We start from the raw sequence: 57,671 nt of genomic DNA, 5'->3' as shown, positions 1-57,671 counted from the left end.
CTTTACCCTTTAGTAATGCCATTGCTAAGGGCGCGTATTGCATGTGATGTATCTGAGTGATACGGCTAGCTAATATTTCAGCGTACCATATCTAACACTACGCCTTGTCCGCATTCTGACTACATTTAGGAGGGCTGTAATGACTTTCCCAGATAGAAAATTCACTGATGTCGCTGATTACGCGACAGACTACTTCAGCAACTATTCTGCCGCTGCTGCGACAGTTGATGGCGACAAGCTGCGTCAGGCTGCAGATATTCTGACGAAAGTCTATTCTGCAGGTGGAATGGTCTACTCTTGTGGTAATGGTGGCTCAGCAGCCATTGCCAATCATTTGGTCTGCGACCATTGCAAACTGGTACAGACTGACACTGATCTGAAGCCCAGGATCTACTCCCTCAGTGCCACGGTGGAGATGATTACTGCCATCGGCAATGATATCTCTTACGATGATGTCTTTGTGTACCAACTGAAGAGTCTGGCCAAGGCTGGCGATGCATTGATCACTATAAGCTCATCTGGAGATTCTGAGAACATCGTTCGTGCAGTTCAGTGGGGTAAGGATAACGGTATTCCTGTGATCTCGATGACCGGCTTCTCGGGAGGACGCTCCGCCAGCATTACAGACGTGAATCTGCATGTCGATGCAGAGAACTACGGTGTTATCGAGGATGTTCACCAATCATTGATGCACATCCTGGCGCAGTATGTGCGCCAGGCCCACATGGATGAGGAAGTAATCCAACAGCGAAAATTCTAGGTTGGATTCCACTATACAAACGCTTTTCCGATATCGCCTCCTGTAAACATCGCCGCTTTACAGGAGGCCGATTTGATAGAGGCATTCGTACTCCATCGTAATCGTTACGCATAATAATGATCCCCTGCCTCTCCGAAATAGATAGCATTCAAAAGCATTATTTAGACTTTCTCGATGCGCTTGAAGATGGTGGCTTTGCAGGGGACCTCAATCCGGATTACGGCAACCGTGTCGTACTCTCCACTGACAACAGTATCTATCAGGTGCTGCCGCAAGGGGTAATCTATCCTCAAAACGCCGATGATCTCGTCCTCATTGCACGGCTAGCCGGTCAAGAAAGGTTCAATCAGGTCCGGATCACCGCCCGAGGTGGTGGCACTGGTACCAATGGCCAATCTCTCACCGATGGATTGGTCGTCGATATCTCCAAGCACATGAATGCCATATTGGAGATTAATGCCAATGAGCGATGGGTCCGAGTACAGGCGGGGGTGGTCAAGGATCAGTTAAACAATGCCCTCAAACCCTATGGTCTGTTTTTTGCACCAGAACTCTCTACCAGCAATCGCGCCACCATAGGTGGAATGATCAGTACAGACGCCAGTGGTCAAGGGTCAATACTCTATGGCAAGACCCGTGATCATGTGCTGGAGTTGAAGAGCATTCTGCTGGGTGGCGGGGTATGGCATTCTGCCCCACTGAGTGATGATCAGTTTACGGAAATATGCTGTCGCAATGACCAGATTGGCACCATTCATCGAATGCTGGATCAGATCTACTGCGACAATAGAGAGCAAATTGATAACCGTTTCCCCGTACTGAACCGATGCCTGACAGGCTATGACCTGGCCCACATTCGGGATGAGCAGGGCCGATTCAATCTCAACTCCATACTGTGTGGGGCCGAAGGATCACTGGGGTTTGTTGCGGAGGCAAAACTCAATCTGCTACCAATCCCAAAGTTTTCAGCGCTAATCAATATTAAATACGATAGTTTTGAGTCATCGCTCAGGGATGCTAAGGCGCTGATGGAGTGGGGGCCAACGTCGATCGAGACCATTGATTCCAAGGTTCTCAATCTGGCGATGCAAGATATCGTCTGGGAAAGCGTTCGTGACTACTTCCCACAAAATCAGCAGGAAGTGGCGATTTGCGGCATCAACCTAGTGGAATACACCGGCGATGATGAACAGCAGTTACGCAGGCGAGTTGACAAACTTACCAACTATCTCAAGCAGGTCAGTGGTAAAACTGGAAAGTGCTTTGGGTACAGCACCGTCTACGGTGCTGGAGAGATTGATAAGATTTGGGCGATGCGCAAGAAGGCGGTTGGGTTGCTGGGTAACACACAGGGCGAGAAGCGACCAATTCCATTCGTTGAGGACACCGCCGTACCACCGGAGAGCCTGGCCGACTACATCATGGAGTTTCGACAACTGCTGGATGAGGCCAATCTGCAGTATGGAATGTTCGGCCACGTAGATGTAGGGGTGCTGCATGTTCGCCCCGCGATCGACATGAAGGACGAACAGCAGGCACGACAGATCCGCACCATCACCGATCAGGTCGTCAAACTGACCCAGAAATACCGTGGCCTGCTGTGGGGCGAGCACGGCAAAGGGGTGCGTTCTGAATATACGCCGGAGTTTTTTGGCGAACTCTATCCTGAGTTGCAGAAGATCAAGGCCCTATTTGATCCCCACAACCAGTTGAATCCTGGCAAGATCGCCACCCCGCTTGGTTGGGAGGGATCACTGCTCAAGATCGACAAGGTTCCCACCCGTGGTCAGCATGATCGCCAGATCGCTCCGGCCGTTCGGGATGAATACACAGAAGCGATGTTCTGCAACGGTAACGGAGCTTGCTACAATTATGATCCCAGGGATGTCATGTGTCCCTCCTGGAAGGCGACTCGGCAACGTATCCACTCTCCAAAAGGACGCTCATCTTTGGTTCGTGAGTGGTTAAGGCTGCTGTCTTGCAAAGGTGTGGATGTTGTCGCTGAGAGCCGTTTGGTCAAAAAAAACTCGTTTATTGCGACCCTGCCTGGCCGGATCAGAAACTCCCTCTCCAGACGCAATGGCAGTTACGACTTTTCCCACGAGGTTCATGTAGCGATGATGGGTTGCCTGGCCTGTAAATCCTGCGCCGGTCAGTGCCCAATCAAGGTCAATGTGCCCGATTTTCGTGCCCGCTTTCTTGAGCTGTATTATGGGCGTTATCTGCGCCCGGTAAAGGACTATATTGTCGGTGGTCTGGAGTTCATGATCCCCTGGCTGGCGAGATTCCCTGCGCCCTATAACTGGGCGGTAGGCAACAGAATCATTGCTAAACTCATGCGCCGCTATCTGGGAATGGTCAATAGTCCAGCCATCTCTACCCATACTCTCAAGGGGGGGCTGGAGCAGCGTACTTTACCCCTCGCGTCCATTGATGCGATCGAATCGCTGACACAGAACGAGAGAGATGCAGCAGTCATCATCGTCCAGGATGCCTTCACCAGCTACTTTGAATCCCAGTTGGTCCTGGATCTGGTGGATCTGCTGAGAAAGCTGGATTTTACTGTCTTGGTGGCGCCGTATCGCCCTAACGGTAAACCGCTGCACATCCACGGTTTTCTACAAGCATTCGAAAATACCGCCAGACAGAACGCCCAGATGCTAGCGGAGTTGGCGACCACCGGTGTGCCTCTGGTGGGAATAGACCCCTCGATAACGCTGACGTACCGTGAAGAGTACCGGAAGATCAAGGATGCAGAAGTGGTAAACGTCATGCTCATCCAGGAGTGGCTGGCTCAGCAGCGTGAGATTCTGACGACACATGGAAAAAAACTGCTGCCGCACCACTTCAAACTGCTCGCCCACTGTTCCGAACGGACATCAGCGGTGCAGACGATTCGTGACTGGCAACAGATATTCCAGGCGCTTGGGCAACAGCTCGAAACGCTGGCAACTGGGTGTTGTGGTATGGCTGGCACCTTTGGTCACGAAGCAGACAATCTGGAAACCTCAAAGAAAATATATCAGCTGAGCTGGTCGGAGGTGATCAACGACCCCGACAACCGGGGTATATTGGTTGCGACTGGCTATTCCTGCCGCAGTCAGGTCAAACGGTTGGACAATCAGCGGATACCCCATCCGGTTCAAGTGCTCAACAATCTACTGTGAAACGGACTTTTTCCCTGCCAGTAAAAGCCAGGTATCGACCACCGTATCGGGGTTGAGCGAGATGCTGCTGATGCCCTGTTGCAGCAGCCACTCAGCCAGGTCCGGGTGGTCCGAGGGCCCCTGTCCGCAGATGCCGATATAGCGGCCGCGTTTGTGGCAGGCGTCGATCGCCATGCGGATCAGCGCCTTCACTGCCGGGTTGCGCTCGTCGAAGCTGGCGGCGACCAGCGCCGAGTCCCGGTCGAGGCCGAGGGTCAACTGGGTGAGGTCGTTGGAACCGATGGAGAAGCCGTCGAACAGCTCGAGGAACTGCTCGGCCAGCAGTGCGTTGGAGGGGATCTCGCACATCATGATCAGGCGCAGGCCATTGTCGCCACGGCGCAGGCCGTTGGCCGCCAGCGCATCCACCACCCCTTGGGCCTCTTCGACGGTGCGCACAAACGGGATCATGATCTCCACATTGGTCAGCCCCATCTCGTCGCGCACTCGCCTGAAGGCACGGCACTCCAGCGCAAAGCAGTCACGGAAGGCCTCCGAGGTGTAGCGGGAGGCGCCGCGGAAGCCGAGCATCGGATTCTCTTCCCGCGGCTCGTAGCGTTCGCCGCCGATTAGGTTGGCATACTCGTTGGATTTGAAGTCCGACATGCGCACGATCACCGGCTCTGGTTGGAACGCCGCCGCCAGGGTGGCGATGCCTTCGCTGAGCCGCGCCACATAGTACTCGACCGGATCACCATAGGCGGTGATGCGTGGTGCAATCTGCGCCTTCAGCTCATCCGGCAGTTGCTCATACTCCAGTAGCGCCCGGGGGTGGATGCCGATCATGTTGTTGATGATGAACTCCAGTCGCGCCAGCCCCACCCCCTGGTTGGGGATCATGGCGAAATCGAAGGCTCGGTCCGGGTTGCCAACGTTCATCATCACCTTCAGCGGTACCTCCGGCATCTGCTCTAGCTCGACCCGCTGATAGTTGAATGGCAGCTCGCCCCTGTAGATGAAGCCGGTGTCGCCCTCGGCGCAGGAGACGGTGATCGGCTCGCCGTCCGGGATCGTCTCGGTGGCATTGCCGCAGCCCACTACCGCCGGTACCCCCAGCTCGCGAGCGATGATCGCCGCATGGCAGGTGCGCCCACCGCGGTTGGTGACGATGGCAGCGGCGCGTTTCATGATCGGCTCCCAGTCTGGATCGGTCATATCGGTGACCAGCACCTCGCCGGGAATGATGCGCCCCATCTGCTGCAGATCGGTGATCAGACGTGCGGTGCCGCTGCCGATGCGTGCGCCAATGCTGCGCCCCTCGCACAGCAGCTCGCCGCGCTCGGGCAGGCTGTAGCGTTCCACTACCCCGGCGCTGCGGCTCTGCACAGTCTCGGGCCGTGCCTGCACGATATAGAGCTCGCCATCGTTGCCGTCGAGGGCCCACTCGATATCCATCGGCTGGCCATAGTGGGCCTCGATGGCGACTGCGTGGCGCGCTAGTTGCTCGATCTGCTGGTCGTTGATGGAGAAGCGCTGGCGGCGCGCAAGTTCCACTTCGACGCTCTGCACCAGTGCCTCAGCGTCGTTGGCGTAGCGCATCTCGATCGCCTTTTCGCCCAAGGTGCGGCGCAGGATCGCGGGGCATCCCGCCGCCAGGGTTGGTTTGTGCACATAGAACTCATCCGGGTTGACCGCCCCCTGTACCACCATCTCGCCGAGGCCATAGCTGGAGGTGATAAAGACCACGTCGCGGAAGCCCGATTCGGTATCCAGGGTGAACATCACGCCGCTGGCGGCCAGATCGCTGCGTACCATGCGCTGAATGGCGGCGGAGAGGGCCACCTGGCGGTGTTCAAAGCCCTGATGCACCCGATAGGCGATGGCGCGGTCGTTGAACAGTGAGGCGAACACCGCCTTGATCTGCTGTTTGATGTTATCGCGGCCGCTGACGTTGAGGAAGGTCTCCTGCTGACCGGCAAAGGAGGCGTTGGGCAGGTCCTCGGCGGTGGCCGAGGAGCGCACAGCCCAACTGACCTCGCTGCCATACTCCGCCTCCAGATCGGCCCAGGCGGTATCGATAGCCCGTTCCAGTGCCGGCTGGAAGGGCTGCTGCATCATCCACTGGCGGATCTGCGCGCCGGTCTGGCTGAGCTGGTCGATATCGTCGATGTCGAGCCGCTCCAGTTGTTGCTGGATGCGCCGGTCCAGCCCATCCTGGGCGAGAAAGTCGCGATAGGCCTGGGCGGTGGTGGCGAAGCCGCCGGGAACCTTGATGCCAGCTTTCGAGAGGTGCTGGATCATCTCGCCGAGGGAGGCGTTTTTGCCGCCCACCTCTTCGACCTGGTGGATGCCGAGATCCTTGAGTCTGAGCAGGTAGTCGCTCATCGACCTCTCCTGTGTTGTGGTGGTTTCGGGCAGGTTTGAGCGAGGCCAAGCGCGCACCTTTTGGGACGTGCTAGTGTGGGGATGTGCGGATCTCCATCCCAAGCTGCAGCCTGAGCTTTACCGGGCATCTTGGTCCGTGCCTTTTGCTGGCTGTCGCTTTTGGATGAGGGCAGGGGAGTTGGAGATGGATTTGAGGATCGCCAGAGCTGCCGGATAATCGAAAGCCGCTATCTGCTGCCCGAACTGCTCTACTCCCGATCCGAACGTGTTCTTCAATAGTGCTTCGGATTCTGAGAACAATCTGTTGGCAGTCGTATCGTCAATCGACAATAACGAGCTGAGTCGCTCCAGTATTTTCTGTGCCTCCACAGGATTCGCCTCGGCCGATGGCTCTTGATCCATCTGCTCCGCTATGTGGGCCAGTGCATCGTGGAGATTAGTTTGGTCAATCATGACGGCATTCATGAGCCGGGTAGCCTCTTCACCGCCTCCCTTACCTTTAAGGCTGTGCAAATACTCTTCCAGCGCCCTGGCGGTTTCCTGCAGATGTGTCAGGCTCAAGGTGCCTGCTGCACCTTTGAGGGTATGAGCCAGATGCCGTGCTTCGTCGATCTTCCCGTCCGCGAAGTGTCCGCTCAGCTTGCGCATGTCTTCACCATGGGTAGTGTCAAGCTGGCGTAGCAGGCGCAGATAAGCCGTTGCGTCGCCACGTAGGTTGCGCAGTCCTGTCTGCGCGTCCAGCCCTTCGATAGCCGCAAGCTGCGCGCGCAAGACAGTATCCTCTGCCGTGACGGGAGTGGATGGGGCTGTTTCATAAGGGGGCGGAGTCAAATTATTTAAAGCTTGAATGTTTGCATTCGATTTCCCGGCATAATTTGACTCCGACCCCGTCATTACACGCTTTGGCAGCCATTTGGCGATGGTCGAGAAGAGGCTTTCTGGATCGACCGGTTTGGCGATGAAATCGTTCATGCCGGCCTCCAGGCAGGCCTGGCGATCTTCTTCGAAGACATTGGCGGTCATCGCCAGGATAGGGAGCGCCGCTTTGCTGGCCATGGAGCGGATTACGCGTGTCGCCTCTCGGCCATCCATCTCCGGCATCTGGATGTCCATCAGAACCAGGTCATAAGCGGTGGCGCGAACCATTGTCACTGCTTCCCGGCCATTTTCCGCCGTATCCACGGCCAACCCCGCGCCACTCAGCAACTCCATCGCCACTTCGCGGTTAATGGCATTGTCCTCGACCAGCAAGATGCGCGAACCAGCATGATAGGTGCGTAGTGCCGTCTCGGCGTCCGCCACCACCTCGGTGCAAGGTGCAGTCGGCTGGATGCCGTGGCCACGGCTAAGCCTGGCGGTGAACCAGAAGGTACTGCCCCGGCCCGGTTCACTCTGTGCCCCCACCTCGCCGCCCATCAGCCGTGCCAGGTGCCGGGTGATGGCCAAACCTAGGCCGGTGCCGCCGTATCTACGCGTGGTGGAGGCATCGACCTGTTCAAAGGCTTCGAACAGACCGGACAGCTTGTCAGGCTCGATGCCGATGCCCGTGTCCTGCACCTCGAACCGCACCAGGATCTCATCACCTCGTTCTTCCAGCTTCTTTGCACGCATAAAGATCGTTCCCCGCTCGGTGAATTTGACAGCGTTGCCGGCGTAATTGAGTAAGGCTTGGCGAAGGCGGGTTGGGTCGCCCCGGAGCCAGTGCGGCACTGTGTTTCGATCCACTTCGATGGTCAATCCCTTCTCTATGGCCTGCTCTCTCAACAGCGACTGGATATGATCGAAGATCGCATCCAGGTGGAAATCCGACTGATCCAGGGTCAGCTTTCCGGCCTCGATCTTGGAGATGTCCAGGATGTCATTGATGATGGAGAGCAGATGCCGGGCGGCGGCATCGATCTTGTTGAGCCGTTCCGATTGCTCAGGCGTCGGAACAGCGCGCTGCAGCAGATGGGTGAGCCCAAGGATGGCATTCATCGGGGTGCGGATCTCATGGCTCATGTTGGCAATGAAGGCGCTTTTGGCCTGGTTAGCGGCTTCCGCTCGTTGCCGTGCCTCGGCTAGCTGCGTGGTGCGTTCCACTACCAGTTCCTCGAGGTGATGGCGGTGCTTGTCCAGTTCTTGGCCCAGACGTTTCTTCTCGGTGATGTCTTCCTTGACCGCGACGTAGTGGGTGATCGTGCCGTCGGGCTGGCGCAGCGGTGCGATGTGGGCGAATTCGATGTATTCGCCGCCGCCCTTGCGTCTGTTGTGTAACACGCCCTTCCAGGGTCGGCCGTTGTGCAACGCATCCCACAAGGCTGCGTAGGTCTCGGGCGGGGTCTTGCCCGATTGCAGAATGCGCGGATTTTTGCCCATTACCTCCTCCCGGCTGTAACCGGTCACACGCAAAAAGGCCTCGTTGACGTATTCGATCTCGGCATCAAGATTGGTGATGACGATGTTCTCCGGGCTCTGCTCCACCGCCAGGGCCAGCTTGCACAGCCGTTCCTCTATCTGCTTGCGCTCGGTGATGTCCAACAAGGTGGCGATGACGAACTTCACTTCGCCGTGGTCGCGGTAGCAGGCCATCGTGAGATGTGTGTAAATGCTGTTGCCGGCCTTGTTATAGAGGCGCTTGTCCAGCTCGTAGTCGTCGATCTCGCCAGCCAGCATGCGATTGAACTGGGCCTTGTCGGCAGCCAGGTCGTCCGGGTGTGTCATCTCAGCCCATGTCATCCCCTTCAGTTCGTCCTCGCTGTAGCCCAGCAGATCGTACAGGTAGGGGTTGACCCGCAGCCATCCTTTCTCGGGCGAAGTGATGGCAATACCTAAGTTACCCAGGTCGAACTGGGAGCGGAACAGAAACTCACTCTCGCGCAAGGCTGCTTGAGCCTCCCGCTCGTCCTCGAGCACGCTCAGCAAGGTGCGCCGCGCCTGGTCGGCCTTGATCAGCAGGCGCTCGGTTTCCGCCTGGGCGGCCCGGCTGGTCTCCTCAGCGCGTTTTCGCGCGTCGTTGTCGATGACCAGGCCCTCCAGGGCCAGCAGTTCTCCTCCCTTCCCGTAGATTCCCGTCCCGCTCTCCCAGGCCCATTTTTCCTTCCCCTCCGCGGTAAGTAGGCGGTATTCAAGTTCGAAGCGGCCGTCTGCCGCCAACCCGGCTTGTACCTCATCCCAGACCCGCTGCCGGTCGTCTGGGTGGATCAGTTGGGCGTAACTGACCCGCTTGTTCCCGAGCAGATCGGCCGCCGGGTGGCCGGTCAGGGCCAGGCAGCCCTCACTGACGAAATCCATGCTCCATTCCAGGTCGTTGTGGCAGCGATAGACCATGCCCGGCAGGTTGGCCATCAGCGTTTCCAGGCGGCGATGGGTCTCGTATAGCGCTGCCTCGGCTCGCTTGCGCTCGCTGGTATCCAGCATGGCGCCGATTACCCGGTACGCCTGGCCATTGGCGCCGCGTAGTATCTCCCCCCAATCGATGGTATGGGCCCAGCGACCATCCTTTGTCCGAAAGCGGTACTCGGCGTGGAAACCGCTGTCTCCCCGCTCGATGGCATTGCGGATCGTGGCAAGCACCTGCTCACAGTCGTCCGGGTGGATGCGGTTGGTCCACCACTGTTCAGAGTTTTCATCGATCCGTCCGCTGGGCCAGCCAAACATCTGGGTGAAGGCGCCACTCCACTCGGTGATATCGTCAGCGATATCCCAATCCCAGACCGCCGCCGGTGCCTTATTGACCACCAGGCGGAGGCGCTCCTCGTTGGCCGCCAGTTCCTGGGTACGTGCCTGTACCTGCCGCTCCAAGCCTCCGGCCTGATCGCTCAGTCGCCGCGCCAGGCACCTGTTGGCGTAGGTGGAGCCGGCCAAAACCAGCAGCAACAGGGCAATAGTCAGGCTGACCCACCGGTGCTGGCGTACGGCCTCCAGCAGTCTCACTTCTCCGTAATGTTCGTAGGGCACTGCCTTGAGGTCTCGCAGCACGCGGTGGATGGGCTGGTAGTCCAGCGGGGTGGTCCAGCCGGTGACGCGGGCGGTTTGCGCGGCCGGACTGTCGGCTGGCATAAGCAAAAGTTGCGCCGTAACCTGACGCGCCACCTCATTGTCCACGTGGGGCAGGCGGGCGAAGCTGTGCTCGGGATAGAGCGGTGTGCTGAGCAGATAGGGAAAATCTGGCTCCTGGCGCGGGTTGAGTACGCGCACATCGGCAAGACGCAGCCGGCCTTCGGCGGCCAAGACCTCCAGTGTGTCGGTACGCACCGCACCGGCGTCTACCTCGCCGCTCAGCACCGACTGCACCAGGCGGTCGAAGGGGTAGCCGCTGTAGCGCAGCGCCTCGAAGTCCTCAGGCCGCACACCCTGGCGTTCAAGTTCATGCCGGGGCATCAACCAGCCACCCCAGGCCTGGGGGCTGACGGCCATGAAAGTCTTGCCCTTGAGATCGGCCAGATGGATGATGTCGGATCGGTCGGCGCGGGTGAAGATCACCGCGCCGAAGTGGGCGCCAGCATCGCCACCGGCGGAGTTGACCAGGGTGGCGGTGCGGATCGCGCCGTGGTGCGCTTCCAGCTCTACATAGTTGGCGCCGTTGGTGACCACGAAGTCCAGTCGTTGGTCCATCACCGCTTGGCGCATCTCCTCCAGGCTCAGGGGCAGGATGACGAAACGGTGCTGGGGCAGGCGTTCGGCCAGGTAGTCGGCGGTGGGCTGCCACTCGGCTAGGGCCTTCTCCGGGCCGCGATGGGCCAGTATGCCGATGTGGAACTCGGCCGCCCAGGCGGGCGCTGTTTGCTGCACCAGCACTAGTACCAGCACGGCGGGCAGGAACAGCGTGCGCATCAGCCAAGGCGCGGGCCGGCGCAAACAATGCGGAGGAGGTGCGGACGCGTGCTCAGTCACGGCTCTTCCCTTCTTCCTCCACGCTGGAATAGCGTGGCGGCAGACCCAGTTCGGTAAGCAGGGCGTTGACCTCGTGCTTCAGCTCCAGCGAACGCCCCTCGCGTCCCAGAGTGGCGTCGTGCCAGCGGCGCAACTCGTCGAGCTGGGCGGCGAGTTCGGCCTCGGTCAGTTTGCGCTCGGTGATGTCGATGACAATGCCCTGATAGTGTGTGATGTTTCCATCGGCGTCCTGCTCTGCCGTGGTGCGGTCGTCGATCCAGTGAACATCTCCATCTGGTGTGACGATCCGATATTCCTGTTGAAAGTGGGTCATACCGCTGGCGGAATAGTCCTGCATCTTGTGCGTGACCCGCTCCCGGTCGTCGGGATGCACGATCGAGGCGAAGGGCGTCTCGCCAGAGCGCAATTCCTCAGGCGTGTAGCCAAACTGGGTTACATTATCGGAGACCAGTTCCACCGGCCAGCCGTCGGCTGCCTTCCATCGAAAGAGCACTACCGGACTGTTCTCGATAATCAGACCGGCTTGCCGCAATGCCTCCATCGCCTGCCTACGATTTGTCTCTTCCTCAAATTTATCCAGCGCGAAGGAGATATCCCGGGCTGTCTCTTCGAGCAGATTTATCTCCTCTGCATCAAAGAAATGGGGTTCAACGGCATAAACATTTAAAGCGCCAATAACGGTGTTATCTAATCGTATGGGAAAAGCACCTGATGAGCGGTAGCCTTTTTCAAGGGCTCGCTCGCGCCAGGGTGCAAATTCGGGGTTGGTTTCCAGGTCATTGAAGACAACACTCTTTCCCTCACGGATTGACCTGCCGGTAGGTCCTTTTCCGGTTAAATCGTCGGTGAGAGAAATTTTAATATTTTGCAGATAATCAGAGCCTTCACCACTAAAGGCAACCGGGTCGACCAATTGGTTTTCTTCATCAAGCAATCCTATCCATACCAATCTGAACTTGCCGAATTTGATGGCGATATTACAGATGGTCTGAAATAATTTTTGCTTATTCCGCTCCTTTACAATGGCCTGGTTGACCTGACTCAACGTGGCGTATAGTCGGTTGGCTTTATGTAGCTTTTCTTCCGCTCGTTTACGCTCGGTGATCTCTTTTTCCAGTGCCAGCGTCTTCTTCTCAAGCTTATTGATCAGACGCTCGTCATAGAGCCTTAGCACCTCCTCGCCAGTTCTAAGTGTCGGCGTTCTGAGCTCTATCTTGCCTGCATCCAGATCCCTGACTACGCTCTGAATGATCTTCATGAACTTATCCGGCTCGGTAGGCTTGATGATGAAGCGGGCCGCACCAAGGCTCAACGCGAATTCCTCATCTTTGGTTTCCGTATAGGTGGCGGAATAGAAGACGAAGGGAATGTTCTGCAGGCGCTCGTCTGTCATCCACTCACAACAAAGGCGGAAGCCATCCATAACCGGCATCATGATGTCGGAGATTATGATGTCCGGCGGGCTCTTACGGGCGGCCTTCAGGGCATCTTCTCCGTTGGACGCCGAGACCACGGCGTGGCCATGACCTTCCAGCAGCACCCGCAGCATGTAGAGGTCATCCTCGCGGTCATCAACAATAAGCACGCTTTTCATGGTTCATGTCCATTCGGTGCTGCTGATGCTGGCAGATACCGCTCCAATTCTGATGCGAATGAAGCTGGGTTGATGGGTTTTTCTATATAGCCCTCACAGCCGCTGGCGAGAATTTGCTCCCGGTCTTTGTTCATGGCGTAGGAGGTCACAGCCACGATGGGGATATCGCTGGTTTCGGGCTGCTGTTTGAACCGCCGGGCGACCTCATGGCCATCCATGGCCGGCAACTGGATATCCAGGACAATCAGCGCCGGCTCAATCCGGCTCGCCAACTCGAGTCCCTCACGTCCATCCCGCGCCCCAACAACCTCGTATCCATGCTTTTCCAGAAGGAAAGTTTCCATGTAGAGGTTTTGCTCATTGTCTTCAATAACAAGTATCCTGGCTTTCATCCGATCATTCCCCTGTTTTCATTGGCAGTGTGAATGTGAACACACTCCCCTCGTCGGGTTTGCTCTCGACTCGAATGTCGCCGCCCAGAAGAGCAGTCAGTTTCTTGCAGATAGACAGGCCGAGACCGGTACCTTCCTGCTTGCGGTTCAGCCCGGTATCGAGTTGGCGGAACTCTTTGAACACTTTGCTCACGTCCTCGGCATTGATGCCGATACCCGTGTCCTTCACACTGATCACTAGCCGATCATCGCTGAGGCAACATTTGATGCCCACTTCCCCGTGCTCGGTGAATTTCACCGCGTTGTTTAACAGATTGATCAGAATCTGCTCGACTCGCCGCCGGTCACTGGTAATACAACCCGCTTCGGGCGCCACCTCAACGGTCAGAGACAGTCCCTTCTTCTCGGCCAACAAGCTCACCTTTTGTGCCGCTTTCTCAATCGTTTCGCGTATATTAAAAGCCTCCGGCACGATCTCTACCTCGCCCACCTCGATCTTGGAGATATCCAGCACATCATTGATAAGTTCAAGCAGATGACGGGCGCTGCCCTGCACCATGCCGAGTTGCTTGGTCTGTTCTTCGGACAGGGGGCCGGCCAGGCCTTGCAGGATGATACCCGTGAAGCCGATGATCGAGTTAAGCGGCGTACGCAGTTCATGGGACATGGAGGCGATGAACATGGATTTTAGTTGATCTAACTCCATTAATGTTTCGTTGGCCTCTGCCAACTCGCGGGTACGCGTCGCTACGCGCTGCTCCAGCGAAAGTCTCAGGCGAAGATTAATCAGCGCGGTCGAGACCTGCTGGGCAAAAAGATTAAGGCTCTGTTTGTCTACTTCATCAAAGGGCTCACCGTTACGGAAAGCAGACAATCCACCAATGACCTTGTCCTCGTGTCGGAGTGGCGCAAGCACACCCGTGTTGACGTTCAGTGTCCGGCCGAATTCCGGGATGACGCGGGAATCGTCCGCCAGATTAGGTACGTGGACCGGCTCACCGTGCTCAGCGACCCAGCCGCAAAGCCCACCCCCCTGTAACGGCATTGTCTTGCCCTTTAATAGCTCCGCTTTGGCCCCTGCCGCAGCCACGTAGGTGAAAGATTCTCCGGATTCATCGAGCAGCGGCAAGGTGGCCAGGTCTGCATTCACGAGTGCCAGGATGCCCTGGTTGACCAGGTCATAAAATTCTTCGACCGGGCCTTCCTGCTGGATCAACTTACTTACCCACTCGTCGAGCATGATTAGGGCTTCATTTTGACGGCGACGTGTTTCTTCGACCTCTACACGCTCAGTGATATCGCGCAGGGCGACGGTAAAAAATATTTCACCGCCTAGATCCAACTTGGATATGGAAGCCTTAATTGGAAATTCCTCGCCGTTTTTTCTGCATCCGAGTAATGGCAGGGAACGCTCGTTCATCTGGCGAGCCGGTGCCTCTTCATCCTCAAAGTGCTTAATGTTTTCTTGATGCTTGTGACGAAACCTTTCCGGCAGCAACACATCCAGGGGATGACCCAGCACCTCGTCTGGAGAATAATCGAAAATCCGCTCGGCAGCGGGATTAAACAGAATAATCTTCTGCGAGTGATCCACCGTAATGATAGCGTCATTGGCTACCTGAATAATTCCTGACAACCGCGCCTCGCTCTGTCGCAACTTCTCATCAGCTTGTAGGCGCTCGGTGATGTCGCTTGAGATGCCGCAAATCCCATAGAGTGCCTGGTCAGCATCATATAAAGGGAACTTCTGTGAGATGTACGTATGCGGTCCATCTTTATGAGGCGCGATCTCTTGAATTTCCATAGGCTTTTCATCGCGGATTACTTTAAGGTCATTCATATGAATTGTATCAGCGACCTCCTTTGGAAAGATGTCATGGTCGGTCTTGCCGATCGTGTTGTCATTCGCGATACCGAACAACTGCTCAAAACGCCGGTTGGTCATTAAATAGCGTCCTGCTTTATTCTTGATATAAATGATCGCATCCGTGTTATCGATGATATCCCGGAGTTGTTTGTCACGTTCTCTGACGGTACGTTCCGCGTGGTCGCGGGATTTCAATAGATCTGACCAGCCACGGGCCAGTAAACCGAATTCGTCTAAGGAACTGGGTACCGGATAAGTAGGGATACCTGCTCCGAAAACGTCGCCTAAGGGCTGCTTTAGTGCATGCATTCCCTGATGAAAACTACGCAGAGCGACCCATGTGCCGGCTCCAGCGATCAGTACGAGCATAAACCAGAGTACAATGGTTTCGATCGCGAGGAATCCGGTCCGGTTGAAATAGTACGTTAATAATATGGTATCGATCATGACCGGCGTGAACAGGCCGAGCACTGTGACCTTCAACCGCAAGGGTGCGACCATCACCGTGACTCCCCGTGGCGCCAGAAAGCGGCCCAGCAGATCGGTAAGGTAGAAAAACAGCGGAAAGGCGGCGATTAGAAGGAATGGGATGACACCGAATGCCGAAAATACGTACTGTCCTAAGGTGTACTCTGTGCCTTGAAAGACGGCATTGGATAACAAGACAGTAGCGGGCCCAAAACTGCTGTACAGGCCTAGCAACCCCCAGAATATCCAGGGAAACGCCTTCAGTCTCCTAGTATGTGCGGGAACAAGTGTAGGCTGACGATCACCGAGCGCTACGACCGGTTCGATGACCAGGTACTTGAACACGAAAAATGCGATGAGCGTGAAAACGGCGATATAAACCCCGGTAAACCGGATCAGACTCAAGCCCGCTTCCTCTAACTCCCAGAAACCTAAAAAGGTCATGCCAAGTTCACCCGTCGCTGGCGGGATCAACCAGGCCGCAATGAGACCGGCGCGAAAGCGGCGCCGGAATTCATCCTTGGCAAGTTCGGTGGAAACTATCGAATTTTCAACCATAGCTTTGCTCGTTAGCCTCCGGATGCTTGTCTTGATGACCCCCGCTTATCTGATAGCGAAATGGTCTATTAGTGCATCGACCTCCCAGGCGAGCAAGCCAATACCCTGGGACAGTGCCATGATGCTCCACGTATTGCCGAAGACACCCCCCGAAAATCGTTCAGAGGTCGGCATGGTCGGAGAGGGCCTGTTGCTCTCGCCATGTGTTTTATCGTTCATGCTCTCCTCTTGCTCCCGCTCATGAACCACGCGTTCACCTTGTTTGTTCCTCAGATAGCGGGAGCCCTGCCTCAGTCCCTAGCCCGGTACTTATGGGCGATATGCACAAACTCGTCGAAGCTGGTCAGGAAGGCATCGGTGACGTCTGGATCGAACTGGCGACCGCGATCCGCGGCGATGACCTCTCGGGCTTTTTCGAATGGCATGGGCGGCTTGTATACCCGTTTCGAGATAAGGGCGTCGAAGACGTCGGCCAGGGCCATGAGCCGGGCCGAGACGGGAATGGCGTCCCCGGCCAGGCCGTCCGGGTAACCGTTCCCGTCCCAGCGCTCGTGGTGCCAATGGGCGATCTGCTTGGCCAGGGTGAAAAAATCCACCGGCTGATCGACATCCCTCTCGGCTTGCTCGATGGCCCGCGCGCCAAGCTCCGCGTGCGTCTTCATGACCACCCATTCATCGTCTGTGAGCTTACCTGGTTTGAGCAGGATGCTATCTGGAATACCCACCTTGCCGATGTCGTGCAAAGGCGCTGATCGGCTCAGCAGCGGGATGTAATGATCCGTGATGGTGTCGCTGAAGCGGGGGTGATCCTGAAGCTGTGTCGCCAGGACCTGGACATAGGATTGGGTGCGGAGGATATGGTCGCCGGTCTCCGAGTCACGGGTTTCCGCCAGATGCGCCAGGGCGCGTATGCTCACGTTCTGGATGGCCTGGTTTTCTTCCATACGCCGGGCGACCTCGGCTTCGAGATAGGCGTTCTTATCGTGGAGAAAATCACGGGCCTGCTTCAGTATCAGATGGGCTTTGACTCGGGCCAGCAGGATCGCTGGTCTGATGGGCTTGGTGATGTAATCCACCGCGCCCAGTCTCAGCCCCTTCTCTTCGTCTGCCGCCGTCTCCATGGCAGTGACAAAAATCACCGGTATATCGTGGGTGGCCTGATTTTCTTTTAGTCGTGACAATACAGAGTAGCCATCCATTCCGGACATCAGTACGTCGAGTAGTATCAGGTCAGGGCGTGGGTCCGTAGTGGCTACCTGCAACGCCCGCAACCCGGAGTTGGCGGCTCGCACCCTGTAAGTGGATTCAAGTACCTTGCTCATTGCCGACAGAATTGTTGGATCATCGTCAACAATGAGTAGTGTTGCTTCGCTCATGGGCTTCCCATTTCTTAAGACGGCTGCAAGGGAATTCTAGAGCAACTCTGCTGCACTCACCTTGTTTGCGGTGGTAGTCAGAGCCGTCACCGTGAATAGGGTTGGATTAATCCAGCGGTTCCCCGGCTTGGATGTAGGGTGGCGCCTGGCCGGGTTGTTCCCCCCGCTCCGAGATGATTGCATCCAGAGCGGCAATCAACGCCTGCTGCTCCTCATCCAGCTCCCCATAGAGTGTAGTGAAGCGTGCCTGAATTGCGACAATGCCTTGCCGCAGTGTCTGTCCAATTGCTCGGCGCAGGCTGGCGGCGGCGGAGGGCTTTGTGCGTTGCTGTAGCAGCTGTGGGATCAGCCAGGCGAGCAGCACCAGCAGTGTGGTATGAATGGCGAAATCGAGACCGAGGAAGGCCTGTTCTCCCCGTGTGCCGGCATAGAAATCAGCCACTACATGATAGCCGGCCCAGGCCGCTGCCGCCAGCGGCAGCAGCCCGCTGAGCAGGCGGAAACCACGGTAGAGCAGCCGTTGCCCGGCGCGGCCGGGGCGGGCCAGCGCCTCAGTTGCGGCCCGCTCGATCGGCCCCAGCAGCAGTGGTTGATGCTCCGCATGCAGCCGTTTGAGGTGACGTTTGAGCGGTCTGACAGGCAGCTGATGGAGGACAGCATGGTTCTCCAGTTCCAGCAGCAGATCGGCGAAGCGCTGCTCATTGTGTTGTGACCAGATTACCGACTGCCAGGCGGCAGGGTCTGGGGGGATGGGGGCTGGCGCGCTGTCGAGCCGCCAGAAGCGCTCTTGCTGTTCGGCGCTCTGCAACGGGCGGATCAGCGCCTCGGCACTCAACGCCATCTCCTGGGTGAGTTGTTCAAGGCGCTGCTGGCTGATGGCAAGGAAGCCGGCCTGGATCTGCGCCAGGTCGTGGCGACTGAGCTGTTGGCGCATCTGCCCGGCGAAGGCCTGCAGTTCCGCCTCCCGCGCCTGCAGGCCCAGGCGTTTGAACAGCTCTAGACCGTAGGTTTCGATGGCACGGTTGATGGTTGCTTCCAGTTGCGGGAAGTCATCCTCCCCTGCCGTGACAGTGCAGCTGGTGCGCAGGATGGCCGGATCGCTGAAGCCTTCGCGCTGCAGCCGCCGGCGGAAGTCATCGAGCTGCTGCGGTGCGCCCTGATCCCAATGGTTGATCACAAACAGCCAGGCGTGGTGTTGGCCGCGTTGCTGCAGGAAACGCCAGCCCAGGTCGTCGTGGTAGCGATCCGGGCTGACCACATAGACCATCCAATCGACGTAGGGAAGCCAGGCTTCCACCAGCGCCCGGTGACGCTGCTCGATGCTGTCGATATCGGGCAGGTCGAGCCAGGCCACCAGCCTGCGCCGGTCGTTCTGATGATAGGCGGTGACGGTCTCTTCGAGAGGCAGCTCAGCGGGCAGCTGTGCCAGCGGGAAGTCTTGATGCAGATAGAGGGTGACCTCCTGAGAAGTGGGGCGCTGCACCCCGACCCGGGCGATCTGCTGCTGCGCCAGCCGGTTTAGCAGGCTGCTTTTGCCGACCCCGGTGCCACCGAAGAAAGCGACGATCAGCGGTCGTTCGCGGCTATTGGTGAACAGATCATCTGCCTGCTGCTGTTCGATCTGCGCTAGTTGTTGCTGCGCCTGGGCTGGGATCCAGCCGCTCTGCCTGGCGCTGTCTGTCCATTCTCTGAGGGCCTGAAACTGTTGTTGAAATGTGTCGCTCATGAGGTGAGTTTTTTGAGTGCGTCGGTTGCCTGGGCGAGCTCCCCGGCATTGATCTGAAACAAGCCCTCACAGGGCATCTGCTGGGCCAGTTGCCGTAGCTGCTTGCCCAGCGCCTGATCAAAAATCCGGCTCTCCACTGCCAGCCGCTGGCGGGCCTTGAGCTGCTCACGGATAGTGTGCATGTAGTGGCCGCCGGCGCTCTCCGCCAGGCTGGAGGTGAAGGCGAGCATCGCCGGGGCGAATAGCAGGTCACTGATGCCGATACCGCCGGTCTTCAGCGCGAAGGCGATGCCCGCTGCATCCAGGGTGGCGCGGGTGGCGCGCAGGCTGTGCAGCTTGCCGGGGTGGTGTTGCAGATGCTGATAGAGCTGCTCACCGGCCTGGCGGATCTCCGGTTCGAAGGCGTGCTGGTGGGCCTGGATGGCGTCAGCGGCCTGTTGGCTGAGGGCTGTCTGCTGTTGTAGCAGTGCGACGCCGAGCTGGCTCCACCAGAGATTGCTGGGAGTGCCGGACTGGCTGGCCTGTTCGCCCAGCTGTTGCTGTAGCGAGAGCAGCAGGTGGCGGACCGCGTCGTTCAGCACCTGGGCCTCATGCCCAGTTTCGTTGCCGTCGCCCTTGTCTGTCTGGATCAGCTTCCCCAACTGGCGTGCCGGCCAGCTCAGGTAGTGGCGTGCGCGGCTTAAAACCGGGGCCAGACCGGGGATCTCCAGCAGCTGCAGCAGCTCGGCGATGGCGCGCTGGAAGGTCTCTTCGTAGTTGGAGTGCTCCAGGTAGTCGCGCTGGTAGATCGCCAACGCCTCGGCGATGCCGTTGTCGATGGCCGTTGCCCATTGTTGAGCGGCGCTGTGCTCTTCCTGCAGCGGTTTGCTCCAGGCCGGCCAGTAGTGCTGCAGCAGCTCGGCGAGCCGCGCCTGAGGGATGGTGCCAGTGTGCTGTTCGATGGCCGCCGTCACCGTGCGGCGCAGCGCCTCCGCCTCGGGAGTGTCGGCGAGGGTGGCCTCGCCCTCAGGGAGGTAGGGGAGGGCGACTATACCGAGATAGGTGATCGACTCCTGCTGCAGCCGCTCTGCCAGGGTCTGGGTGAGGATCCTGGCCTCCTCGTTGCTGGTCTTGTTGAGGCAGATCACCAGCGGCAGGCCCACCGGGGCGATCAGCCGCAGCAGCCGCCATACTGACTGATCAGCATACTTCTCGCGGCTCACCACCAGCAGGATCGCATCCGCCATCGCGCAGAGGGTGGGGATGCGGTGGCGGTAGTGGCGTGCGCTGACCGAGTCGAAGTCGGGGCTGTCCCAGATCAGCAGCGGGGCGGCTTGTTGCCCGGAGCCGGAATCGAGCCGGCACAGGGAGTAGTCGTCTGCTTCGCCGGGGGGATGGTTGTTGGCCAGCCGCCAGTCGGGGAACTGGACGGTGATGGCGGTGCGCTGCTCGCTGCTCAGCGTGGTAGTGCTGAAGCCCTGCGGATGCTGGGTGAAGCCCGCCAGCGGGCTCGCTTCAGCGGCGCTCTGACCGAGCAGCAGATTCACCAGACTGCTCTTGCCCGACTGGGTGGGGCCGATCACCGCCAGCTGGGGCGGCAGGCCGGTAATTGTGGGGCGGTTGCCGCTGCGCCGCAGCAGGCTGATGGCGAAGTTGAGCGGATCGGCGAAGGGGCTCTCTGGATTGCTGTCGGCCAACCCCTCCGCACGGCGCTGCAGCCGTTCTAAAAAGTGCAGCAGGGTGTCCGTTTCGTCGCTCATCAATCGGCTCTGTCTAGATCTCGGCGTAGGAGCGCCGCTGGCGGCGCGAATTGGTGATGAGCCAATCTTTGCGCGCCGCGAGCAGCGCTCCTACAGGGTGGGTAGTGCGAATCGGATCAGGTGATAACGGTTGGTTCGCTGCGGCCGGTACGGGCCTCGATCTCGGCTAGTTCGGTGGCGATCTGTACCAGCGGCTGCATCACCTTGGCGGTCTCCAGGGTGTGCTTGTCAGGATCGGGCTCGTAGGCCTCCAAGTATACGCGCAGGGTGGCGCCGACGGTGCCGGTGCCGGAGAGGCGGTAGACGATACGTGAGCCACCGCTGAAGCCGATGCGGATGCCCTGGTTTTTCGAGATGCTGCCATCTACCGGATCGGTGTAGGCGAAGTCGTCGGCGTAGTCGACTGTGTAGTTGCCGAACTGGCTGCCGGGCAGTGCGCTGAGGCGGCTGCGCAGGTGCTCCATCAGCCCCTCGGCGGCGGCCTTGTCCACCGCCTCGTAGTCGTAGCGGGTGTAGAAATTACGGCCGAACTTACGCCAGTGGTCGCGCACGATCTGCTCTACTGACTCCTGGCGCACCGCCAGCAGGTTGAGCCAAAACAGCACTGCCCACAAGCCATCTTTCTCGCGCACATGGTCGGAGCCGGTGCCGAAGCTCTCCTCGCCGCACAGGGTGATCTTACGGGCGTCGAGCAGGTTGCCGAAGAACTTCCAGCCGGTGGGGGTCTCGTAGCACTCCAGGCCGAGGGCGTCGGCGACCCGGTCGGCGGCCTGGCTGGTGGGCATTGAGCGGGCGACGCCGCTGATGCCGCTTTTGTAACCCTTGATCAGGTGGGCGTTGGCCGCCATCACCGCCAGGCTGTCGCTAGGGGTGACGAAGAAGTTGCGGCCGAGGATCATGTTGCGGTCGCCGTCACCGTCGGAGGCGGCGGCAAAGTCGATGGCGTTGATGCCGCTGGTGAGCTTCACGATCTCTTTGGCATGGGCCAGGTTTGGATCGGGGTGACCGCCACCGAAGTCCTCCTTGGGCTCGCCGTTGATCACGGTGCCAGGCTCGGCACCGAGGATGCCCTCGATGATGCGTTTGGCATAGGGACCGGTAACCGCGTGCATGGCGTCAAAGCGCATCTGGAACAAGCCGGAGTTGAACAGCTGGTGGATGCGTTCGAAGTCGAACAGCTGCTTCATCAGTTCGGCGTAGTCGGCCACCGGGTCGATCACCTCGATGCTGGTGTCGCCGAGCTGCTGGATGCCGAGCTGGTCCAGGTCGATGTCTGTTGCCTCGACGATGCGGTATTCGCTGATCGTCTTGGTGCGCTCGAAGATCGCTTCGGTGACCCCCTCGGGAGCAGGGCCGCCGTTGGCGGTGTTGAATTTGATGCCGAAGTCCTCATCCGGGCCGCCGGGGTTGTGGCTGGCGGAGAGGATGATGCCACCGTTGGTTTTGTATTTGCGGATCACGCAGGAGGCAGCGGGGGTGGAGAGGATGCCGCCCTGGCCGACAATCACCCGGGCGACACCGTTGGCGGCGGCGAGACGAATGATAATCTGGATCGCCTGGCGGTTGTAGAAGCGGCCGTCACCACCCAGCGCCATCACGCCACCCTTCAGGTCGGCCTGGGTGTCGAAGATCGACTGCACAAAATTTTCCAGGTAGTTGGGGCCCTGAAATACTTTGACCTTCTTGCGCAAGCCCGAGGTGCCTGGTTTTTGGTCGTCGAACGGATGGCTGGTGATGCTGGAGATTTCCATTTGACCTCTTCTGTGCGTTGGGTGACTGCAGAACGGGCCTATTCAAGCACAGGAGTGATGGGAATCGAACCCCTGCTTGAAAAGATGGGACATCGCCCCCATCTGTTGGCCGATTCGCTGAAATCGCGCGATTTTTTAAGTGTATGTATTTGATGGAGGTTGATATTCCCCATGAGTGTTGAAGCCCAGAAGGAGACCCTGGCGTTCCAGGCCGAGGTGAGTCAGGTGTTGAACCTGGTGATCCGTTCCCTTTACAGCAATAAGGAGATCTTCCTGCGGGAGCTGGTCTCCAACGCATCTGATGCGGCAGAGAAGCTGCGTTTTGAGGCGCTGACCGACGAGGCGCTGTTTGAGGATGACCCTGAACTACGGATCCGCGTGACGATGGACAAGGAGGCGGGCACCCTGACCATCTCCGACAACGGTATCGGTATGAGTCGTCAGGAGGTGACCGAGACCATCGGCACTATCGCCAGCTCCGGCACCAAGAAGTTTTTTGAGGCGTTGAGCGGTGATCAGACCAAGGATAGCGAGCTGATCGGTCAGTTTGGTGTCGGCTTCTACTCTGCCTTTATCGTTGCCGACAAGGTGACCCTGATCACCCGCCGTGCCGGCCTCGCCGAAGAGCATGGGGTGCGCTGGGAGTCCACCGGCGAGGGTGACTACAGTATCGAGAACGTGGATAAGCCCAGCCGCGGTACCGACGTGATCCTGCACCTGCGTGAGGATGAGAAGGAGTTCCTGGAGGACTACCGGCTGCGTTCCATTATCTCTAAGTTCTCCGACCATATCGCGATGCCGGTGGAGATGGAGAAGCAGCGGTTCGGCGAACCAGAGGCGGGGGAAGAGCAACCGGAGCAGCCAGAGTTTGAGCGGGTCAACAAGGGCACTGCGCTGTGGATGCGGCCCAAGTCGGAGATCAGCGACGAGGAGTATAAAGAGTTCTACAAACACGTCTCCCATGACTTTGAAGAGCCGCTCGCCTGGGCCCACAATCGGGTCGAGGGCAACAACGAATACTCCGCGCTGCTCTACATCCCCAGCCGCGCCCCGTTCGATATGTGGGACCGGGATCAGAAACATGGCGTAAAACTCTTCGTGCGCCGCGTCTTCATCATGGACGAGGCGGAAAAGCTGATGCCGCGCTACCTGCGTTTCATCAAAGGTGTGGTCGATTCTGATGACCTGCCGCTCAATGTCTCCCGTGAGATCCTGCAGCACAATCGCAAGATCGACACCATCCGCCAGGCCAACGTCAAGCGCGTACTCGGCATGCTGGAGAAGATGGCGAAGAATGAGCCCGAGAAGTACCAAACCTTCTGGGACCAGTTCGGCAAGGTGATGAAAGAGGGGCCGGCGGAGGAGTTCGGTAACAAGGAGCGGATCGCCGGGCTGCTGCGCTTCGCCTCCACCCATAACGATGACGACACCCAGAATGTCTCTCTGGCCGACTACATCGGGCGTATGAAAGAGGGGCAGGAGAAGATCTACTACATCACCGCCGACAGTGCCGCTGCCGCTCGCTTCAGCCCGCATCTAGAGCTGCTGAAGAAGAAGGGCATCGAGGTGCTGCTGCTCTCCGACCGGGTCGACGAGTGGCTGGTCTCCAGCCTCACCGAATTCGACGGCAAGCCGCTGCAGTCGGTGGCCAAGGGCGCCCTCGATCTGGGTGAGCTGGAAGACAAGGAGGAGAAAGAGGCCCAGGAGAAGTCGGCGGAGGAGCACCAGGGGCTGCTGGAGCGGGTCAAAAAGGTGCTCGGCGAGACGGTCAAAGAGGTGCGCGTCAGCCACCGGCTCACCGACTCCCCCGCCTGCCTGGTGGTGGAGGAGCACGACATGAGTGCCAATCTGGCGCGGGTGCTGAAGTCGGTTGGCCAGGACGCGCCCGGCACCTCACCGATCATGGAGCTCAACATGCAACACCCCCTGCTGGAACGTCTCGATCAGGAACCCGACGAAGATCGCTTCGCCGACCTGACCCGGGTTTTGTTCGACCAGGCCCAACTGGCGGAGGGTGGTCAGCTGGATGACCCGGCGGCCTTTGTGCGGCGGCTCAATACATTGATGTTGAATCTTTCGGGAGAGTGAGCGCCTGCCGGCGCGAGACGTTTAGGGAACCTCTGATTAAGTCTGGACGAAGTTGATTGTGACTCAGAATATTCAGATTCAAGGCGCAAATCGCATGTAAAGCTACCGTTCCCTGCTCACGCTCCTCCCCTACATCCCTGTAGGGGATTGCGAACGACTGCATGGATGCAGGAGGTAGAGTCACGCATGGAGCCGTTGCCGAGATTTGCAACGCAGAAGCTGAATATTCTGGGCACAAGATACGAGTTCATGACCTGATCAGAGGCTCCTTAGCCCCGCTGCCTCTAGTCCGGTTTTAAGAGCGGGGAGCTTATTCGGGTAGCGTTTACGCAGCCTGCCTCCAGGCAGGCTGCGCTCTGCAAGAAATAAAAGTGTGGTAGGATCGCCTCGGTTGGCAGATTGTTTGGAGATCCGAGACCAAGAAGACTCGTAAGTCCTTGACGAAATATCACGTTATTCGGCGCCCTCCGTCTCCTGCGAAAGCAGTATCGTCCCATTGGTCGGCGTTGATGGCACCATGTTTTTTTGGCGGGATTGGCCATGAAGTCGGTGTTTGCTGGCCTTTCGGGCATGACGGGGAGGTTTTGCCGCGCTTCGAATGGTGAGGGCTAAGAACATCCGTCGCGAAGCCAATCAAGGGGGAGTAGGAGTCTGGTGGACTTGCATCAATTGCATCTGCCGGGCTAAATGCGCGATTGCCTGCCCAAGCCAGCTAGTCTGAACAGCTGCATTCGGATCGCAGACACTTGAGTCGAACCTTCCCGGCTTAGGGAGCCGGCAGGTGGTCGGTCGGATGTTGCGCCATGCTGACGCAGTTTTCATCTGCTTCAGGGGCGGCAGCCAGCGGTGAAAGAGAGAATAAGAGAAAGCCGGGCCTGAATCGGCGGTTTGAAGAGCATCATGACCAATAAAGTTGTCCACCTATTTATGTGGTCCCTGTTACTGCCTGTGCTGGCGGCGTGTACGCCTGCGGCTGGCGTAAAAAGTGATCCAGCGCGGCAGGAGCCAGTTGTAGCGCACGGATCGACTCAAGAGTGGATGCAGGAAGAGAGCATGCCGGAATCTGCCGCGGTTGCTCCAACCACGCTCCCTTCAGGACGGGGGAGTGAGCCCGTTCAATCAGCCAAAGCTCCTTTTTACAAAGTTGGCAGTGGAAAGTTTCTGAATCTCTCAGGTCAGGGTGAAGAGAGCGGTTCGGCGGGTGAGATTACGCTCCACTTCGACGGCATCGAACTGCATGAGGTTGTGCGGATCGTATTCGAGGAGATCCTGAAACAAAACTACCTCATCGATCCACGGGTGCAGGGTGTGGTTACCATGCGCACCTATAACCCTGTACCGATCGACAGCGTGATGGGGATTCTTGAGTCGCTCCTGCAGAGCTATGGTGCCGCGATGATCTACGACGCAGGGCTCTATCGGATCATCCCCCTTGCGGATGCCGCTAAACAGTCCAGTGTTCCGGTTGTCGGCAAGGTGGGGGCGGCAGGCATCGCGGGCTTTGGTACCCAGATTGTGCCGTTGCGCTACATCGCAGCGAGGGAGATGAAGAAGATCCTCGGCTCGGTATCCTCGGCTGAGCTGACCTTCACGACTAACGATGCGCGTAACCTGCTGCTGATACGTGGCTCGCGTTTTCAGATCAATCAGGCCCTTGAGACGGTAAAGTTGTTCGACGTGGATTGGTTGAAGGGGATGTCCTTCGGCCTGTTCGCATTGGAGTATGCGGATGCCGCCACCTTGGTCGATGAGTTGAACAAGCTGCTGGTCGCTACCGATGAGGGGCCCTTGTCTGGCATGGTTCGCCTGGTGCCAGTGGCGCGGCTCAATTCGGTGATGGTGATTACCCCTCAGCCGGGTTATCTCGATACCATCAAGGAGCTGGTGGAGCGGTTCGACCAGGGTGGTACAACATCGCCGGGTCAACGGCTCTACGTCTATCGCCTGAAGTATGGTAAGGCGGATAGCATCGCTGGGTTGCTGCAGGAGATCTTTGGTGGCGGGGGAGGGAAAAGCGCCCCCAGTTCGGATCAGGCCTCCCCCCCGGCGGAGCGTTCCAATGTGCGTTCGCCGACCCAGAGTGCGATCACACCACCGCCACAGCTGACCGATAAGCCACTCGATCCGGCGGTTCAGATGGGGGCGGCGGCGATGGATCCGGCGGGCGAGCCGGCGCCGGGCATTGCTGGCCAAGGTGAGGTAAAGATCATCGCCGATCAAGATCGTAACGCGATCCTAGTTTTGGCTTCGGCGCGGGATTACAAGTCGGTGGAGGCGACCATCCGCAAGCTCGATGTGCCGCCGATGCAGGTGTTGATAGAGGCGACCATCGCTGAGGTCTCTCTGACCAATAACCTGAGTTATGGCGTGCGCTGGTTCCTGCAGGGAAATATGGGGGGGAGCGATAAGTGGCAGGGTGGGCTGAACCTGCCGCTGCCGAGTGGGGTCTCGGGCTCCGGGTTCTCGCTGGGGATTTTGAACAGTATGGATGAGTTGAAGCTCTTCTTTAATCTGTTGAACGCCCAATCCTCGGTCAAATTCCTCTCCGCGCCGCAGATCATGGTGGTCGATAATCAGTCGGCCAGCTTTAGGGTCGGCGATCAGATCCCGATCATCACACGCTCCTCCCAGAGCACCACCAATCCCGACGCCCCGATCGTTACCGAAGTCCAGTTCCGTGACACCGGTACGCTGCTTACCGTCACGCCCCGGGTCAATGTCGGTGGAATGGTGACCTTAGAGATCAGCCAGGAGGTGAGCAAACCGGGTTCGGCGCCAGCGGTTGGGGGCGGTGGGAATGTCCCCATTGCGCAGCGTACCGTGGACAGCACGGTGGTGGTGAACAGCGGTCAGACGATTATCCTGGGTGGGCTTATCAGTGAGACCAGTAACGACACCAAGGACGGGATCCCGATCTTGATGGATCTCCCCGGGGTGGGAAAAATGTTCAGCAACACGACGAAAGATGTTGCGCGTACCGAGCTGATTATCACCATCACGCCACGGGTGGTGGCCAATCCAATGCAGGCCAAAGTGCTGACCGACGAGCTGCGCAAGAGTCTCAAAGAGGCGAGTGCGCTGGAGCGCTCGATCAGACATTAACGCCCATGCGGAATCTTAGATGCACAGGATGGCTAGTGATGGGGCGCATTGGCTGTTCTTCACTCCTCTTCGAGAAATCCTGAATGACCACCGATGTGAGTATCAAGGGGCAGCCTTCCCCCTCTGCCAGCCCACAACAGAAGGCCAGTCTGCTCGATAGCGGGATTGGTGGTTATTTGGTGCAGACCGGCAGGCTGCGCAGGGAGGAGGCAGAAAATGCCCTTAGAATCTTCTCCGAGCAGCAGAGCGAGAGCTCTTTTGCCGTGCTGCTGGTGCGGATGGGAATGCTCTCCGGCCAGGAACTGGCACAGGCCCAATCGGCGTTTCATGGGATCCCGCTGATCGACGAGAGCGAGTTCCCGGAGAGATTGCCCTATGGCTCGCGTATCTCGTTGGCGTTTCTGAATCGCAATCTGTGCGTGCCGGTGCAGGAGGACGAGGCGGGCCTGATGGTGGCGATGGCCGATCCGGATAACCCCTACCTGCTTGAGGCCCTGAGGATGGTCTCGGGTTGTGAGGTGGTGCCGCGGGTCGGGGTGGTGTCGGAGATCGAGGCCGCCTTCCGGCAGCGCTACACCGAAACCGATGAGGAGGCGGCTGCCAGGGGGGAGGTGGGGCGTCTTGGCGCGGTTGGCGATGATGATATCGAGCACCTCAAAGAGTTGGCCAGTGAGGCGCCGGTCATCAAGCTGGTGAACCAACTGATCCAGCAGGCAGTAAACCAACAGGCGTCAGATATCCATATCGAACCTTTCGAGCAGAGCTTGAAGGTTCGATACCGCATCGATGGCATCATGCGTGAGATTGAGGACGCCCCAGCCGAGGTTGCTGCGGCGGTTGTTTCGCGGGTCAAGATATTGGCGAATCTGAATATCGCCGAGCGGCGGTTGCCACAGGACGGTCGCTTTAAGATAAAGGTCAAGGGCGTCTGGCTCGATCTGCGGGTATCGACCGTACCGACAGTGTATGGCGAGAGCGTGGTGTTGCGGTTGCTGCACAGTGAGGGCGCAGGGGGGGACTTTAAGTGCTTGGGCTTTACCCGTGAGCAGGAGGAGAAGCTGCGTGCTGCCCTGTCGATCCCGCATGGCATCATCCTGGTGACTGGCCCCACTGGGAGCGGTAAGACCACCACCCTCTATGCGGCGCTGAATCACCTGAACACCCCGGAACGGAAGATCCTTTCCGTGGAGGATCCGGTCGAATATAACATCGACGGCATCAACCAGATCCAGGTTAAGCCACAGATCGGCTTGACCTTCTCCAACGCCCTGCGTTCGATCGTGCGGCAGGATCCCGATGTCATCATGATCGGTGAGATGCGTGATCAGGAGACCGCAGCCATCGCTATACAGTCGGCTCTGACTGGTCACCTGGTGCTTTCTACACTGCACACCAATGATGCGGCTGGCAGCATCACGCGTTTGCTCGATATGGGGGTGGATGACTTTTTGCTGAAATCGACGCTGACGGCGGTATTGGCCCAGCGATTGGTGCGTCGCTTGTGTGATGCGTGCAAGCAGCCCTATCGGGTTGGCGAGGAGCTGGCCCAGCGCTTGCGCCTGTCGGCGAGCGTTGAGATGGAGACGGCGCAGTTCTACACCGCCCACGGCTGTGAGCAGTGTCGCGGTACAGGTTATATCGGGCGGGCGGCGATCGTGGAGATCATCCTGCTCGACGATAAGATCAGGGATCTGATCATGGCGCGCGCCGATTCACTCAGCATCGCACGTCAGGCACGCTCGGCTAACATGCTCACACTGTATGAGGATGGTATGGCAAAGGCGGCAAAGGGTGTGACCACGATCGAAGAGATATTGCGGGTAACGCGGCTGGACTGATATGCCGAACTACTTTTTCAAGGCCGCATCACTGGACGGGGAGGTTACGGAGGGGACGACGGAGGGTGCGAGCCGAGAGGCTGTGGTCAAGATGATCCAGGCGCAGGGGCGGGTGCCGATTCAGGTCGAACTGAGCCATGCTTTGAGTGCCAGCTCCAAGGCTTTGAAGCCTGTTGGGCTGTTTAGGCGCAACAAAGACCAACTGCTGCTGTTTACCCGTGAACTATCGACGCTGCTCAAGGCGGGCTTGTCGCTCGATCGCTCGCTCGCGTTACTGATCTCGGTAAATAGTGATCCGGCATTTTCTCAGGTGCTGTCGGCACTGCAGGAAAAGATCAAGGGGGGGGACTCCTTTGCCGATGCCCTGGCAGCGCAACAGGGGATCTTCCCAGATATCTACATCAGCCTGGCGAGGGCGGGTGAGCTGGGTGGTACCCTCGAATCGGTCATGGCCCGTTTGGCGGATCATCTGGAACGCAGTAGCGAACTGAAGGGCTCGTTGAAGTCCGCCATGATCTACCCGATCATCCTGGTGATAGTCGCTATCGTGTCGATCATCATCCTTCTTACCTATGTCATTCCACAGTTCAAGGAGCTGTTTGAGGGGATGGGGGCCGCACTGCCGCTCTCCACTGCCATCGTGTTGCAGGCAGGGGATCTGCTAAAGGCCTATGGTTGGATCTTTGTCTCGCTGATTGTCCTGTTTGTGTTGTGGATTCGCTATCAGCTGCAGCGTCCAAAGGGACAGTACCGCTGGCATCGGCGCGTCCTCTCACTGCCGTTACTGGGGGAACTGATTACCAAGATGGAGGTCGCTGTCTTCTCCCGTACCTTGGGCACTTTGCTGCAGAATGGTATCCCGATGGTGAAGGCAATGGGGATTGTGCGTGAGACATTACAGAATCGGGTGATCGCCGACAGCATGGATGGGGTGATCAACGGGCTCAAAGAGGGGGCGCGATTGACCACGCAGCTGAAGAAGGCGGGGTGCTTTCCAGAGTTTTCGGTGCAGATGATCGGTGTGGGTGAAGAATCCGGAGAGCTGGAGCAGATGCTGCTGCATATAGCGGAGATATACGATAAAGAGGTGAACCGTTCGATTAAGCAGTCGTTGGCGATCCTGGAGCCAATGCTGATTCTGTTCCTGGGTGTGATCGTTGCTGGGGTGATCATGTCCATTCTGGTGGCGATCATGGGTATTAATCAACTGGTTATCTGAAGGATAGAGGTGATGAAAAGACGTTTTAGCGGGGCTCGTTCGATTGATTCCACGGGGTTTACACTCATCGAGCTGCTGGTGGTGTTGGTGATTCTGGGGTTGCTGGCGGGGTTGGTTGGGCCACAGATGATGCGTTATCTTGGCGGGGCCAAATCCGACACGGCGAAGTTACAGATTGAGGAGTTTGGCGCAGGTCTTGACCTTTATCATTTAGAGGTGGGGCGTTATCCAAGTACGGCAGAGGGGTTACAGGCGCTGGTGGAGGCGCCCGGTGGTGTCGATGGCTGGCATGGCCCCTACCTGAAAAAGAAGCGCATCCCCAAAGACCCCTGGGGTAGGGACTACCACTACCAATTTCCTGGAGAGAATGGCCTCTACGACCTCTATTCGCTTGGTCAGGACAACACGGAAGGTGGTGCTGGAGAGGACCAGGATGTGGTGAGTTGGTGAGTTGGTGAGGCTGGGGGGATGTCTCGTACCGCGGGCGGTTTCACGCTGTTGGAGCTGCTGCTGGTTCTGACTCTGATGGCGATGATGGTGGCGTTGGTTCCACCGCTGTTGAGTCGAGCCTTGCCAGGTGTTTCCGCCAGGAGTCTGGTGAACGATGTGGTGCTGATGGTTAGAGAATCACGCAGCCGGGCTATCGTCTCCAACCGGAAGCAGCAGATCTATTTCGACCGGCAGAGGCGAGCCCTGTTGAGCGAAGCCGGGCGTAATAGCTTGGATATCCCGGATGGGCTGAGGCTCGAGTTCGATAAAGGAGATGGGTTGGATAAGGTGGTGCTCTTCAGCGCCTATCCAGATGGCACGGTTAGCGGGGGGCAGATAGTGATCTGGAGTGAACAGCATCGTTTCCTGTTGCGGGTGAACTGGATCAGTGGGGTTCTGGAGGTGGAGGAGCGTTCGGGTGAGATCCCCAATTAAGCGGGGGACTCAGAGGGGATTTACCCTGATTGAGGTGCTGGTTGCTTTCGCAATCCTTGCCATGTCGCTGACGGTGCTCTACCGCATCTTCTCCGGTGGTTTAAGTAATATTTCGATTGCGCAGCGCCATATGGGAGCGCTGATGCTGGTGCAGGACTTGCTGGAAGGGACGGACCTGAACTGGCGGGAGCTGGAGGGGGTGGAGAGAGGCGAGAGCGTTGGTGGCTATCGCTGGAATCGCTCGGTGACGCCCTATGAAAGGAGCGATGCCAGTGGCAGAACTCAGGAGGGTGGGCTCTATCAAATTAAGGTCCGGGTTTCTTGGTCGTTGCTGGGTCGCCAGCGTGAGTTGAATATGAGTAGCCTCAGGCTTGATCCGCTAAAGCCACCATCGGTGAAGTGAGATGGATGGCGCTAGTGAATGACCGCCATAGACAACAGGGGTTTACCCTGCTGGAGATCTTGGTTGCCGTGGCTCTGCTGTCGCTGCTGATGACCGCAGCCTTCAGTTCGGTCCACTACGCAAGCAGGAGCTGGGAAGCAGGGATCCGGCGCGTGGGGTCAGGTGATGCCGATCGTGCTGCGGAGCGCCTGCTGGCAAAGATGATTCGGCAGCTGCAGATGGGGCGTTATAGCGACGGGGGAAAAGAGCATCTCTTGTTTGACGGTGAGGCAAATCAGCTCGCCTTTATCGCGCCGGCGCCTGAGTATGATGAGCGATTCGCAGACTATGAGTACCTGTTGAGATTCACCTCCGTGGATGGTGGGGGGGAACTGGTGCTCTTCTACCTTCCGCGGCTGCCGGGTGATCATCCTTTAAGGATTGATGAGGAGGCCCCCAGTCAAGTGTTGTTGCACGGACTGAGCGAGTTTCGTATCGCTTATTACGGGCAACATCGGACAACAGATCTAGACTGGGTTGAGCAGTGGCGTCAGGAGGAGCCAGCTTATCCCCAGCTAATCAGTTTTAGCTTTAGCATTGAGGATGGGGCGCCAGTGCGAGAGAAGATTATTCGGGTCAGATCAGATCTGCAGGCAACAGTGAGTATCAAGCCGAGATCGCGTTCGAGGCGCAGGGGCCGATAGTCGCGTTGTGCGGGAAGAGAGGTATGAAGTAAAAATGCACAGGGCTGGCAAGGGTGAACGGGGTATTGCGTTGCTCTTGGTGTTGTGGCTGATTGTCCTGCTCAGTGTGATTGGGGGCAGCCACGCCAGAAACGGTAGAATGGAGCTGAATCTGGCCGCCAATCAACGAGAGGCACTGCAGGCCCGATTACATGCAGAGGCAGGTCTGTATATGGCGATCGATGATCTGCTTGTGTCATCCAGAGAGGGCGGTTTCCGGTTGCGGGGTGTGGAGAATCAGGTTGAGTTTGAGGGAACACGGCTCACCGTTTCGATCATCAATGCGACTGGACTTATCGATATCAACCAGGCCACGCCCTCGACCCTGGAAGCGCTGATTGTCTCGACAGGTATGAAGGAGGAGCAGGCCCGTTCTCTCGTTGATGCCATCCTCGATTGGCGAGATGCTGATGACCTGATTCGGTTACAGGGGGCGGAGGCCAGGCAGTATGCAACAGCCGGGCTGGCCTATCGTCCTGCCAACGCCCGCTTCAAGAGTGTGCAGGAACTGAAGATGGTACTGGGGATGACGGCAGAGACCTACCGTGCAATCGTACCCTTCATCACCGTGCATTCAAAAGGTGGGGCCCTCGACAGCGCACAAGCCCCGGCTGCGTTGTTGCGCCAGCTGGAGCAGCAAGAGGCGGCTGTGATGCGGGGTTCGGCTGGCCGGCAGATAGACAGGCCACAGGTGCCAGGCTCGCTCCCCCGGCAGTTGCCGGCATACCCGATCTACCATCTTGATGTGCGGGCAGTGACGGGGCAGGGTGGCCGCTCTCATATCAGGGCGGTCGTTGATATCAGCGGCAATCTGCAACGGCGTTACCGCATCCTTGCCTGGCGGGAGCTGGCGGGAGACCAAGAGGTGAAGGATGGCTGAACAGAGTGCTATGTCGTTCGCCCGGATGCAGGATCTAGCCGCTCAATTTTGGCACTGGTGGATTGCTGAACTGACCGGAATGATGCCAGAGTTTGTTAAGCGAATTCTGTTTGGAGGGCAGGTCTACCAGATTGTCGTAGAGGGTGATGAGCTCGCTATCAGGCGAGTGGTCAAAGGGGCGAAGGGGGTCGAGCCCGTGATGGTTGGCTTGATCGATCCGTCAGGGCTGGGTAGAGAGCGACTCCTGTTGCAGGATGCGAGAAGAGTGGAGCTGATTCTGCCCCCAGAGGGCTACCTGAAAAAGCGGCTAATCCTACCTAGAGTTGCGGAATCCAATCTGCGGGAGGTGCTCACCTTTCAGCTGGAGCAGGAGACGCCGTTCAGGTTGTCGCAAGTCTACTTCGATTCCCTGTGCGTTGCCCGCAATCGGGGCAGTCAGACCCTGACGATTGATCTCTATGTCGCCCCCAGGGGGCGTGTCGATCTGCTTTTGGAGCAGCTCAGCAAACACGCGATCCGATTAGATGCGGTCACGGTGGATGGCGAGATTGCCGGCGAATCGCTCGAGCTGAATCTTATGCCGGGGGAGCAGCGGAGAAGGGGCTACTCCTTTGCCAGGCGCCTCAACTATCTGCTCGCAGGTCTGGTGCTGCTGCTTGGTTTGAGCAATCTGCTCTTTCCGCTTTGGGAGAAAAGCGTTGAGTTGGAGCGTTTACAGCTCAAGGCAGCTCAGCTCAAGCAGCAGGTGGTGAAGGCGCGTGAGTTACGGGAGCGGGTCGATACAGCTAAAAATGAGGCTGGATTTATCCTCGAAAAGAGAATGGAACACGCCCCTGTGTTGGAAGTGATCAATGAACTGACACATCTGTTGCCGGATAATACCTGGCTCGATCAACTCGAGATTGATGCGGGAGATGTGCAGGTGCATGGTTTTTCTGCGTCGGCGTCGACGCTAATCTCGCTGCTGGAGTCATCGAATAGCTTTAGCGATGCACGCTTTCGCTCCTCCATTACCAAGAACGCAATCAATGATATGGAGCGGTTCCATCTCTCCGCGCAATTTGTCACGGAGGCGACTCGATGAGGCTTGGTGTATCTCCCAGCCTGCGCAAGCTGGCAGCACAGCTATTGCTGCTGTTGCTTGTTGTCGGGGGCGCGGCGGCTCTGCTGATCCCGTATTTGACGATCAAGCAATCCTACGATGATGAGATTGCCAGCGTCCGCAAACGCATTGAGATCTATCAACGTTCGGTGGCTGTAGCGGAAGCATTACAACAACAGTATCAGCAACTAGAGATGGCTAACCGGAGGGACAAGCGTTATCTGAGGGCACAGAGTGAGTCTCTTGGCGGTGCTGAGCTCCAAGGTATATTGACCCGCGTAGTTCGCTCGAGCCGGGGCAAGCTCTTGAGTACACGGGTGCTACCGATCGAACAAGATGGCAGTTTCGGCAGGGTCTCTATCCGGGTTAGCATGAAGGGGGCGATGGAGTCGATATTTGGTGTTCTCTATGCGCTGGAATCGGGAGAGCCCTATCTGCTTATCTCTGATCTGCAGCTGCAAGGAAAACGCACATCCCGCCGCCATGGGGCAGCGGGCAGAAATCAGTGGGCTAAGGCCGGGACTGAGCTTGCTTGTACTTTTGTTCTGTCGGGTTACATCAGGGGCTGAGGGTGAATAGCATCAGTGGCCGTATTAATATCCTCAGTCTGTTGTTGCTGTTGGCCCTCGCGGGGCTTGGCAAGCTACTGCTTCTGCAATGGGAAGATATGGAGCGGAAGCAGGACGACTCGCGGCCAGTATCCACCCAGGCGAATGGGGTGGCTAACACGCTGAAATTGCCAGACAGTGGCGCCTATACCATCCCTCCCCGCAGTGCCTTTCGTGAGGTGCTTGAACGCCCTCTGTTTATTGAAGGGCGTGTGGCGCCTCAGCCGGAGATCCGACAGGTTCAGCCGGTGGTACAGGCGCGCCCCAGTCTACAGCTGGAGGGGGTAGTGATCGTCAATCAGCGGCGCATCGCAGTGGTAAGAGAGGTGCGGGGTAATTCGGTGATCCGTCTACAGGTGGGGGATAATTATAGTGGTTGGTTGGTTGCCGAGGTCGCCAGGGATCGGGTGGTGATGAGACAGAATGCTAGCCATATCGAATTGGCGCTCGATGCTGATCAAGGTGGCAGGAGCGCGATCCGACGTGTTGAGCCGCCATCTGCAGATCAGAAGTAGAGGCTGCCTCTCACAACATGCCTTGATTACCTCTCACTCTCGCGCTGCTTCCATAGATAGAAGACCGCCGGAACCACCACCAGGGTGAGTAGGGCGGCGCTCAACATCCCCCCCACCATCGGCGCTGCGATCGGACGCATCACATCTGATCCACTGCCACTCGCCAGCAGCACCGGTAGCAGACCAAAGATAACGCTGGCCACGGTCATGATCTTGGGGCGGACCCGCATCACCGCGCCCTCGATCACCGACTCGCTCAACTCCTCCCTGGTCAGCCGGCGATCGTGCAGCTCTATCGCCTGTAGTGCGGCCCGGTAGGACTGATTGAGGTAAACAATCATGACCACTGCGGTCTCTACGGCGATGCCGGCCAGGGCGATGAAACCGATCCCGACGGCAATCGAGAGATTGAAGTCGAGTAGATAGAGCATCCAGGCGCCGCCGGTCAGGGCGAACGGCAGGGTGGCGATGATGATCCCCACCTCGGTCAGGTTGCGGAATGCCAGGTAGAGCAGCACCAGGATGATGATAAAGGTCAGCGGGATGACCTGAATCAGTCGTGCATTGGCGCGTTGGTAATGTTCATACTGCCCCGACCAGGTGATTGAGTAATTTGGCGGTAGGGTGATCGCCGCGTCAACCCGCTGCCGTGCCTCAGCGACATAGGAGCCGAGATCCCGTCCACGGATGTCGACAAAGACCCAGCCGTTGGGACGGGCGTTTTCACTCTTGATCATCGGTGGCCCATCCTCCACCTCGATCTGGGTGATCTGGCCGAGGGTGATGTGGCGGCCGTTTGGCGTGACGATGGGAAGATGGCGCAACTTCTCCTCACTATCGCGAATGGCGCGTGGATAGCGGATATTCACCGGATAGCGTTCGAGGCCTTCAACGGTCTCGGTCACGTTCACGCCGCCGATGGCGGTGCTGATGATCTCCTGGACATCCTTGATATTGAGGCCAAGGCGCGCCGCCCGTAGCCGATCGATCTTGATCTTCAGATAGCGTCCGCCATCGACCCGCTCGGAAAATACCGAGGCGGTGCCCTCCACCCCGCGCAGCGCCTCCTCGATCACCTCCCCGATATCCTCGATCACCTCAAGATCAGGGCCGGCGATCTTGATTCCAACGGGGGTCTTGATACCGGTAGAGAGCATGTCGATGCGGGTCTTGATCGGCATCACCCAGGCGTTGGTTACGCCGGGGATATCGACCCGCCGGTCCAGCTCCTGCTTGAGTTTATCCAGGGTCATACCCTCCCGCCACTCTGACTTTGGCTTGAGGGTGATGGTGGTCTCGATCATGGTCAGGGGGGCTGGATCAGTAGCGGTCTCGGCGCGCCCGATCTTGCCGAATACCCGCTCCACCTCTGGTACGGTGCGGATCAACCGGTCGGTCTGTTGCAACAGCTCTTGCGCCTTACCGATCGATAGCCCAGGGAAGGTGGTGGGCATATACATCAGATCCCCTTCATCCAACTCCGGCATGAACTCCGAGCCGATCTGACTGATCGGCCAGACGGCGGTGAGGGTCAGCAGCAGGCTGACAAAGAGGACGGCAATGGGGTGGCGCAAGGTAAAGCGGATGACCGGCAGATAGCCGCGGATGGTCCAGCGGTTGATCGGATTGCTCTCCTCCTGCGGCAGTTTGCCGCGGATGAAGTAGCCCATCAGCACAGGCACCAGGGTGATCGAGAGGATAGCCGCGGCGGCCATGGCATAGGTCTTGGTGTAGGCCAGGGGAGAGAAGAGCCGCCCCTCCTGGCCCTGCAACACAAACACCGGCAGAAAGCTGAGGGTAATGATCACCAGTGAGAAGAAGAGCGGAGGTCCGACCTCGATTGCGGCCGCCTCGATCTGTTTCCAACGGCACTCCCCGTGGTTACGTTCGGCATGTTTATGGGCGTTCTCCAGCATCACGATGGCGGCGTCCACCATCGTGCCGATGGCGATGGCGATGCCGCCGAGGGACATGATATTGGCGTTGATCCCCTGCCACTGCATGATGCCGAAGGCGGCCAGTATGCCGACCGGCAGGCTGGTGATGATGATCAGTGAGGTGCGCAGGTGGAACAGAAACAGGATGCAGATCAGGGAGACGACGATAAACTCCTCGACCAACCGCTGTTGCAGGTTGTCCACAGACTGGTTGATCAGCCGTGAACGGTCGTAGGTCTCGACGATCTCCACGCCTTCCGGCAGCCCCGCCTTGAGCGACTCCAGCTTGTGTTTCACGGCTTCGATGGTGGCGCGGGCATTCTCTTGCCAGCGCATCACCACGATGCCACCAACCACCTCGCCCTGACCGTCCAGTTCGGCGATGCCGCGTCGCATCTGTGGGCCGAGACGGATCTTTGCCACATCTTTCAGCAAGATCGGGGTGCCTTTGGAGCTGAGTCCCAGTGGCACTTGGGCCAGATCCTTCACCCCCTGCAGATAGCCGGTGGCGTAGACTATGTGTTCAGCCTCTGCCTGTTCAATGACTGAACCGCCTACCTCGCGGTTGGCGTCCTGGATCGCCTGTTTTACCTTGGAGAGGGGGATGTTGTAGAGGCGAAGCAGATTGGGTTCCAGGACTACCTGATACTGGCGCACCATGCCACCCACGGTAGCCACCTCTGCTACCCCGGGCACCGTTTGCAACTCATACTTGAGGAACCAGTCCTGGATCGAGCGGAGTTGGCTCAGGTCATGTTTCTGCTGTCGGTCCACCAGGGCATACTGATAGATCCAGCCGACACCGGAGGCGTCGGGTCCGAGTGCAGGTGTTGCACCATCGGGTAATCTGGCACTGACCTGAGAGAGATACTCCAGCACCCGCGAGCGGGCCCAGTAGAGATCGGTGCCGTCTTCGAATACCACGTAAACGAAAGAGTCGCCGAAGTAGGAGTAGCCCCGTACCGCTACGGTGCCAGGCACCGACAGCATGGCGGTGGTCAGCGGGTAGGTGACCTGCGCCTCCACCACCCCGGGGGCCTGGCCAGGGTAGCTGGTCTTGATGATGACCTGGGCGTCGGAGAGATCGGGCAGGGCATCGATCGGAGTCTTTTGGAGTGATACCAGCCCCCAGCCAGTCAACAGTAGTGTGAGTAAAAGAACGAGCGGTCGGTTCGCTAAGGACCAACGAATAACTGCAGCAATCATGCTAGCCCCAGTTTGGTTTTTAAGGTGGTTATATGGCCCAATGTCAGATTGGCTACTGAGTCACCGGTATGGACTGTTTCTAGAGAAACCGCCGCTGGTGGGGTTATCCTTAGCCTCCACATCGCGGCATCGATAGCTTCCTGCCTAATAGGCTGCGGCCAGCTCCACAGGAAGCGCTTCATGGTCCTTCCGAAAGAAACAGCAGATATCCGTGACGGCCCTCGATTTTTAGTTTGATTAATGGCTGTGCAGGCGGGCGAGGCTGCCCTTGAGGCTGGCTTCGGAGTCGATCAGAAACTGCCCTGATACGACCACCTCATCGTTAACCGTGAGCCCGTTGGTGACCTCGATCCAATCCCCAAACTCCTGGCCTGTCTTGACAGGATGCGGTAGAAAATGGCCATCCTCCAGCGCCAGGATAACGCGCTGCTGGTGCCCGGTCTGGATCAACGCCTCCTTGGGCAGGGCCAGGATATCGGGTTGTGGAGGGCCGTGGATAGTGATCTCGGCCAGCATATTGGGGAGCAGCGCCTCGTCAGGGTTGTCGAAGCGCATGCGTACCTTCAGCGTCCGGGTCTCAGGGTCCAGACTGGGATAGATATATTCAACCTGGCCTTTCCAGACGCGTCCCGGATGGTTGGGGGTGCGCACCTCGGCCTGTTGACCGCGGCGGATCCAGCCGGCCTGGGATTCGAACACATCCGCCAACACCCAGATGCTGGAAAGGTCGGCCAGCGTCATCACCTTAGTGGTGGGCATGACATACTGCCCCTCGATCACGGGTAGGTCGACGACGATGCCATCGAGTTGGGCAAAGGTGTCGTCGTAGTAGTCGGAGAGGGCAGCGGTGAAGAGTTTGAACAGAAACTGCCCTTTCTCTACCCGTTCGCCTTCAGAACGAACAGTCAGACCCTCCACATTACCGTTTGCCGGGGCGTAGACATGGCGCAGGCGCGTCTTGTCATACTCGATGTACCCCATCGTCTCCGCCGTGCGGCTGAAGGTCATGCGTTGTAGCTGGGCGACACGGATGCCGAGGCTCTGTACGATCTCCGGGCTGACGGAGACCTTGGCGTGAGCTCCACCCTCCGCCCCATCCTCTTGTTTAACGGGTTCCAGGTTCATGCCGCAGATCGGGCAATTGCCAGGATCTTTGGTCACAATCTGCGGGTGCATGGGGCAGACATAGTCGGTTTGATCGCCGCCAGCTCCCTGCTGGCGTAGCTGTGGAACGCTGGCCTCGGCCATATCGGGCTTCGGTGTGCCCATGGCCATCGGCATCTCTGCCGGATTATGCTGATGGCCGCTGTGGTCCTGTCCCATGGCGGGGTCCATGGCCATCTTCTGGGCGCTCCCTTCGGCCGTGGATTTGACCAGGAACATGCCGCAGATGCGACAGTTGCCGGGTTCGTGGCTGGTCTCCTCCGGGTGCATGGGGCAGGCGTAGAGGGGCTGATCGCTGTCCGTGTCTGTTTTGCTCAGTGGCGGGGCCGTGGTCTCGGCCACATCGGGCTTCGGTGCGCCCATGGCCATCGGCATCTCTGCTGGATCGTGCTGGTGGCCGGTGTGATCGTGCTGGTGGCCGGTGTGATCGTGCTCCATGGCGGGGTCCATGGCCATCTTCTTGGCGTTCCCTTCTGCCGTGGATTTGACCAGGAACATGCCGCAGATGCGACAGTTGCCAGGCTCGTGGCTGGTCTCTTCCGGGTGCATCGGGCAGGCGTAGAGGGGCTGATCGTTGTCCGTGGCTGTTTCGCGCAGTGGCGGGGCCGTGGTCTCGGCCACATCGGGCTTCGGTGCGCCCATGGCCATCGGCATCTCCGGCTGGTCATGCTGGTGGCCGGTATGGTCGTGCTCCATGGCGGGGTCCATGGCCATCTTCTTGGCGTCCCCTTCTGCCGTGGATTTGACCAGGAACATGCCGCAGATACGACAGTTGCCGGGTTCGTGGCTGGTCTCCTCCGGGTGCATGGGGCAGGCGTAGAGGGGTTGATCGCTGGTTGCGGCTGTCTCCTGCGGTGGCGGGACCGGAGCCTCGGCCATATCGGGCTGCGGCGCATCCATGGCCATCGGCATCTCCGGCTGGTGGCCGGCAGCAGCGTGGGCCATGCCAGAATCCATCTCCATCCCCCCCTTGCTCACCGGGGGCGCCGCTTGCTTCTCCTTGGGGAAGAGGCATATCTCACTTGGCATCTGTTTTTTTGCCGCGGCGGCAAGGGCGAGTTGCATGTCGACCTTGCCGGGGGGCATGGCGCTTTTCATGGACATCCCCATGTCCTTGCCGTGTGCCTCGCCTTTGACGAGATACATGCCGCAGATATGACAGTTGCCAGGCTCGTGGCTGGTCTCTTCCGGGTGCATCGGGCAGGCGTAGAGGGGTTGTGGCGTTGTCGCCTGGGAGAGGGCGCGCGCCTCTCCCGCTGGCGCGCCCTCTCTGCTCTGCTGCGCCAGGGCGCTGTCAGCCGAAGAGAAGATGAGTGGTAGAGAGAGGAGCGCAAGATGGATTCTGGTTGTTTTCATGCTGGCCCTGCTCTTGGGTTATTTCTTGCGTACATAGACGAAGGGAAATGCCTTGGTCTTGCCCTGCTGGCCTTTGGCCAGATATTCGACGGAGAGTTGGTACTCGCCCTCTTGCTCGAGGCGCACCGCCACCTGCTGATGGGATTTGAAGGGGTGGATGCGGTGGCGGCTCTCCTTCTGCGGCCCTTGCCCCTGGATGATCAGCGCCCCGAGCACCTGCTCGATGAGGTTGCCGTCCTCCTCCTCAGTGAAGGTGATGTTGAACAGGTGGGTTGGCCCCTTCGCGCCGGGTTGATGACGCTCGGGGGAGCTGGCCTGAAAGACATAGAGACCAACGTTGATACCATCTACCGTGTCAGAACCGACCACCCCCCCGAGTGGGACGGCGATATCCTCGATCTGATCCTCTTTGCCGTAGTAGATGGCCCCTTCGTAGAGTCTGGGGTCTTTGTTGGCAGTGGGCGCCTTGCTCTCTTCCGCTCGTACTCCCGCCAGACAACCGAATAACAGGAGAGAGAGAGTGAATAGCCGTATGGGTTTTGCTGACTGCATCTTTATTCCACCAGAACATCGGGTTGTTCAAGACCGACGACGACGACGGTGATGTGATCACCGCGCTTCACCTGTCGGCCCTGATTGTTGATTACCATAAAAGAGCCGTCTGTGTGTTCTAGGTGCTTGGGGGCCAATAGCCCGATGCGGGGAACGCGCAGTACGGGGAGCTTCTCGCCGGTCTTCTGGTTGATCACGTAGGTGTGTTCTGCGCCGGCGGTGATGGCGTCCACTCCGGTGGTGGAGAACCAGACATTGAGCAGCCCGTTGCCCGAGTCCTTGACTTGATGCACCTTCAGCGTGGCATCCGCCGGGAGCTTGGGTTTTTCGATGACCGCCTCAGCCACCTGTGCGGCCGCCGGGTCATAGTCGGGGCCGGCCTCGACCGGGAGGTGGAGGCTGGCCAGCCCGGCCACCATCACCGAGATCTTGCTGCCTGGCTTGATGATGCCCTCCTGGTCCCAGAAGTAGAGCTTGCCGGGGGGGGTCGAGGCCGCCTTCTCCGCCGGGACGGGCGCAACCAGCATCGGCAGCTTGCTGATCTGTATGAGCTGCCTGCTCTGATCATCGACGATCGATGTGGTCATCGGGTGGGCGGGAAACTCCTTTACATCGATCAGACGGTAGCGCACCTCTATCCTGGTACCTTGCAGCCCACGCCCGCCGAGGATGATCTTCTCGACCTCCAGCCGTCCCGAGCTGGGGGCGCGCTGCATGTGTTTGGGGGTGGTGTGCCGGGGTGGGGGTTGGTGCCTGGGGGCTTCGTGGTCGCGGTCTGCCAGGGCGGCAGGTTGGTAGAGAGAGAGTAGGGGGAGGGTCAAAAAAACAGATCGTAGTTGCATATTCAATGCTCCATCGCGATAGCCAGAAGGGGGATGTGTCCCACTGGAATTCGATCTAACACGATTGAAAGCGGGGAGAGCGGCCGAAGCCGCCCTCCCCGTATCGACTGCTATAGATTAGCCGGAGGCGAATCTAGCGACGGCGAGGTGCCGAACCGCGCTGACGGGTCGTCGAAGCGGCTGGTGGTGGTGCGGTGGTGGCGCGAACCAGTACCGCCATGCCGCCAGGATAGGCGCCGTTGTTGGTGACGAAGTAGTCGTTATGGCTATGCATCGGGTACCACTGTACATCCAGGTTGTTGTCGTGGGCTGCGGGATCGATCCCATAGACGCCCCAGGCTCCGGCAATCTCATTCAGACCGCTACCCTGGTTGGAGATCATCGAGTTGCTGGCGTAGCCGCCAGTGGTGCGCAGATCCTTGAAGCGGGTGATCATATCGTGGGTCTCGCCAGAGCCGATATGCACGGTGTACTCCTGCTTCTGGTTGGTGGGATCGATCGGGTTGGCGTCCTTACCAACGCGAGTGAAGTGCCAGCCATGGGCGTGCCAGGGCACCTCGGTGTAACCGATGTTGATGAGACGCATCAGCACGTTGTCGTTGTAGTTGGCGTCGACCAGGGCGGCGTAGCTGGTGGCGTTGTTGCTGCCGGTCAGGAAGCCGGAGAGCGGGCCGGAGGCCGGCGGGTTACACCCTTCGAAGTCACCCGTGTCGCTGACCACCAGCGAACGCCCGGTGCCGTTGTTACAGGCGGCGGTTGTTGCGGCAGGGGTGACAGGCAGCAGGGTGTCGGGGAAGGCGCGGCCATTGACCATCCACCAGTTGGCCTTGAAGTCGGTAAAGTTATACTGCTCTTCAGGCTCAAGGGTGCCATTGCTGTTCTTGTCAAAGCGGCGCAGCAGCTCGGCCTCTGCCGGGCTACCGGCGGGCGCGGCGGCCAGCTGGATGAAGTCGCGGCTACGGGTGTCCACATCGGTGAGGACCATCAGATACTCTTTGTCGAAGCGGTCGAGATAGTTGCCGCCGTAGACCGAGTTGAAGGTGGCGCGGCGTGGACGAATGACCATCGCCCCATACATGCCTAGGGTGATATGCTCGGAGGCCTCGACATGGCAGTGCCACATGTAGGTGCCGGGCTTCTGCGCCTTGAAGTAGTAGACGGCGGTGTTCTGTCCGGGGGTGTCGGGAACCTCAAACGCTGTTTCGTTGAAGCCGTCGTTCTGGGTGGTCAGCTCCATGCCATGCAGGTGGATGGTGTGGGGGTCGGCCGGCGCGTAGGGGTTGGCGTTGCCGATGTTGCGCAGGTGGACGAAGACATCGTCACCCTGGGTGACATCAATGATCGGCGCGGGCATGTTGGCGCATCCGGGGACAGCCTGGGTGCCGTCGACATCGTCGCAGAAGCCGCGCATGTAGACCTTCCGGTAGGGGGCGGTCGCCAGCGTGGCGGGAGTGATGCCATAGACGTTGTGGTCGGGCAGGTGGTGGTAGCCATCGGTTGCCGCCAGGTAGAGGTGACGGACCTGCGCCGATGCCTGGCCACTAAAGAGCGGCATCGTCATTGCGAGGCTAAGTGCGAGCATTCGCTTTTTCATTGTTGTTTTCCCCTTTCCTATATGTGTTGCATAAGTAACGAAGTATTGACGCAAGGCCAATAGCGGTGCGGGCGCCGCTGCCAAGATGGATGCTTTAGGTTCCCATCGACCAGCACAGATACCCCAACCTAAGTAAAATTCGAGATCTTTTTGTGGAAACTCTGAGGTCGTTCAATTGGAATCTGTGAACCCGTTCCTGGCAATAATTACTACCCCGTGCGGCGTTCGCGTTTGCGTTTATACCGTAACGGGATGGCATTGACAATTGTCGGAAATTTTTACAATAAATGACGGAGCGGAGCCTGCGATTTGTTTGATTTCTCCTTGCGAAATGGCCTGTATATGGGTTTTTTTTCCCACCGATCGGGACTTGGATTCCTGCTATTTGTGTGGTTGTCCAGCCTAATAGAGGTATTTGCCGTGCCTCGTAGCAAGGTGCCTGAATAAGAATGTTTGTGGTGTCGGTGAAATTTACATAGTTTTTGTATGGTTTTGGGGGGGTGTTGTAAGTATTTGAAGTCAAGGCAAAAAACAAAATTGGCACGAAGTATGCTCGTGGCCCATCGCTACTTCAATCATGAAAAAAATCAAGCATGGGGATCGAAAAAAATGAGAAAAATCACTAAAATTACTAAACTTACTTTAGCCTTCTGCTCTTTAGCCATGGCGGCCTTCTCCGTTCAGGCCGCGGTTATCCCACTTGATCTGAACGATTTTTATGCTGACCCAACCGTATCCGTGGCGGTTGATGGTGGCTCGGCTCTGATGGAGGAGAATCCAGCTTTCAGCATCACCTTGCTTTCGAACGACCCTCTTATGGGTGATCCTGGTATCGATGTTCCCACTGGTCTGTTGAGCTTGGACTTTGACTTCTCTTTTTCTGAGCCTGCGGGCAATGATGATGAGTTTTATGCATTCGTCTTCAATGGGGACACAGGTGCTCTGATTGATGATTTTTCCGTCAATTGGACGGATGCTGGCAGCGTCAGTTGGGATCTCTCAGGTCTTGATGCAAGCGTGACCCTGCTTGGCATGGAGTTTCAGCTTGTCTCAAACCTTCCGAGTGATGGCGGTCTCGAATCTACAGTCGCTGTCAGCAATGTTCACTTGGTGACCGAGAACGCCTCTGTGCCGGAGCCTGGCAGCTTGACTCTGCTCGGCATCGGTTTGGTGGGTGGTCTGTTTGGCTTCCGTAAAAAGTCCAGCTGAACGGGTCAAGCAGAGTGTTTGACATAGGGGCAAGGCGGCTCAACACTTTGATGTTGAATCTGTCGGAAAAATAACAGCCATTCTACTGGCCTCTGTCTGCGGCTGGGGGTCAGGTGGCATGTGGAAAGTGGGGCCAATCGGCCCCACTTTTCGTGGTTGGTTGGTGCTTGAGGTTCTCACCCTGGAATTGATCGGTTAGTGTATGCCGCTCTGATATCCCAAGGAAAAATAGTCATGTCTTTTGATTTTGCGACACTTTCGGCGTTGCTGGTTTTCGTCGTTATCCTGGTTTTTCTGGTGATGGAGATTCGCTCTACCAGGCGGGAAGTGAAGGAGCAGTTGCGTCAGGTGTCGCAGCACAATGCGCTGTTCCAGCGCAACCAGCAGGCGTGGGAGCTTTGCCAGGCGATCCATGAGCAGTATCCGGATGTCTGTCCCGGTCTCGATTACACCATGTGGGTGGATGAGCAGGGGGCGCATCTTGATCAGTGGCTGGCGGATTCCCCTCGGCCGAAACTGGATCGGATGGTGGAGAAGAAATAGAGGCATTTTTATAGACAGGGAGAAAGCAAAAGAGTCACCTGACATGGAAACAAAGGATTTGCAGTCATCCTCTTTACTTCCGTTTGAATTTACCGGTCGATTCGGAGAGTTTTTTCGTATCTGGATCGTCAATCTGGTGCTGACGATCCTCACCCTGGGCGTCTATTCAGCGTGGGCGAAGGTGCGTACCCAGCGTTATTTCTATGCCAATACCCGGCTTGCGGGAGCGACCTTCGACTATCTGGCCGAGCCGATGATGATCCTCAAAGGGCGCCTGATCGCAGTCGGTTTTTTTATCCTCTATCTTGGCCTGACCTTGATCGCACCACCGTTTGATTTGCTTGCCTCGCTGCTGTTTCTGATTGCGATGCCCTGGATCGTCAACAAGGCACTGGCGTTTCGTGCACACAACTCGGCCTATCGCAACATCCGCTTTGGCTTCGAGCAGAACTACTCCAAGGCGATCAAAGTGTTTATCGGCCTGCCGATTCTGCTGCCGCTCAGTCTGGGTCTGCTCTATCCCTTTTTTGATCAGCGGCGCAGCCGTTTCATCCTCGGCCAGAGTCGCTATGGAGCGAGCGCATTTGCGATGGAGGCACCGCTTGGTAGGTTCTATAAAACCTATCTACTGGCCGGACTGCTGTTGCTGGGGGTGTTTTTCCTGGGTGGCGTGCTCAGCAGCCGGTTATTCGAAAGCGTGATGACGATGTCGGCACAGCCAGCCGGTGAGCCGCCGGTCGCGATGCGTGGCAGCCTGCTGGGCCTGCTGCCAATCCTGGTTGGCTCTCTGTTGGTATATGGTTTCATCAAGGCGCGCATCGCCAACCTAATCTGGAACCATACCGACCTTAACGGCCATCGTTTTGAGAGCTATATGCAGGCACGCAAGTTGATTGTGTTGTTGCTGACCAATGCGCTGGCCATCATCCTCTCGCTGGGTCTGCTGATCCCTTGGGCAAAGATCCGCATGGCCCGCTACCGGGCGGAGACGCTGCAGTTTATTCCGCAGGAAGACCTGGATGGTTTTCTCGCCGATCAGGCAGAGCAGGTGGCCGCCACGGGTGAGGGGGTTGGCGATGTGTTTGATGTGGATCTTGGCCTTTGATCACCACCGAGGCGCTCTATTTCGATGGTCGCCAGTCACAGGCACGGCGGGTTCGTGTCTCACTGAATGGCCGTGACCTGTGGATCGAGTATGCCACCGGCGAGTGCTTCTGGCCGACCTCGGAACTGCGTATCACCCCTCAGCTGGGGAGTGCGCCTCAGGGGATCTTTCTGCCCGAGGGCGGCAAACTTGAAGTGGCCAATCATGACTTCATGCTGCAACTGGAGGCGCTGACTGATAGGACAGGGGAGGGGCGCTGGTTGCACCATCTGGAGAGCCGCTACCGCTATGTGATTCTGGCCGTGTCTCTGGCACTTGGGCTTGGTTGGTTGATGATCTCCCAGGGAGTGCCGCTGGCGTCACGTTACCTCGCATTTGCCACGCCGCTCCAGCTTGACCTGATCCTGGGAGAGGAGGTGCTGGCGCTGCTCGACAAGCGTTGGCTGGAACCCTCTAAGCTGCCAGAGACAGAACAGCAGCACTATCGGCAACTGTTTCAGCGGATGGTTCGGGAGGCCGATGCCGCGACGCCGTTGCAGCTGCAGTTCCGAGCTGGCGGCACGGTCGGCGCCAACGCCTTCGCGCTGCCCTCGGGCATCGTGGTGGTGACCGATGAGCTGATTGAGCTGGCACAGGCGGATGCAGAAGTGATGGGGGTGTTTGCCCATGAGATCGGGCATCTGGTGTATCGCCACGGGGTCCGCCATGTGCTGCAGGATTCGCTGCTGGTGCTGCTGACCACTCTATTTGTGGGGGATGCTGCCTCCAGTGGGGCACTGTTGGCGGCACTGCCGGTGCTGCTGGTCGAGAGTCACTACTCTCGCGAGTTCGAGAGCGAGGCGGACCGCTATGCGGTCTTGCTGATGCAGCGCGCCGGGTTGGATCGGCAACACCTGGGTCGGATGCTCCAACGCCTTGGGGAGAGTCATGGGGGGGAGGAGAGTGGAGCGCTGAGCTATCTCTCCACTCACCCGATGACCCAGGAGCGGATCGAGATGATCGCTCATTGGGGGCAGGGAAAGGCTAGTGATGTGACGCATAAGGTCGCTATATCCGCCCATTGATAGCCTCGAATAGTCCGCTTGCGCCATAGTGTGTCAGACTCGAGTGGTATGAAAAGAGTGTTACACCAGATTAAGGAGTGATGAACATGCGCGTGATTCTGTTGGGCGGCCCCGGTGCGGGCAAGGGTACCCAGGCAAACTACATCAAAGAGAAGTACAGCATTCCCCAGATCTCCACTGGTGACATGTTGCGTGCTCACGTTAAACAGGGCACCGACCTGGGCAAGGCGGCGAAGAAGATCATGGATGAGGGTGGTCTGGTCTCTGACGATATCATCATGGGCATGGTGAAAGAGCGCATTGCCCAGGACGATTGCGCCAACGGCTACCTGTTCGATGGATTCCCCCGCACCATTCCCCAGGCAGAAGCGCTGAAAGAGGCTGGTGTGCCGATCGACGCGGTGGTGGAGATCGATGTGCCCGATGAGGAGATCATCAAGCGCATGTCCGGTCGTCGGGTGCATCTCGCCTCCGGTCGCACCTACCACGTCACCTTCAATCCGCCCAAGGTGGAGGGCAAGGATGACGAGACCGGTGAGGATCTGATTCAGCGCGATGATGATCAGGAAGAGACCGTAAAGGCGCGTCTCAAGGTCTACCATGACCAGACCGAGCCGCTGATCGCCTTCTACACCAAAGAGGCAGATGCCGGTAGTTGCAAATACATCAAGATCAACGGTGTTGGCGGGGTGGACGAGATCCGCGACCAGATCTTCAGCGGACTGGGTTGATCTTCACTGAAGAATGCTGAAAAGCCGGGCTAAGCCCGGCTTTTTTATGGCATTCAGTTGAGGGAATTCGGGCAATTTGCTGGATGAACTTATTAGAATATTCTGATAGAATCCGCCAACTTTTTACTAAATTGTTAAGGGGCATGCTGTGGCTGTCGTAGAACTCACCAAGGACACGTTCGAAGAGACCATCACCAATAACGATTTCGTGATCATCGATTTCTGGGCGCCCTGGTGTGGTCCCTGTCGCTCCTTCGCCCCGACCTATGAAAAGGTTGCCGAAGACAATCCGAATATGGTCTTCGCCAAGGTGAATACCGAAGACGAGCAGGAACTGGCGATGCACTTCCAGGTGCGCTCGATCCCGACTCTGATGATCTTCCGTGAGAACATCATCATCTTCTCCCAGGCGGGTGCGTTGCCGGAGTCGGGCTTCCGTGATCTGCTGGACAAGGCCAGTGAACTCGATATGGACGAGGTGCGGGCGCAGATCGAAGCAGAGCAGAAGGGCGGCCAGGGCGCCTGAGCGGTCATTCCGAAAAGACCCCGGCGGTGTTAGGGCCTGTCGGGGTTTTTTTGTGTCCGCAGCAGGGGCAAGTGGCTGTATCATGGCCTCCTGTGTTGAATTGAGAGGTCTGGACCGACGCGATGCGAGCCCCCTGTTACCCGTGGAGTCTAAAGAGCCTGCTGAATGGCAGGCCGAATGTGGGCGCGCTGCTCGATCTGAGTGAGGAGAACTACCGGCTGTTGCTGCGGCTTGCGCCAGAACTTCGGTTGATGCAGGGGCGGGCCCTCTCCTGTCTCGATCATGGTATGGATCTCCATCTGGAGGTGCTCGAACAGACCCCCTACACCAGCTTGCTCCACCTTACCTACTTTTTTCCCCATGCCGGTGGCCACTACCCTGATCCGGACGCCAATCTGCGTGTCTATCACGACTCCAAACAGGTCGATATCGTCGACCTGCGCCAGTCGGCCTTACCCTTGAAAAAGTGGGGCGATAACCCGACCCTGGAGCAGCGTTGGAAGTTGAACCTGTTCCTCTCCAAATGGCTGGCGTTCTGTGTCATCCAGGGGCATGGCTTTGGCGCCGGTGGGCCTGAGTACGCATCCAGCCGAGAGCGTTGGGTGGTCTCCTGATGTGATCTGCTTTGCAGCCCACAAGCCTTCGGGAGCGGTTCCGTTGTTCAATCTAAGCCACCCTTGTAAACTCAATGGTCTCTTCTTCGGCGGAATAGTTTGCACCCCCCCCCAGGCTGGGGACGATGTGCGCCTGTCAGTTGCGTGCAGGCCGATATCAAGCAGTGTGGGCGATACCTCTGAACAGCGAGGAATCAGATGATCAGAGTGTTGTTGGTTGACGATCACGAACTGGTGCGTACCGGCGTCAAGAGTATCTTGACGCAGGTGCCTGACATCAGTGTGGTGGGCGAGGCGGGCAGTGGTGAAGCGGCGATCCAGATGGTGCAGCAGGATCGGCCCGATGTGGTGCTGATGGATGTGAACATGCCTGGCATTGGTGGCATCGAGGCGACTCGCCGACTGCTGAGAATTGCTCCCGATTTGAAGGTGGTGGCGTTGACCATGCTGGATAACGAGCCCTTCCCTGCTCGTCTTAACGAGGTGGGCGCAATGGGTTATCTGACCAAAGGCTGCCCGGCAGATGAGATGATCCAAGCGATCCGCAGCGTGTTCCGTGGTCAGCCCTTTGTCTCCTCCGATGTCGCAAGAAAACATATCCTCACCGATTGGAAGCGCCACTCCGCCACTCCCTTCCAAGGCCTCTCCTCCCGCGAGACCCAGGTGATGCTGATGATCCTGGAGGGGCAACGCAACCAGGAGATCTCCGATGGTCTCAGCCTCAGCCCCAAGACTGTCAGCACCTACCGCCAGCGTATCTATGAGAAGCTCGATGTGCGCAACGATGTGGAACTGACGCGGCTCGCCTATCGCCACGGCATTCTCAGCGACAAGGTCGACAGTGTTTGATCTGCACTGCCGCCGTTGTGACCGGCTGGCGGCGTTCCTCGATCAGACCCGCCAGGACCACCCTGATTACCACTGTCGTCCGGTGGCGCCGTTTGGTGATCCTGCCGCTCGCCTGCTGCTGGTGGGGCTGGCGCCGGGCATGCATGGGGCGAACGCGAGCGGACGCCCGTTCACCGGAGATCACGCCGGCATCCTGCTCTACCAGACGCTGCACCGCTACGGTTTTGCCAGTCGGGCCGAATCGGTGGCGGCAGATGATGACCTGCAGCTGTTCGACTGCCGCATCACCAACGCGGTGAAGTGCCTGCCACCGCAGAACAAGCCGCAGGGGGTGGAGATTAACAACTGCAACCACTACCTTAGCCAAGAGCTGGCAAGCCTGGAGAAGGGGGCTGTGGTGCTAGCGTTGGGTTGCATTGCCCACAACGCGGTGCTCAAGGCATCCGGGCAGAAGCTGAAGGCGTTTGCCTTCGGTCATGCGGCTGAACACCGCCTGCCGAATGGCCTCCGGCTGCTCGACTCCTACCACTGCAGCCGCTACAACACCCAGACAAAAAGACTCACCACAGCGATGTTCGAGCAGGTGTTTGCACGTGCCAGAGAGCTGCTGCAGACTCTCTGACGATGAGTGAACCGTCGTCTAAAGCTTGTTTCGACGCTAAGGCCTTTCTCAAGACGCTGACCTCCAGGCCCGGGGTCTATCGTATGATCGGCACCGACGACAAGGTGCTCTATGTTGGCAAGGCGAAGAATCTGAAGCGGCGGGTGAGCAGCTACTTCACCCGCGCTCTCAATCTGCGCATCCAGCGCATGGTCGTCCAGATCGAACGCATCGAGGTGACGGTGACCCACACCGAGGCTGAAGCGCTGATCCTGGAGAACAATCTGATCAAGTCGCTCAAGCCGCGCTACAATGTGCTGCTACGGGACGACAAGAGCTACCCCTACATCCATCTCTCCACCGACCAGTCGTTCCCGGCACTCAGTTTCCGACGCGGCTCACGCAAGGGTGGTGGACGCTACTTCGGTCCCTATCCGAGCGCCGGTTCGACCCGCGAGACCTTGCAGCTGTTGCAGAAGCTGTTTCCGGTGCGCCAGTGCGAGGAGGGTTTCTTTCGCAACCGCTCGCGAGCCTGCCTGCAGTATCAGATCAAACGCTGCAGCGCGCCTTGTGTCGGCCTGATCAGCGAGACCGACTACCGCGAGGATGTGCGCCATGCCGAGCTGTTTCTCGATGGTAAGACCAGTACGGTGGTGGATGCGCTGGTGGCGCGCATGGAGGCGGCCTCTGCGGCGCTGGCGTTCGAGCAGGCGGCGCTCTACCGAGATCAGATCAAACTTCTCAACCGGATCCAGGAACGTCAGTATGTCAGCGGCGAACGGGGCGATCTGGATATCGTCGCGGTGGCGCTGCAAGCGGGGACCGCCTGCGTCCAGGTATTCTTTATCCGCGCCGGTCGCAATCTGGGTAACAAGGCCTTCTTTCCCGCAATACCCGCTGGCGCAGAGGCGGGGGCGGTGCTCTCCGCTTTCGTCGCCCAGTACTATCTGGAAAAGGCGGTGCCGGCGGAGATCATCCTCAGTCATGCTGGTGAAGATCAGACCCTGCTGGAGCAGGTGCTCGGCGAACAGGCGGGGCGGCGAGTGCGCATCAGTCATCGGCTGCGCGGTGAGCGGGCACGTTGGCTGCAGATGGCGCTGAACAACGCTGAACTGGCACTGAAGGCGCGGCTCGCCAGCCGCATCGATATGCAGGGGCGGCTCGAGCGACTGCAGCAGGCGCTGGGGCTGGATGAGTCGCCGTCGCGTATGGAGTGCTTTGATATCAGCCATACTCGCGGAGAGAAAACGGTCGCCTCCTGCGTGGTGTTCAATGCCGAAGGCCCGCTCAAATCGGATTACCGCCGCTTCAATATCGATGGCATCACACCCGGCGATGACTATGCGGCGATGCGCCAGGCGCTGGAGCGGCGCTATACCCGCATCAAGAAGGGGGAGGTGGCGTTGCCTGATATCCTCTTCATTGACGGTGGCAAAGGGCAGCTGAGCACGGCGCATGAGATTCTGGTCGAGCTGGGTATCGCTGGACTGACCCTGGTGGGGGTGGCGAAAGGGCCGGACCGCAAGGCGGGCATGGAGCAGCTCTTCTTGTTCGGCGATAGCACGCCAATTATACTGCCGGCGGATTCACCTGCGCTGCACCTGGTGCAGCAGATCCGTGATGAGGCACATCGGTTTGCGATTACGGGTCATCGCCAGCGCCGCGCCCGCAGTCGTAAGACCTCGGTGCTGGAGGCGTTGCCGGGGATCGGTCCAAAGCGCCGGCAGCGGCTGTTGAAGCAGTTTGGTGGATTGCAGGAGCTGACCCGGGCCGGGGTCGAGGATATCGCACGGGTCGATGGGGTTAGCCTGAAACTGGCGCGACTGATCTATCAGGCCTTTCATGAAGAGAGTTAGTGGGTTCTTATTGTGTGGACCATTCCGAATATCCTGACGCTGTTGAGGATCCTATTGATCCCGGTGTTTGTGTTGATCTTCTACCTGCCGTTCGAGGGGGCCAGGGTGCTCTCTGCGGCGGTGTTTGCTCTGGCCAGTGTCACTGACTGGTTGGATGGCTATCTGGCGCGACGCTGGCAGCAGGTTTCGCCGTTTGGTGCTTTCCTCGACCCGGTTGCAGATAAGCTGATGGTGGCGGCAGCGCTGTTGCTGTTGGTGGAGGCGGAGCCGAGCCCGGCGCTGGCGCTGCCGGCAGCGATCATTGTTGGCCGCGAGATCACCATCTCAGCGCTGCGCGAGTGGATGGCCGAGATCGGCGCACGCGCCCAGGTGGCGGTGTCGATGATCGGTAAGTTCAAGACCGCAGTGCAGATGGTGGCGATCCTGCTGTTAATTATCAAGCAGCCACTGTGGGAGATTCCGGTGTTCACGGTCGGCTTTGTGCTGCTCTATGTTTCAGCTATTCTGACGCTCTGGTCGATGGTGGTCTACCTGCGCGCGGCCTGGCCAAGTCTCTCTGGGCAGTCGGTGGTGGAGGTGTTGCCAAGGGAAGAGTAGAGGGGGATGAATCAGCTGTTTCAGTTGATTGATGCTTGACAGCAACATCCGCGCCGCTACAATACGCTTCGTTCTGACGCAGCGGGAATAGCTCAGTTGGTAGAGCACAACCTTGCCAAGGTTGGGGTCGCGAGTTCGAGTCTCGTTTCCCGCTCCAAATTGTGAAAGAGCCTCGGCAGTACCGGGGCTTTTTTGTTAGATTCACGGCTGCTGCCGCCACTCAGGCAGCGTCCGGAACTGTTTTAGGCTTGGTGGCAGAGTGGTTATGCAGCGGCCTGCAAAGCCGTGGACGCCGGTTCGATTCCGACCCAAGCCTCCATCTAGAATGCGGGAATAGCTCAGTTGGTAGAGCACAACCTTGCCAAGGTTGGGGTCGCGAGTTCGAGTCTCGTTTCCCGCTCCAAATGGCAATCAGCCCCGGACATCCGGGGCTTTTTTGTGCCTGCGGGCCTGGCTTGCCGCTGTCCTGCTTGCGCTAATTGGCCCGGATGATTCGGTAGACGCTGGAGAGATCATAGGGGCGATAGCGCGCAGGCGCTTTGCGATGCTCACCGCCATAGCTGAGCATCAGCGCCGTGCTCCTCTGTATATCTATCCATTCGATAAAGATCGCGCTGTGCTCTACATCGTAATAGGAGTGGTTGATGTAGTAGAGAAAGTCGCCCGGCTCGATCAAGGCGATGGCGGCATAGGGGCCAGACTTTTTACCTTTAAAAATGGTGATGCGCTGGCCGTTTCGGTTGGGGTAACCGGCCCGATTATAGACCGCGTTGGCATAGTCCCAGCAACTTCCCTGAATGATCTCCCGCTTCACCAGTGCCATCTCCTGGCCAATGGAGAGGATCTTGTGAGCAGCGGGGGAGATCGGTTTTTCTGTCGCTGATGGGAGGGTAGCAAGGGATTGAGTTGGGGGCAGTGTCGGACTTGCTCCGGCTGTCGCTCCGGAGGGTGGCTTTTGTGGCGTACTCTGGCAGCCAGTGATACATAGGCATGCAATCAGCAGGCAGGCGCCAAGAGATCTTGATGGTGCTTCATCCCTGTAGTCTCTCTGGTCGTGGTGACTGCCCCATGGGGCCTCATGGCTTGCCTGGTGTGGCGAGTGTGACAAATTGGGTGGAGCCTCGTCAGAGGAAAGCTACACGGTATGGCGGCTCAGATGCAATTCCTCTGGGTGGGTGGCGATGTAAATTTCCCTTGACTGTTCGATGCGCTAGAATGCGTCGCTCGTCCATGCCCGGATGGCGAAATTGGTAGACGCAAGAGACTTAAAATCTCTCGGGGGCAACCCCGTGCCGGTTCGATTCCGGCTCCGGGCACCACTATTAACGCCCTCTTCCAGCGAGGGAATCACTGACACTGGCGATCCTATCTCTACGTAAAGAGTTTATGATGAATTAGGGATCGAACCGGGGTTGCCGGATTTCCTGTTAACCAGCTGAGCGTTGGAAAAGAGACATTATCCGAGCTATAAACCGCGCATGAATGTCGTTATCTCGAGAAAGGTTGTTATGCGGCTGATGTTGGGCACGATCTTTGTGCTTGCGTTGCTGCACATTGGGCAGTTGGTTATCTATTTCCTGATCAATGATCCGGATCAGTTTGATTTCATCGAGTTGCTCGATTTCGATTATGAGGGGAATTTACCCTCTTGGTACTCATCTTTTGCGTTGCTGTTTGCCGCAATCCTGCTTGCAGTGATTAGCCGGTATCACTATCTGGAGAAGGAGCGATATCGCCATCATTGGTTTGGGCTTGCGTTGATTTTTCTGTTTCTTTCGCTTGATGAGGGTGCCCAGATTCATGAAGGGATTGGTGATCTTGTCTCTAACATTGTTCCAGCAGAAGGTGTGTTCTATTTTGCTTGGGTAATACCCTATGGAATTGCCGCTATTGTTTTTCTGATCTCCTACCTAAAGTTTCTCTTTTCCCTCCCAAAGCTTCTAAGAATTCAATTTGTTATTTCCGGTGGATTATTTCTGTTGGGTGCGATTGGATTGGAACTGATTGGAGCGAGGGAGGCCGAGGCGCACGGTACAGCGACTATTCTCTATAGTTTTTTGTACACGGTTGAAGAGCTCTGTGAGATGTTAGGGGTTGTGCTGTTTGTCTATGCCCTAACGGGCCTCATAAATAGAAGGCTTGGCGCATTTACTCTCGAGTTTCACGTTAACTGATCTTTTTGTGATTGGTTGTAGAGTTGCAAGTCAGAAACTATTTTTCTGATCCTGTCGTCACTCCAGGACGCAGAAAAAACCCCTCGTTGAAGAGGGGCGATAAACCGGCGGGGGGTGTTAACAGGCCTAGTTCAACTCAATGGTGCCATCAGGTTGGTACTGAATGTAAGCGACATTGGCATTAAGTGTCAGATTGTCACTGTCACTCAGGTAGGCGCGGAGCACTGTATCGCTACCATCGGCTTCACCCTTAGAGCCTGTTCCATCGGTAAATACGATCCAGCCGACATTCCATGTCTCGGAACCGGAACAGGTTGCCCCATCATCTGACGCACAGATGGTGACCGGCAGTCCCCGCTTTACCGATTCTGTTCTGGCATATTGCAGATGTGAAACTAAATTATGGCTTTCTGCCGTTATCTGGTTGTTTGCACTCAGCTGATTGTAAGCGGGGACACCAACCAACAGCAGTACCAGGGCGACCGTCAATGTGGTTAACAGCTCAACTAGCGTAAAGCCCTGCATGCCTCTAGTGCTCGTTGACGATTGATAGATACGGTTGTTTTTCATGGCGTTCTCCCTTTTTATCTATTAATTCGAAGTTGCTACACGTCCGGTTACGCTGACTGAAATACTGCGGCTCTTGGCGCGGCCATTGCTCAGAGTGAATACAGCGGCGTCGGCTTCGCTGTAATCGATGGTCGGCGTGACTGCAGGGGTGGAACTAGTCGAGCTGGAACCGCCAGAGCTGGAACCACCAGAGCTGGAACCACCAGAGCTGGAACCACCAGAGCTGGAACCACCAGAGCTGGAACCACCAGAGCTGGAACCACCAGAGCTGGAACCACCAGAGGCGGAACCGCCAGAGCTGGAACCACCGGAGCTGGAACCACCGGAGCTGGAACCACCGGAGCTGGAACTACCTGAGCCCTTCTTTTTGCTCGAACCCTTTTTCTTACTCGAGCCCTTCTTCTTGCTCGAACCCTTTTTCTTACTCGAACCCTTTTTCTTACTCGAGCCTTTCTTTTTACTTGAGCCCTTTTTCTTGCTTGAGCCTTTGCTTTTGCTCGAACCTTTATTATGGGTTGAACTTGCGCTAGAGCCCTTTGATTT

43 protein-coding genes and 4 tRNA genes (1 of these 47 cut by a window edge) are annotated in these 57,671 nt (G+C 58.0%); 30 read left to right on the top strand and 17 right to left on the bottom strand.

From position 1 onward, the window contains the following. The first annotated feature begins 139 nt into the window (after positions 1–139). The gene (locus L0Y14_RS12670) at positions 140–760 is read left to right on the top strand and encodes an SIS domain-containing protein (protein ID WP_005959007.1); all 621 of its coding nucleotides are present in this window, start codon (positions 140–142) and stop codon (positions 758–760) included. A 116-nt stretch (positions 761–876) separates the two neighbouring features. Further along, complete coding sequence (ydiJ, locus tag L0Y14_RS12665) at positions 877–3,927, top strand: D-2-hydroxyglutarate dehydrogenase YdiJ (RefSeq protein WP_005959008.1); 3,051 nt, start codon at positions 877–879, stop codon at positions 3,925–3,927. Here the strand turns inward: ydiJ and ppsA are convergent. From ppsA to L0Y14_RS12620, 9 genes are all read right to left on the bottom strand, one after another. After that, the gene (ppsA, locus tag L0Y14_RS12660) at positions 3,919–6,291 is read right to left on the bottom strand and encodes a phosphoenolpyruvate synthase (RefSeq protein ID WP_006475352.1); all 2,373 of its coding nucleotides are present in this window, start codon (positions 6,289–6,291) and stop codon (positions 3,919–3,921) included. The genes ydiJ and ppsA overlap by 9 nt on opposite strands. 117 nt (positions 6,292–6,408) lie before the next feature. Beyond that, the gene (locus tag L0Y14_RS12655; protein ID WP_006475353.1) at positions 6,409–11,106 is read right to left on the bottom strand and encodes a PAS domain S-box protein; all 4,698 of its coding nucleotides are present in this window, start codon (positions 11,104–11,106) and stop codon (positions 6,409–6,411) included. Between the two features lie 52 nt (positions 11,107–11,158). Next, the gene (locus L0Y14_RS12650) at positions 11,159–12,760 is read right to left on the bottom strand and encodes a GAF domain-containing protein (protein ID WP_040819839.1); all 1,602 of its coding nucleotides are present in this window, start codon (positions 12,758–12,760) and stop codon (positions 11,159–11,161) included. Then, a complete protein-coding gene (locus L0Y14_RS12645; RefSeq protein WP_005959013.1) occupies positions 12,757–13,152 on the bottom strand; it encodes a response regulator in 396 nt (131 codons plus the stop codon). The genes L0Y14_RS12650 and L0Y14_RS12645 overlap by 4 nt, the downstream gene beginning before the upstream one ends. A gap of 4 nt (positions 13,153–13,156) precedes the next feature. Beyond that, on the bottom strand, positions 13,157–16,045 hold the full coding sequence (locus L0Y14_RS12640) for a sensor histidine kinase (protein WP_006475356.1): 2,889 nt from the start codon (positions 16,043–16,045) through the stop codon (positions 13,157–13,159). 290 nt (positions 16,046–16,335) lie between these two features. Next, positions 16,336–17,421 carry an HD-GYP domain-containing protein gene (locus tag L0Y14_RS12635; RefSeq protein ID WP_005959015.1) on the bottom strand — a complete coding sequence of 362 codons (1,086 nt, stop codon included), beginning with the start codon at positions 17,419–17,421 and terminating at the stop codon, positions 16,336–16,338. 106 nt (positions 17,422–17,527) lie between these two features. Continuing rightward, entirely contained in the window at positions 17,528–19,147 is a 1,620-nt protein-coding gene (locus L0Y14_RS12630) for a GTPase (protein ID WP_005959016.1), read from the bottom strand. Next, complete coding sequence (locus L0Y14_RS12625) at positions 19,144–20,886, bottom strand: GTPase domain-containing protein (RefSeq protein WP_039959594.1); 1,743 nt, start codon at positions 20,884–20,886, stop codon at positions 19,144–19,146. Before L0Y14_RS12625 ends, L0Y14_RS12630 begins: the two co-directional genes overlap by 4 nt. Positions 20,887–21,002: 116 nt before the next feature. After that, complete coding sequence (locus L0Y14_RS12620; RefSeq protein ID WP_005959018.1) at positions 21,003–22,637, bottom strand: alpha-D-glucose phosphate-specific phosphoglucomutase; 1,635 nt, start codon at positions 22,635–22,637, stop codon at positions 21,003–21,005. A gap of 171 nt (positions 22,638–22,808) precedes the next feature. Here L0Y14_RS12620 and htpG point away from each other — a divergent pair, with 171 nt between their 5' ends. The 12 genes from htpG (at position 22,809) to L0Y14_RS12560 (ending at position 36,038) form a co-directional block, all read left to right on the top strand. Further along, entirely contained in the window at positions 22,809–24,725 is a 1,917-nt protein-coding gene (gene htpG / locus L0Y14_RS12615; RefSeq protein WP_006475363.1) for a molecular chaperone HtpG, read from the top strand. A gap of 1,053 nt (positions 24,726–25,778) precedes the next feature. Further along, positions 25,779–27,827, top strand: a complete 2,049-nt coding sequence (gspD, locus tag L0Y14_RS12610) for a type II secretion system secretin GspD (RefSeq protein ID WP_240991695.1) — start codon at positions 25,779–25,781, stop codon at positions 27,825–27,827. Positions 27,828–27,910: 83 nt separating this feature from the next. Next, positions 27,911–29,665 carry a GspE/PulE family protein gene (locus tag L0Y14_RS12605; RefSeq protein ID WP_006475365.1) on the top strand — a complete coding sequence of 585 codons (1,755 nt, stop codon included), beginning with the start codon at positions 27,911–27,913 and terminating at the stop codon, positions 29,663–29,665. 1 nt (position 29,666) lies between these two features. After that, positions 29,667–30,884, top strand: coding sequence for a type II secretion system F family protein (locus tag L0Y14_RS12600; protein WP_005959022.1), 1,218 nt, complete (start codon positions 29,667–29,669; stop codon positions 30,882–30,884). 12 nt (positions 30,885–30,896) lie between these two features. Next, entirely contained in the window at positions 30,897–31,334 is a 438-nt protein-coding gene (gene gspG / locus L0Y14_RS12595; RefSeq protein WP_006475367.1) for a type II secretion system major pseudopilin GspG, read from the top strand. 18 nt (positions 31,335–31,352) lie between these two features. Next, a complete protein-coding gene (locus L0Y14_RS12590) occupies positions 31,353–31,808 on the top strand; it encodes a prepilin-type N-terminal cleavage/methylation domain-containing protein (RefSeq protein ID WP_005959024.1) in 456 nt (151 codons plus the stop codon). Next, on the top strand, positions 31,792–32,211 hold the full coding sequence (locus L0Y14_RS12585; RefSeq protein WP_240991696.1) for a prepilin-type N-terminal cleavage/methylation domain-containing protein: 420 nt from the start codon (positions 31,792–31,794) through the stop codon (positions 32,209–32,211). The genes L0Y14_RS12590 and L0Y14_RS12585 overlap by 17 nt, the downstream gene beginning before the upstream one ends. 14 nt (positions 32,212–32,225) lie before the next feature. Further along, a complete protein-coding gene (locus L0Y14_RS12580; RefSeq protein ID WP_240991697.1) occupies positions 32,226–32,894 on the top strand; it encodes a prepilin-type N-terminal cleavage/methylation domain-containing protein in 669 nt (222 codons plus the stop codon). Between the two features lie 34 nt (positions 32,895–32,928). Further along, positions 32,929–33,813, top strand: a complete 885-nt coding sequence (locus L0Y14_RS12575) for a type II secretion system minor pseudopilin (protein WP_240991698.1) — start codon at positions 32,929–32,931, stop codon at positions 33,811–33,813. Beyond that, positions 33,806–34,897 (top strand): PilN domain-containing protein, encoded by a 1,092-nt coding sequence (locus tag L0Y14_RS12570; protein ID WP_005959028.1) that lies wholly within the window; start codon positions 33,806–33,808, stop codon positions 34,895–34,897. The genes L0Y14_RS12575 and L0Y14_RS12570 overlap by 8 nt, the downstream gene beginning before the upstream one ends. Further along, entirely contained in the window at positions 34,894–35,484 is a 591-nt protein-coding gene (gspM, locus tag L0Y14_RS12565) for a type II secretion system protein GspM (RefSeq protein ID WP_005959029.1), read from the top strand. Before L0Y14_RS12570 ends, gspM begins: the two co-directional genes overlap by 4 nt. 2 nt (positions 35,485–35,486) lie before the next feature. Further along, positions 35,487–36,038, top strand: coding sequence for a hypothetical protein (locus L0Y14_RS12560; protein ID WP_006475372.1), 552 nt, complete (start codon positions 35,487–35,489; stop codon positions 36,036–36,038). A 26-nt stretch (positions 36,039–36,064) separates the two neighbouring features. Here L0Y14_RS12560 and L0Y14_RS12555 read toward each other — a convergent pair whose 3' ends face one another. The 5 genes from L0Y14_RS12555 to L0Y14_RS12535 form a co-directional block, all read right to left on the bottom strand. Continuing rightward, positions 36,065–39,181 (bottom strand): efflux RND transporter permease subunit, encoded by a 3,117-nt coding sequence (locus tag L0Y14_RS12555; RefSeq protein ID WP_005959031.1) that lies wholly within the window; start codon positions 39,179–39,181, stop codon positions 36,065–36,067. Between the two features lie 237 nt (positions 39,182–39,418). After that, on the bottom strand, positions 39,419–41,701 hold the full coding sequence (locus tag L0Y14_RS12550; protein ID WP_251859202.1) for an efflux RND transporter periplasmic adaptor subunit: 2,283 nt from the start codon (positions 41,699–41,701) through the stop codon (positions 39,419–39,421). 18 nt (positions 41,702–41,719) lie between these two features. After that, positions 41,720–42,253, bottom strand: a complete 534-nt coding sequence (locus tag L0Y14_RS12545) for a hypothetical protein (RefSeq protein ID WP_006475688.1) — start codon at positions 42,251–42,253, stop codon at positions 41,720–41,722. A gap of 2 nt (positions 42,254–42,255) precedes the next feature. After that, positions 42,256–43,095, bottom strand: a complete 840-nt coding sequence (locus L0Y14_RS12540; protein WP_138921930.1) for a thiopurine S-methyltransferase — start codon at positions 43,093–43,095, stop codon at positions 42,256–42,258. Positions 43,096–43,228: 133 nt separating this feature from the next. Beyond that, positions 43,229–44,689, bottom strand: a complete 1,461-nt coding sequence (locus L0Y14_RS12535) for a multicopper oxidase domain-containing protein (protein ID WP_240991740.1) — start codon at positions 44,687–44,689, stop codon at positions 43,229–43,231. A gap of 555 nt (positions 44,690–45,244) precedes the next feature. Between L0Y14_RS12535 and L0Y14_RS12530 the strand changes: the two genes are divergently transcribed. From L0Y14_RS12530 to L0Y14_RS12465, 14 genes are all read left to right on the top strand, one after another. Beyond that, positions 45,245–45,898: a PEP-CTERM sorting domain-containing protein gene (locus L0Y14_RS12530; protein ID WP_240991741.1), complete on the top strand. Its 654-nt coding sequence runs from the start codon at positions 45,245–45,247 to the stop codon at positions 45,896–45,898. A gap of 234 nt (positions 45,899–46,132) precedes the next feature. Beyond that, entirely contained in the window at positions 46,133–46,441 is a 309-nt protein-coding gene (locus L0Y14_RS12525; RefSeq protein ID WP_006475692.1) for a hypothetical protein, read from the top strand. A gap of 43 nt (positions 46,442–46,484) precedes the next feature. Further along, positions 46,485–47,546, top strand: a complete 1,062-nt coding sequence (locus tag L0Y14_RS12520; protein ID WP_006475693.1) for a YjgN family protein — start codon at positions 46,485–46,487, stop codon at positions 47,544–47,546. Beyond that, positions 47,543–48,610, top strand: a complete 1,068-nt coding sequence (locus L0Y14_RS12515) for a M48 family metallopeptidase (protein ID WP_005965264.1) — start codon at positions 47,543–47,545, stop codon at positions 48,608–48,610. The genes L0Y14_RS12520 and L0Y14_RS12515 overlap by 4 nt, the downstream gene beginning before the upstream one ends. Positions 48,611–48,696: 86 nt before the next feature. Further along, positions 48,697–49,341 (top strand): adenylate kinase, encoded by a 645-nt coding sequence (gene adk, locus L0Y14_RS12510; protein WP_006475694.1) that lies wholly within the window; start codon positions 48,697–48,699, stop codon positions 49,339–49,341. A gap of 148 nt (positions 49,342–49,489) precedes the next feature. Continuing rightward, positions 49,490–49,867, top strand: a complete 378-nt coding sequence (trxA, locus tag L0Y14_RS12505) for a thioredoxin (protein ID WP_005965268.1) — start codon at positions 49,490–49,492, stop codon at positions 49,865–49,867. A gap of 122 nt (positions 49,868–49,989) precedes the next feature. Beyond that, positions 49,990–50,481 carry a DUF1249 domain-containing protein gene (locus L0Y14_RS12500; protein WP_005965270.1) on the top strand — a complete coding sequence of 164 codons (492 nt, stop codon included), beginning with the start codon at positions 49,990–49,992 and terminating at the stop codon, positions 50,479–50,481. 198 nt (positions 50,482–50,679) lie between these two features. Continuing rightward, on the top strand, positions 50,680–51,330 hold the full coding sequence (locus L0Y14_RS12495) for a response regulator (protein WP_005965272.1): 651 nt from the start codon (positions 50,680–50,682) through the stop codon (positions 51,328–51,330). Continuing rightward, positions 51,323–51,952, top strand: coding sequence for a uracil-DNA glycosylase (locus L0Y14_RS12490; protein WP_005965273.1), 630 nt, complete (start codon positions 51,323–51,325; stop codon positions 51,950–51,952). Before L0Y14_RS12495 ends, L0Y14_RS12490 begins: the two co-directional genes overlap by 8 nt. A 2-nt stretch (positions 51,953–51,954) precedes the next feature. Next, positions 51,955–53,787: an excinuclease ABC subunit UvrC gene (gene uvrC, locus L0Y14_RS12485; RefSeq protein ID WP_005965275.1), complete on the top strand. Its 1,833-nt coding sequence runs from the start codon at positions 51,955–51,957 to the stop codon at positions 53,785–53,787. Between the two features lie 12 nt (positions 53,788–53,799). Continuing rightward, a complete protein-coding gene (gene pgsA / locus L0Y14_RS12480) occupies positions 53,800–54,384 on the top strand; it encodes a CDP-diacylglycerol--glycerol-3-phosphate 3-phosphatidyltransferase (protein WP_005965277.1) in 585 nt (194 codons plus the stop codon). 81 nt (positions 54,385–54,465) lie between these two features. Beyond that, positions 54,466–54,541, top strand: a tRNA-Gly gene (locus tag L0Y14_RS12475). Between the two features lie 88 nt (positions 54,542–54,629). Continuing rightward, positions 54,630–54,703, top strand: a tRNA-Cys gene (locus L0Y14_RS12470). Between the two features lie 8 nt (positions 54,704–54,711). After that, positions 54,712–54,787: transfer RNA gene (locus L0Y14_RS12465), tRNA-Gly, on the top strand. A gap of 72 nt (positions 54,788–54,859) precedes the next feature. Here the strand turns inward: L0Y14_RS12465 and L0Y14_RS12460 are convergent. Continuing rightward, positions 54,860–55,198: a hypothetical protein gene (locus tag L0Y14_RS12460; protein WP_006475697.1), complete on the bottom strand. Its 339-nt coding sequence runs from the start codon at positions 55,196–55,198 to the stop codon at positions 54,860–54,862. A gap of 418 nt (positions 55,199–55,616) precedes the next feature. On the opposite strand from L0Y14_RS12460, the gene L0Y14_RS12455 reads away from it, so the two are divergent. Then, positions 55,617–55,703 (top strand) — tRNA-Leu (locus tag L0Y14_RS12455). Positions 55,704–55,892: 189 nt separating this feature from the next. After that, positions 55,893–56,558: a hypothetical protein gene (locus tag L0Y14_RS12450; RefSeq protein WP_006475698.1), complete on the top strand. Its 666-nt coding sequence runs from the start codon at positions 55,893–55,895 to the stop codon at positions 56,556–56,558. 126 nt (positions 56,559–56,684) lie between these two features. Here L0Y14_RS12450 and L0Y14_RS12445 read toward each other — a convergent pair whose 3' ends face one another. Both L0Y14_RS12445 and L0Y14_RS12440 read right to left on the bottom strand, forming a co-directional pair. Further along, a complete protein-coding gene (locus tag L0Y14_RS12445; protein WP_006475699.1) occupies positions 56,685–57,128 on the bottom strand; it encodes a GspH/FimT family pseudopilin in 444 nt (147 codons plus the stop codon). 21 nt (positions 57,129–57,149) lie between these two features. Then, positions 57,150–57,671: the 3' portion of a hypothetical protein gene (locus tag L0Y14_RS12440; RefSeq protein ID WP_251859201.1), read on the bottom strand. The gene runs 288 nt beyond the window's last position; 522 of the gene's 810 nt are visible here — the last part of the coding sequence; its start codon lies beyond the right edge, outside the window; its stop codon occupies positions 57,150–57,152.

This window comes from Candidatus Endoriftia persephonae (genome assembly GCF_023733635.1).
Classification (GTDB): Bacteria; Pseudomonadota; Gammaproteobacteria; order Chromatiales; family Chromatiaceae; genus Endoriftia; species Endoriftia persephonae.
The sequence above is the reverse complement of the archived record's forward strand: the minus strand, read 5'-3'. Positions and strand labels throughout refer to the sequence as shown.

What these genes read in the sequence shown, in the direction of transcription:
- L0Y14_RS12670 (WP_005959007.1), top strand. Translation starts at nt 140, where the DNA reads ATGACTTTCCCAGATAGAAAATTCACTGATGTCGCTGATTACGCGACA.
- ydiJ (WP_005959008.1), top strand. Translation starts at nt 877, where the DNA reads ATGATCCCCTGCCTCTCCGAAATAGATAGCATTCAAAAGCATTATTTA.
- ppsA (WP_006475352.1), bottom strand. Translation starts at nt 6,291, where the DNA reads ATGAGCGACTACCTGCTCAGACTCAAGGATCTCGGCATCCACCAGGTC.
- L0Y14_RS12655 (WP_006475353.1), bottom strand. Translation starts at nt 11,106, where the DNA reads ATGCGCACGCTGTTCCTGCCCGCCGTGCTGGTACTAGTGCTGGTGCAG.
- L0Y14_RS12650 (WP_040819839.1), bottom strand. Translation starts at nt 12,760, where the DNA reads ATGAAAAGCGTGCTTATTGTTGATGACCGCGAGGATGACCTCTACATG.
- L0Y14_RS12645 (WP_005959013.1), bottom strand. Translation starts at nt 13,152, where the DNA reads ATGAAAGCCAGGATACTTGTTATTGAAGACAATGAGCAAAACCTCTAC.
- L0Y14_RS12640 (WP_006475356.1), bottom strand. Translation starts at nt 16,045, where the DNA reads ATGGTTGAAAATTCGATAGTTTCCACCGAACTTGCCAAGGATGAATTC.
- L0Y14_RS12635 (WP_005959015.1), bottom strand. Translation starts at nt 17,421, where the DNA reads ATGAGCGAAGCAACACTACTCATTGTTGACGATGATCCAACAATTCTG.
- L0Y14_RS12630 (WP_005959016.1), bottom strand. Translation starts at nt 19,147, where the DNA reads ATGAGCGACACATTTCAACAACAGTTTCAGGCCCTCAGAGAATGGACA.
- L0Y14_RS12625 (WP_039959594.1), bottom strand. Translation starts at nt 20,886, where the DNA reads ATGAGCGACGAAACGGACACCCTGCTGCACTTTTTAGAACGGCTGCAG.
- L0Y14_RS12620 (WP_005959018.1), bottom strand. Translation starts at nt 22,637, where the DNA reads ATGGAAATCTCCAGCATCACCAGCCATCCGTTCGACGACCAAAAACCA.
- htpG (WP_006475363.1), top strand. Translation starts at nt 22,809, where the DNA reads ATGAGTGTTGAAGCCCAGAAGGAGACCCTGGCGTTCCAGGCCGAGGTG.
- gspD (WP_240991695.1), top strand. Translation starts at nt 25,779, where the DNA reads ATGCCGGAATCTGCCGCGGTTGCTCCAACCACGCTCCCTTCAGGACGG.
- L0Y14_RS12605 (WP_006475365.1), top strand. Translation starts at nt 27,911, where the DNA reads ATGACCACCGATGTGAGTATCAAGGGGCAGCCTTCCCCCTCTGCCAGC.
- L0Y14_RS12600 (WP_005959022.1), top strand. Translation starts at nt 29,667, where the DNA reads ATGCCGAACTACTTTTTCAAGGCCGCATCACTGGACGGGGAGGTTACG.
- gspG (WP_006475367.1), top strand. Translation starts at nt 30,897, where the DNA reads ATGAAAAGACGTTTTAGCGGGGCTCGTTCGATTGATTCCACGGGGTTT.
- L0Y14_RS12590 (WP_005959024.1), top strand. Translation starts at nt 31,353, where the DNA reads ATGTCTCGTACCGCGGGCGGTTTCACGCTGTTGGAGCTGCTGCTGGTT.
- L0Y14_RS12575 (WP_240991698.1), top strand. Translation starts at nt 32,929, where the DNA reads ATGCACAGGGCTGGCAAGGGTGAACGGGGTATTGCGTTGCTCTTGGTG.
- L0Y14_RS12570 (WP_005959028.1), top strand. Translation starts at nt 33,806, where the DNA reads ATGGCTGAACAGAGTGCTATGTCGTTCGCCCGGATGCAGGATCTAGCC.
- gspM (WP_005959029.1), top strand. Translation starts at nt 34,894, where the DNA reads ATGAGGCTTGGTGTATCTCCCAGCCTGCGCAAGCTGGCAGCACAGCTA.
- L0Y14_RS12555 (WP_005959031.1), bottom strand. Translation starts at nt 39,181, where the DNA reads ATGATTGCTGCAGTTATTCGTTGGTCCTTAGCGAACCGACCGCTCGTT.
- L0Y14_RS12550 (WP_251859202.1), bottom strand. Translation starts at nt 41,701, where the DNA reads ATGAAAACAACCAGAATCCATCTTGCGCTCCTCTCTCTACCACTCATC.
- L0Y14_RS12545 (WP_006475688.1), bottom strand. Translation starts at nt 42,253, where the DNA reads ATGCAGTCAGCAAAACCCATACGGCTATTCACTCTCTCTCTCCTGTTA.
- L0Y14_RS12540 (WP_138921930.1), bottom strand. Translation starts at nt 43,095, where the DNA reads ATGCAACTACGATCTGTTTTTTTGACCCTCCCCCTACTCTCTCTCTAC.
- L0Y14_RS12535 (WP_240991740.1), bottom strand. Translation starts at nt 44,689, where the DNA reads ATGAAAAAGCGAATGCTCGCACTTAGCCTCGCAATGACGATGCCGCTC.
- L0Y14_RS12525 (WP_006475692.1), top strand. Translation starts at nt 46,133, where the DNA reads ATGTCTTTTGATTTTGCGACACTTTCGGCGTTGCTGGTTTTCGTCGTT.
- L0Y14_RS12520 (WP_006475693.1), top strand. Translation starts at nt 46,485, where the DNA reads ATGGAAACAAAGGATTTGCAGTCATCCTCTTTACTTCCGTTTGAATTT.
- adk (WP_006475694.1), top strand. Translation starts at nt 48,697, where the DNA reads ATGCGCGTGATTCTGTTGGGCGGCCCCGGTGCGGGCAAGGGTACCCAG.
- L0Y14_RS12500 (WP_005965270.1), top strand. Translation starts at nt 49,990, where the DNA reads ATGCGAGCCCCCTGTTACCCGTGGAGTCTAAAGAGCCTGCTGAATGGC.
- L0Y14_RS12495 (WP_005965272.1), top strand. Translation starts at nt 50,680, where the DNA reads ATGATCAGAGTGTTGTTGGTTGACGATCACGAACTGGTGCGTACCGGC.
- uvrC (WP_005965275.1), top strand. Translation starts at nt 51,955, where the DNA reads ATGAGTGAACCGTCGTCTAAAGCTTGTTTCGACGCTAAGGCCTTTCTC.
- L0Y14_RS12450 (WP_006475698.1), top strand. Translation starts at nt 55,893, where the DNA reads ATGCGGCTGATGTTGGGCACGATCTTTGTGCTTGCGTTGCTGCACATT.
- L0Y14_RS12445 (WP_006475699.1), bottom strand. Translation starts at nt 57,128, where the DNA reads ATGAAAAACAACCGTATCTATCAATCGTCAACGAGCACTAGAGGCATG.